The sequence below is a fragment of the Deltaproteobacteria bacterium HGW-Deltaproteobacteria-18 genome, assembly GCA_002841885.1.
Classification (GTDB): Bacteria; Desulfobacterota; Desulfovibrionia; order Desulfovibrionales; family Desulfomicrobiaceae; genus Desulfomicrobium.
Genome location: PHBE01000011.1, coordinates 1 through 57,671, shown reverse-complemented (window position 1 = coordinate 57,671; position 57,671 = coordinate 1). Strand labels below are relative to the sequence as shown.

General features: G+C 57.6%; 48 protein-coding genes, 2 tRNA genes and 1 rRNA gene (1 of these 51 running past the window's edge). 25 read left to right on the top strand and 26 right to left on the bottom strand.

Annotation, left to right across the window (positions count from 1 at the left end; all coding sequences use genetic code 11):
- Together CVU60_11335 and trxB are read left to right on the top strand one after the other, a co-directional pair.
- On the top strand, window positions 1-557 hold the 3' end of the coding sequence (locus tag CVU60_11335) for an ATP-dependent protease (GenBank protein PKN41325.1). Its footprint begins 1,864 nt before the window's first position; 557 of the gene's 2,421 nt are visible here — the last part of the coding sequence; the start codon falls outside the window, past its left edge; the stop codon is at window positions 555-557.
- Between the two features lie 13 nt (window positions 558-570).
- A complete protein-coding gene (trxB, locus tag CVU60_11330) occupies window positions 571-1,533 on the top strand; it encodes a thioredoxin-disulfide reductase (protein PKN41324.1) in 963 nt (320 codons plus the stop codon).
- Between the two features lie 247 nt (window positions 1,534-1,780).
- On the opposite strand, the gene CVU60_11325 is transcribed toward trxB, so the two are convergent.
- The 6 genes from CVU60_11325 to CVU60_11300 all read right to left on the bottom strand — a co-directional run bounded on the left by CVU60_11325 (window position 1,781) and on the right by CVU60_11300 (window position 8,450).
- Window positions 1,781-1,856 (bottom strand) — tRNA-Asn (locus CVU60_11325).
- Between the two features lie 85 nt (window positions 1,857-1,941).
- Entirely contained in the window at window positions 1,942-2,613 is a 672-nt protein-coding gene (locus CVU60_11320) for a hypothetical protein (GenBank protein ID PKN41323.1), read from the bottom strand.
- Between the two features lies 1 nt (window position 2,614).
- Window positions 2,615-3,916, bottom strand: a complete 1,302-nt coding sequence (locus tag CVU60_11315; GenBank protein ID PKN41322.1) for a radical SAM protein — start codon at window positions 3,914-3,916, stop codon at window positions 2,615-2,617.
- Window positions 3,917-3,959: 43 nt separating this feature from the next.
- Window positions 3,960-5,039, bottom strand: a complete 1,080-nt coding sequence (locus tag CVU60_11310; GenBank protein ID PKN41321.1) for a transporter — start codon at window positions 5,037-5,039, stop codon at window positions 3,960-3,962.
- A 699-nt stretch (window positions 5,040-5,738) separates the two neighbouring features.
- A tRNA-Asn gene (locus tag CVU60_11305) sits at window positions 5,739-5,814 on the bottom strand.
- Window positions 5,815-5,855: 41 nt separating this feature from the next.
- Window positions 5,856-8,450 (bottom strand): hypothetical protein, encoded by a 2,595-nt coding sequence (locus CVU60_11300; GenBank protein PKN41320.1) that lies wholly within the window; start codon window positions 8,448-8,450, stop codon window positions 5,856-5,858.
- Here CVU60_11300 and CVU60_11295 point away from each other — a divergent pair.
- The 9 genes from CVU60_11295 (at window position 8,431) to proB (ending at window position 16,227) form a co-directional block, all read left to right on the top strand.
- A complete protein-coding gene (locus CVU60_11295) occupies window positions 8,431-9,060 on the top strand; it encodes an MBL fold metallo-hydrolase (GenBank protein ID PKN41319.1) in 630 nt (209 codons plus the stop codon). The two genes, CVU60_11300 and CVU60_11295, sit on opposite strands and share 20 nt — an antisense overlap.
- Before the next feature lie 53 nt (window positions 9,061-9,113).
- A complete protein-coding gene (locus CVU60_11290) occupies window positions 9,114-9,296 on the top strand; it encodes a hypothetical protein (protein PKN41318.1) in 183 nt (60 codons plus the stop codon).
- Entirely contained in the window at window positions 9,293-9,853 is a 561-nt protein-coding gene (locus CVU60_11285; protein PKN41317.1) for a flavodoxin family protein, read from the top strand. Before CVU60_11290 ends, CVU60_11285 begins: the two co-directional genes overlap by 4 nt.
- Entirely contained in the window at window positions 9,847-10,572 is a 726-nt protein-coding gene (locus CVU60_11280; GenBank protein PKN41316.1) for an amidophosphoribosyltransferase, read from the top strand. Before CVU60_11285 ends, CVU60_11280 begins: the two co-directional genes overlap by 7 nt.
- Window positions 10,569-13,205 carry a hypothetical protein gene (locus CVU60_11275; GenBank protein PKN41315.1) on the top strand — a complete coding sequence of 879 codons (2,637 nt, stop codon included), beginning with the start codon at window positions 10,569-10,571 and terminating at the stop codon, window positions 13,203-13,205. Before CVU60_11280 ends, CVU60_11275 begins: the two co-directional genes overlap by 4 nt.
- Before the next feature lie 151 nt (window positions 13,206-13,356).
- Entirely contained in the window at window positions 13,357-13,668 is a 312-nt protein-coding gene (rplU, locus tag CVU60_11270; protein PKN41314.1) for a 50S ribosomal protein L21, read from the top strand.
- Between the two features lie 15 nt (window positions 13,669-13,683).
- The gene (locus tag CVU60_11265; protein PKN41313.1) at window positions 13,684-13,950 is read left to right on the top strand and encodes a 50S ribosomal protein L27; all 267 of its coding nucleotides are present in this window, start codon (window positions 13,684-13,686) and stop codon (window positions 13,948-13,950) included.
- 101 nt (window positions 13,951-14,051) lie between these two features.
- Window positions 14,052-15,089 carry a GTPase ObgE gene (locus CVU60_11260; GenBank protein ID PKN41424.1) on the top strand — a complete coding sequence of 346 codons (1,038 nt, stop codon included), beginning with the start codon at window positions 14,052-14,054 and terminating at the stop codon, window positions 15,087-15,089.
- Window positions 15,073-16,227 carry a glutamate 5-kinase gene (gene proB, locus CVU60_11255; GenBank protein PKN41312.1) on the top strand — a complete coding sequence of 385 codons (1,155 nt, stop codon included), beginning with the start codon at window positions 15,073-15,075 and terminating at the stop codon, window positions 16,225-16,227. The genes CVU60_11260 and proB overlap by 17 nt, the downstream gene beginning before the upstream one ends.
- 291 nt (window positions 16,228-16,518) lie before the next feature.
- On the opposite strand, the gene CVU60_11250 is transcribed toward proB, so the two are convergent.
- Window positions 16,519-17,160, bottom strand: coding sequence for a thiamine diphosphokinase (locus tag CVU60_11250; GenBank protein PKN41311.1), 642 nt, complete (start codon window positions 17,158-17,160; stop codon window positions 16,519-16,521).
- Window positions 17,161-17,262: 102 nt separating this feature from the next.
- Here CVU60_11250 and CVU60_11245 point away from each other — a divergent pair, with 102 nt between their 5' ends.
- From CVU60_11245 to CVU60_11235, 3 genes are all read left to right on the top strand, one after another.
- Complete coding sequence (locus CVU60_11245) at window positions 17,263-18,519, top strand: diguanylate cyclase response regulator (protein ID PKN41310.1); 1,257 nt, start codon at window positions 17,263-17,265, stop codon at window positions 18,517-18,519.
- A 174-nt stretch (window positions 18,520-18,693) separates the two neighbouring features.
- On the top strand, window positions 18,694-20,088 hold the full coding sequence (locus tag CVU60_11240; protein ID PKN41309.1) for a Xaa-Pro aminopeptidase: 1,395 nt from the start codon (window positions 18,694-18,696) through the stop codon (window positions 20,086-20,088).
- A complete protein-coding gene (locus tag CVU60_11235) occupies window positions 20,085-20,939 on the top strand; it encodes a restriction endonuclease (protein PKN41308.1) in 855 nt (284 codons plus the stop codon). Before CVU60_11240 ends, CVU60_11235 begins: the two co-directional genes overlap by 4 nt.
- On the opposite strand, the gene CVU60_11230 is transcribed toward CVU60_11235, so the two are convergent.
- Together CVU60_11230 and CVU60_11225 are read right to left on the bottom strand one after the other, a co-directional pair.
- A complete protein-coding gene (locus CVU60_11230; GenBank protein PKN41307.1) occupies window positions 20,919-21,371 on the bottom strand; it encodes a hypothetical protein in 453 nt (150 codons plus the stop codon). The genes CVU60_11235 and CVU60_11230 overlap by 21 nt on opposite strands.
- Before the next feature lie 114 nt (window positions 21,372-21,485).
- Window positions 21,486-25,310: a hypothetical protein gene (locus CVU60_11225; GenBank protein PKN41306.1), complete on the bottom strand. Its 3,825-nt coding sequence runs from the start codon at window positions 25,308-25,310 to the stop codon at window positions 21,486-21,488.
- 143 nt (window positions 25,311-25,453) lie between these two features.
- Between CVU60_11225 and CVU60_11220 the strand changes: the two genes are divergently transcribed.
- Window positions 25,454-25,831 carry a hypothetical protein gene (locus CVU60_11220; GenBank protein PKN41305.1) on the top strand — a complete coding sequence of 126 codons (378 nt, stop codon included), beginning with the start codon at window positions 25,454-25,456 and terminating at the stop codon, window positions 25,829-25,831.
- Between the two features lie 402 nt (window positions 25,832-26,233).
- Here the strand turns inward: CVU60_11220 and CVU60_11215 are convergent, their stop codons facing one another.
- The 9 genes from CVU60_11215 to CVU60_11175 all read right to left on the bottom strand — a co-directional run bounded on the left by CVU60_11215 (window position 26,234) and on the right by CVU60_11175 (window position 34,918).
- Entirely contained in the window at window positions 26,234-26,704 is a 471-nt protein-coding gene (locus CVU60_11215; GenBank protein PKN41304.1) for a hypothetical protein, read from the bottom strand.
- The gene (locus tag CVU60_11210; protein PKN41303.1) at window positions 26,613-27,539 is read right to left on the bottom strand and encodes a hypothetical protein; all 927 of its coding nucleotides are present in this window, start codon (window positions 27,537-27,539) and stop codon (window positions 26,613-26,615) included. Before CVU60_11210 ends, CVU60_11215 begins: the two co-directional genes overlap by 92 nt.
- Window positions 27,529-28,002, bottom strand: a complete 474-nt coding sequence (locus tag CVU60_11205; protein PKN41302.1) for a hypothetical protein — start codon at window positions 28,000-28,002, stop codon at window positions 27,529-27,531. Before CVU60_11205 ends, CVU60_11210 begins: the two co-directional genes overlap by 11 nt.
- A gap of 571 nt (window positions 28,003-28,573) precedes the next feature.
- Window positions 28,574-32,428, bottom strand: coding sequence for a hypothetical protein (locus CVU60_11200; protein ID PKN41301.1), 3,855 nt, complete (start codon window positions 32,426-32,428; stop codon window positions 28,574-28,576).
- Window positions 32,425-32,904 (bottom strand): hypothetical protein, encoded by a 480-nt coding sequence (locus CVU60_11195; protein PKN41300.1) that lies wholly within the window; start codon window positions 32,902-32,904, stop codon window positions 32,425-32,427. Before CVU60_11195 ends, CVU60_11200 begins: the two co-directional genes overlap by 4 nt.
- A gap of 46 nt (window positions 32,905-32,950) precedes the next feature.
- On the bottom strand, window positions 32,951-33,421 hold the full coding sequence (locus CVU60_11190; GenBank protein PKN41299.1) for a hypothetical protein: 471 nt from the start codon (window positions 33,419-33,421) through the stop codon (window positions 32,951-32,953).
- 8 nt (window positions 33,422-33,429) lie between these two features.
- Complete coding sequence (locus CVU60_11185) at window positions 33,430-33,885, bottom strand: hypothetical protein (GenBank protein PKN41298.1); 456 nt, start codon at window positions 33,883-33,885, stop codon at window positions 33,430-33,432.
- On the bottom strand, window positions 33,852-34,541 hold the full coding sequence (locus tag CVU60_11180; GenBank protein PKN41297.1) for a hypothetical protein: 690 nt from the start codon (window positions 34,539-34,541) through the stop codon (window positions 33,852-33,854). The genes CVU60_11185 and CVU60_11180 overlap by 34 nt, the downstream gene beginning before the upstream one ends.
- Window positions 34,542-34,729: 188 nt before the next feature.
- Entirely contained in the window at window positions 34,730-34,918 is a 189-nt protein-coding gene (locus tag CVU60_11175; GenBank protein ID PKN41296.1) for a hypothetical protein, read from the bottom strand.
- Between the two features lie 259 nt (window positions 34,919-35,177).
- Here CVU60_11175 and CVU60_11170 point away from each other — a divergent pair, with 259 nt between their 5' ends.
- A complete protein-coding gene (locus CVU60_11170; GenBank protein ID PKN41295.1) occupies window positions 35,178-36,518 on the top strand; it encodes a sigma-54-dependent Fis family transcriptional regulator in 1,341 nt (446 codons plus the stop codon).
- Here the strand turns inward: CVU60_11170 and CVU60_11165 are convergent.
- A complete protein-coding gene (locus CVU60_11165) occupies window positions 36,510-36,857 on the bottom strand; it encodes a hypothetical protein (protein PKN41294.1) in 348 nt (115 codons plus the stop codon). The genes CVU60_11170 and CVU60_11165 overlap by 9 nt on opposite strands.
- 25 nt (window positions 36,858-36,882) lie before the next feature.
- Between CVU60_11165 and CVU60_11160 the strand changes: the two genes are divergently transcribed.
- Complete coding sequence (locus tag CVU60_11160; protein PKN41293.1) at window positions 36,883-37,476, top strand: hypothetical protein; 594 nt, start codon at window positions 36,883-36,885, stop codon at window positions 37,474-37,476.
- Between the two features lie 9 nt (window positions 37,477-37,485).
- Entirely contained in the window at window positions 37,486-38,076 is a 591-nt protein-coding gene (msrA, locus tag CVU60_11155) for a peptide-methionine (S)-S-oxide reductase (GenBank protein PKN41292.1), read from the top strand.
- A gap of 89 nt (window positions 38,077-38,165) precedes the next feature.
- Here the strand turns inward: msrA and CVU60_11150 are convergent, their stop codons facing one another.
- Window positions 38,166-40,298, bottom strand: a complete 2,133-nt coding sequence (locus tag CVU60_11150; GenBank protein PKN41291.1) for a CoA-binding protein — start codon at window positions 40,296-40,298, stop codon at window positions 38,166-38,168.
- A gap of 673 nt (window positions 40,299-40,971) precedes the next feature.
- Between CVU60_11150 and CVU60_11145 the strand changes: the two genes are divergently transcribed.
- On the top strand, window positions 40,972-42,324 hold the full coding sequence (locus tag CVU60_11145) for an NADP-specific glutamate dehydrogenase (protein ID PKN41290.1): 1,353 nt from the start codon (window positions 40,972-40,974) through the stop codon (window positions 42,322-42,324).
- A gap of 53 nt (window positions 42,325-42,377) precedes the next feature.
- Here the strand turns inward: CVU60_11145 and CVU60_11140 are convergent, their stop codons facing one another.
- The 4 genes from CVU60_11140 to CVU60_11125 are packed head-to-tail and all read right to left on the bottom strand — an operon-like array spanning window position 42,378 to window position 46,415.
- Window positions 42,378-43,229, bottom strand: a complete 852-nt coding sequence (locus tag CVU60_11140) for a transglutaminase family protein (GenBank protein ID PKN41289.1) — start codon at window positions 43,227-43,229, stop codon at window positions 42,378-42,380.
- Between the two features lie 3 nt (window positions 43,230-43,232).
- Entirely contained in the window at window positions 43,233-43,991 is a 759-nt protein-coding gene (locus CVU60_11135; protein ID PKN41288.1) for a peptidase, read from the bottom strand.
- A complete protein-coding gene (locus tag CVU60_11130) occupies window positions 43,988-44,965 on the bottom strand; it encodes a hypothetical protein (protein ID PKN41287.1) in 978 nt (325 codons plus the stop codon). The genes CVU60_11135 and CVU60_11130 overlap by 4 nt, the downstream gene beginning before the upstream one ends.
- 16 nt (window positions 44,966-44,981) lie before the next feature.
- Complete coding sequence (locus CVU60_11125) at window positions 44,982-46,415, bottom strand: hypothetical protein (GenBank protein ID PKN41286.1); 1,434 nt, start codon at window positions 46,413-46,415, stop codon at window positions 44,982-44,984.
- A 192-nt stretch (window positions 46,416-46,607) separates the two neighbouring features.
- Here CVU60_11125 and CVU60_11120 point away from each other — a divergent pair, with 192 nt between their 5' ends.
- Window positions 46,608-49,652, top strand: coding sequence for a hypothetical protein (locus CVU60_11120; protein PKN41285.1), 3,045 nt, complete (start codon window positions 46,608-46,610; stop codon window positions 49,650-49,652).
- Here CVU60_11120 and CVU60_11115 read toward each other — a convergent pair.
- Window positions 49,543-50,502: a hypothetical protein gene (locus CVU60_11115; GenBank protein PKN41284.1), complete on the bottom strand. Its 960-nt coding sequence runs from the start codon at window positions 50,500-50,502 to the stop codon at window positions 49,543-49,545. The two genes, CVU60_11120 and CVU60_11115, sit on opposite strands and share 110 nt — an antisense overlap.
- 91 nt (window positions 50,503-50,593) lie before the next feature.
- On the opposite strand from CVU60_11115, the gene CVU60_11110 reads away from it, so the two are divergent.
- From CVU60_11110 to CVU60_11100, 3 genes are all read left to right on the top strand, one after another.
- Window positions 50,594-51,211 (top strand): amino acid transporter, encoded by a 618-nt coding sequence (locus CVU60_11110; protein ID PKN41283.1) that lies wholly within the window; start codon window positions 50,594-50,596, stop codon window positions 51,209-51,211.
- Between the two features lie 65 nt (window positions 51,212-51,276).
- Window positions 51,277-51,720, top strand: coding sequence for a hypothetical protein (locus CVU60_11105; GenBank protein PKN41282.1), 444 nt, complete (start codon window positions 51,277-51,279; stop codon window positions 51,718-51,720).
- Window positions 51,721-51,722: 2 nt separating this feature from the next.
- A complete protein-coding gene (locus tag CVU60_11100) occupies window positions 51,723-54,281 on the top strand; it encodes a threonine-phosphate decarboxylase (protein ID PKN41281.1) in 2,559 nt (852 codons plus the stop codon).
- A gap of 10 nt (window positions 54,282-54,291) precedes the next feature.
- Here CVU60_11100 and CVU60_11095 read toward each other — a convergent pair whose 3' ends face one another.
- Window positions 54,292-56,241: a molybdopterin oxidoreductase gene (locus tag CVU60_11095; protein PKN41423.1), complete on the bottom strand. Its 1,950-nt coding sequence runs from the start codon at window positions 56,239-56,241 to the stop codon at window positions 54,292-54,294.
- Window positions 56,242-56,412: 171 nt separating this feature from the next.
- Here CVU60_11095 and CVU60_11090 point away from each other — a divergent pair, with 171 nt between their 5' ends.
- The gene (locus CVU60_11090) at window positions 56,413-57,408 is read left to right on the top strand and encodes a tRNA glutamyl-Q(34) synthetase GluQRS (GenBank protein PKN41280.1); all 996 of its coding nucleotides are present in this window, start codon (window positions 56,413-56,415) and stop codon (window positions 57,406-57,408) included.
- Between the two features lie 175 nt (window positions 57,409-57,583).
- Window positions 57,584-57,671: ribosomal RNA gene (gene rrf, locus CVU60_11085) — 5S ribosomal RNA — on the top strand; the annotation flags it as partial.

The following is a 57,671-nucleotide window of genomic DNA, read 5'->3' as shown; positions in this document are numbered from 1 at the left end:
TGATCCTTGGCGGTTACCTGCGCAAGATGTTCGCCCAGGACAAACCCCTGGCCGTGTGTGCGTCCATCGCCTTCGAGCAGAGTTATTCCGGGGTGGACGGCGACAGCGCCTCCTCCACGGAAATGTATGCCTTGCTCTCCAGTCTTTCAGGTGTGCCCATCAAGCAGGGCATCGCCGTCACCGGGTCCGTGAACCAGAATGGCGAGGTCCAGGCCATCGGTGGCGTGAATCACAAGATCGAAGGTTTTTTTGCCTGCTGCAAGGCCAAGGGGCTGACCGGGACTCAGGGCGTGATCATCCCGAAGGCCAATGTCCCGGATCTCATGCTCAAGGCTGAAGTGGTCGAGGCCGTGCGCGAGGGACGTTTCAACATCTGGTCTGTGGCCAGCATCGAGGAAGGCATTGGGCTTTTGACCGGCAAAAAGGCCGGTACGCGAAAAAAGGACGGTTCCTATCCCAATGGCAGCATTTACGCCCTGGCGGACAAGCGACTCAAAGAGCTGGCCGAGGGCCTGGCAAAATTTGGCAAACAGGAAGACAAACAGGAAAAGGCCTGATCAGAGGCCAACCTTGGAGGAAAATACCTTGGAAAACGAAATGTATGATCTGGTTATTGTCGGCGGTGGCCCGGCCGGGCTTTCAGCGGGAATCTACGCCATGCGCGCGGCGCTGCACACGGTTCTGATCGAAAAGGGCATGCCGGGCGGCCAGATCGCCCTGACCAAGGACGTGGAGAACTATCCGGGTATCGAAGAGGTCGGCGGTTTCGAACTGTGCGAAAAATTCCTGAATCACGCCAAGCGTTACGATCTGGAGATTCGTGAAAACGAGGTCGCACGGGTCGAGCCGGGGGTGGATTATCATGAGGTGGTCCTGAACGATGGGACCCGCCTGCACGCGCATTCGGTCATTCTTGCGCCTGGCGGATCCGCCCGCAAGCTGGGCGTTCCCGGCGAAATGGAACAGTACGGCAAGGGCGTGTCCTATTGCGCCACCTGCGACGGATTCTTCTTTCGCGGCAAGACCGTTGTCGTCGTCGGCGGTGGAGACACGGCCCTGGAAGACGCCCTCTACCTGTCCAAGATTTGCGCCAAGGTCTATCTGGTGCACCGCCGCGATGAATTTCGCGGCAGCCGCATCCTGCAGCAGCGGGTCTTTGCCGAGTCGCGCATCACGCTGGTGCTTGATTCCGTACTGGACGACATCGTCGCCGATGATCAGGGCGTGACCGATGTGACCGTCAGGAACGTGAAGACCGAGGAGACCCAAAAGATCACCACCGACGGCGTATTCATCTTTGTGGGCTTTTTGCCCAACAACGCTCTGGTCCCTGCGGGAGTGAAGATGAACGCCGCCGGTTACGTGGTTACCGACGAGAAATGCGAAACCAGTCTGCCCGGCATTTTCGCCGTGGGCGACCTGCGGCAGAAGTATGCCAACCAGATCGTCCTGGCCGCCGCCGATGGTTGCGTGGCCGCCCTGGCCGCCGCCCACTACGTGGAAGCTCGAAAAGCCCAGGCCGCCCGCAAATAGCGGCAGGAACACGGCACGCCTTAAGGCGCGGGGCTTCGTGCTTCGCGCCGTTTTTTTGGCTCCCTCTCAGCTTCGGCATTGTCTGGCCATGCGGGCGGGGGAGCGGTGCGACAGTATGCTTTTCGTGGAGAGGGAATCAGGAACGACACTCAATTTACGCGGGTTCGAATTTGGCGTGATTGGGTCATAGACAAAAAAACCCCTTGAACTTTCAAGGGGTTTTGTCGCCGTATGGGCGTAAATTTTGTGGCTCCCCGGGACAGATTTGAACTGCCGACACGGTGGTTAACAGCCACCTGCTCTGCCAGCTGAGCTACCGGGGAACAAGAGCCAGAAAGCGCTTTTATGGAAAGGGAGGAAGACTGTCAACCTTGTAGTTTTCCTCTTCATTTTCAAACGCTTTCGTATCTAGAAGAGTTGACGGCGGAACAATTCCTCCCGTTCCTGAGGGTACAGCTTTCCGTAGGCTGGCAGGGCGAGGTGCGTTTTTCCGGGGGTGAGTTCCATGATGCGGATCAGCGCCGTGTCCACGGGCAGTCTGTCCAGCACCCGGACCGTGTATTCCGGTGCCGGTGTGAGGCCTGCCGCACGGATTCTTTCAAGATACTGTCCGTATTCCGGATCGGCCGAATCCGCGCTTAGCCCATAGGTGGCCTCACGGTAGGGGTAGCCTCCGATGACTGTCTTGGTTCCGCCCAGGAAGCGAAATATGTCAACCTGACTGGTCTTGATCACGCGGGACAGGACCAGGATCGAAGGATGCGTCTCGCCGTCTCGCACGAAGATGAGGGCTCTGACCATGTCTATCGGGGTCAGGCTGGTATCGTGGATTTTTCCGCGCACAGAGACCGTGACCTCATCAAGATACTTCCATTCCGGCTCAATGGGGATGGGTTCGTTCTGCCACAGGAAAACCGTATCGGCTCCGGGCTGGTACCGTTCGCTGAACGGAGTGTGCGAGCAGGCCAGGCCCAACGTCAGAAAGGCAGATATCGCTGCGAAAATGAGAATTCTTTGGATCGATGGATTTTTCATGGCTCCTCCAATCAAGAAAAAGAAACGGACCGAAAAGGTTTCCACTTCAAAAGTATACTCCAAGGCCCGGCGTGATCCATTCACATGATTCCTCCAGATTGGGCTCATAGAGGCCTGCTGTGGCAGAATCAGCGACGGGAGCCTGCGCACCGCTTTGTGCTGCCTGCCTGGCGGGATGGCGTTCCAGAAAGACCGTGAAACTCGCCGAGACGCTGACTTCCCGATGCGGAAACTCCGGGTTGGCCAGGGGCCTCACAAAAGCGGCCGCGTAAGTCGGACTGTCGACAAGGCTCAAGGTGAGCAGGTCTGCTTCGTCCGGGAGAGGCGGCTTCAAGCCGGATTCTTCTGCAGTCGCGGCCGTTGCAGGCGTGCGAATGAAGCCGCTTTCGGTTAGCAATTCCCCGTTTTCAAGCAGGCTCACGCCAAAGCGCCTTCGGCTCGCCGCAGCCTGAAAACGGTATTTGTAAACAAAAGAGCAGTAATTTACCGCCAGTTCGAGCTTGCGCTCGGCCGCATGCGCTACGAGGCCCAGAGCGCAAAGCTCCGATTCCAGCACCGTGACCTTGGGGCCATGAATGTAGGTATAATCACGTTCAAGCAGATGTCTTGCATTGTGCGGAGTGAGCCGCAACTGATGCAGATTCAGGTGCGAAACCCCGGCCAGCGACAGGTCGGGCAGCAAAGCCGCAAGGCGCCCGGCTTCCTCCGGCACGGCCGGAATTTCCACGGTGACCGTGCCCACGATGCCTGCCGCCTGACGCGCGAATTTCAAGTCATAGTCGGTGGCTCCGATGTCGAAACGGATCTCGTTCAGTCCGGCGGCCGCAAGCCTTGCGAGCTTCTCTTCCGTGACCAGCATGCCGTTGGTGTAGAGCCATATGTGCAGCGCCGGATCGCAGGTCCGGCGCAGTGCCTGCACGAAGGCGAGGCTCTTGTCGAAATCCAGGAAAGGTTCGCCGCCGCTGACGCTCGCCCCTCCGAATCCGAAAAAGCGGACATAGTCGGCGTAGTCCTGGGCATGGTGAAACGGCACACTCCCGGACATGGGCGGATCATCCATGTTTTGGGGCGTCGGACAGTAGAAGCAGCGGCCGTTGCAGCGCCCGCTGATGAAGAGGCAGGACCAGGCCTGCCGCGAACATTTCAGGCATCCCGGCGACAGGGGGCCGTGATGGATCTTGGTGCCAAGGCATGACACGCTGACCCCCGGCACCTGCAGGAGCTGAATTCTTTCCTGGGTCGCCGTGCTGGCGCGTTCTTCTGTGATCCAGTTGATGTAATTGAAGATGGGGCCGTATTCGCGGGCATTCATTTCAATAAAAAGGTCTCTCGTCCGTTCATCGTTCATGGAATCAATGTCTCCTGGTTAAGACGATGCGACCGTGGACGGGTCAGTCGACCCGCAGAATGGTGGCGTAACTGCCGAAAACGGCCCAGACGGAATCCCTCTCCTGCAGTTCAAGACGGCGCAGGCTGCCAGTGGTCGTGATGACGCACAGTTCGGTGTCCGGGCCGATGCGCAGCACGTATTCGGTGTTGATCCGGCTGCGCTTGATGCGGGTGATGACGCCAGGAATGCGATTTTCAGCCGTGCACAAGGGCTCTTTGTCGGTCTTGTAGAGGGTCACCCAGGGTGCCTTGACCTCCACCGTGGCCAGTCGCCCGGTCTTGAGGCCCAGGCGGCGCAGGCTGTCCAGGGTGATGACCGAAGAGATTTTCTGGCCGTCAAGGGTGGTGAGTTCCACCTCGGCCTGAATTTCGGCGGGACGGATGGCCGTGATTTTTCCGAAAAAGGAATTGCGCGCGCTGGTCTTGCGGTGGCTTTCACGGTGCAGGAAGGACGAGGTTATGGCCCGGATCTCGTCTTCGGAAAAGGACACGTAGGCGGAGGTCAGGTTGGGCGTGGAGTGCCCGAGATACATCTGTACGGCGGGCAGGGGCATGTTGGACTGCATCAGTTCCACGCCCCTGGATTTGCGGATCATCTCCGGGCTGCCAAGGTTTTTTGGAAAGCCGCAGGCCAGGGCCCGCTCATAGAACTTGCGTCGAACGAAGGCCGGGTCAACGCTCAGTGCCTGACCGGCCGCGTGGCGAAAGGCCTCGTCGGCAAAGAGGTCCCGAATTTCCAAGGCCAGAGCGTGCGCCAGAGGTACGGACCTGACCTGGTCCGGCATGGACTTGCCGAAGGTCACGATCAGGCCGTCATGGTCGATGTCCGCCTGAGGGTTCAGGTCGAGGACCTCGTGCAGTTTGGCTCCGGTGTGGCGGATGAGCAGGAAGATGAGCAGGATGCGTTTGCGGGATAAGGTCACGTCCGCGCGTTTGGAGTCTTTGGCCCAGATTCGGAACTCCCGCTCCAGTTGTTCAAGCTGGAGGGAATCAAGACAGGCCGAGCCCTCCTCGACGATTCTGCCATGATCGGCGCGACCGGAGGATACAGTATGTGGAGCGGGATTTTGCGAGGCTTTCATGATCTCCATCATGGACCGATGAGCGGCTTGAAGGCAAGTGTCGATTTTGGGGTAAAGGGGGCGTCTGGTCTGAGAGGCAGGGCGGGTTGCTCCGGTCAGGTCGCCTCGAAACTCCCTTGCGGGCCTCGTACGGCTGAATCGTTGCGTGTGGGGCATACGGGCGGAGCAACGCGAGGGGCAACGATTCCGCCAACGATGCCTGGCTCGGTCAGACAGTCGAGGCCAGCTGCCCGGACCAACCCTCCCCGCCACGGTACTGCGTCAGGCAATCTGTGCGGAACGTCTATGCGTCATCCCCGCGAAGGCGGGGATCCAGGCATTGGTTGGAAAAAGGCGTGGTTATTCGTCTGGTCTGAGAGGCAGGGCGGGTTGCTCCGGCCAGGTCGCCTCGAAACTCCCTTGCGGGCCTCGTACGGCTGAATCGTTGCGTGTGGGGCATACGGACGGAGCAACGCGAGGGGCAACGATTTCGCCAACGATGCCAGGCTCGGCCAGACAGTCGAGGCCCCCTGCCCGGATCAACCCTCCCCGCCACGGTACTGCGTCAGGCAATCTGTGCGGAACGTCTATGCGTCATTCCCGCGAAGGCGGGAATCCAGGCTTTAGCTTGGAACAGGCGCGGTTTATCGGCAGGTCGGAGCGGGGGGATGCGTTGTGGCACAAAAAAAGCCCTTCGAGTGAAGGGCCTTCAAAAAAATCTGGCTCCCCGGGACAGATTTGAACTGCCGACACGGTGGTTAACAGCCACCTGCTCTGCCAGCTGAGCTACCGGGGAATGCGCGTGAGGAGCCTCTTTAGGCAAAGAGGGCTGCTCTGTCAACTGGTTTGAGCCAAGGCGCGAATTTTTGTCTGGTTCGCTTCCTCGATCTTGCCTTGCTGCTCCAGGGCTGTGATCAGCACTTCCCAGAAGGCCGGGGCGTCGGATTTCAGATGCACGCTCTGTCGGGCCAGGGACTCGGCGATTTCCGGATCGTCGCCGCGTTCCAGATAGATCGTGGCCAGAAGATGGAAGGAGTGGGCGTCCTGTGGGTTGGCGGTAATGGCCTGGTGCAGGTATTCGCGGGCCGTGTCGCGGTCGTCGCGGCGAAAGGCCAGTCTGGCCAGGTAACGGTAGGCCAGGTTGTGCGTCGAGGCGAGATTATCTCCGTCGGACATGGCCCGGACCTGTTCATAGAGGTTCCAGGCCCGTTCGAAATCCCCTTCCTCCTCGGCCATGAGCCCCAATCGGATCATGGCGTAGACATGGTCGGGCTGTATGGCCAGCACCTGCTCGAAGGCCTGCCGGGCGGCGCCTGGATCCCCATCCTTGAGGCAGGCGCAGCCGTAATTGTAGAGGGGCATGATGTGGTCTGGATGGAGTGCGATGAGGTCCTGGAAAATGGTCCTGGCCGTGGCGTATTTGTTCAGTCTTGCATAGCAGACTCCAAGGGAGTTGCGGGCCAGCAGGTTGCCTTCGTCGACACTCAGGGCTTTCTTGTATTCGGCGATGGCGTCGTAGGTTTCGCCCTGGGCGAAAAGGCGGTCGGCGCTGATGTTCAGCGACACGGAGTCGAAGCAGGCGATTCTCTCATCCTGCAGGAATTCGGCGTGATCCAGGGCCTTGCGCGCATTTTCCAGGATGTCGGAGCGCGTATAGTCCAGAAACGGGTAGGCCGCGATGCCGACGGATTTTTCCAGCCCCGCGAAGCGTTCGTCCTCAAGCAGTTCGCGCACGATGCGCAGGCATTCTTCCTGATCCAGACCCGGCACGTGGTAGATGATGCAATTCACGCTGAACCGTCCGCCCAGGGCTTCCGGCCCGAACAGGCTCTCGACCCGACCGGCGAGGGTCTGGAAGAATTGCTCTTCCTTCATCTTGTCCATGGGCGTGCGTTCGGCATGGGGCGTTTCCAGACGCATGAGCACCATGCAGAAACTCTTTGTCTGGCCGCGCACGGCTTGCCAAGCCTGCAGAAAATCCCGGTAGGGATAGAGGCCAGTGAGGGGGTCTTTTTGCGGGGTGCGGTCGCCGGGTTGGACTTCGCGCTGCTCCATGCGTCCGGCGTGGTCGTCGAGCAGGGTCAGCTTGTCGCCCTTCTCCACGGTCCAGTTCGGATCGCTCTGCACCAGCACCTCGGCGATGGACATTTCGTCCTGAACCTCGATCAGCGAAACCTCGGCCTTGTACATGGGAGGGTAGTGCCCGAAAATCGTGTCGCCCTGCGTCCCGACAATGGTCTCGCTGCCGTTGAACTTGCGGGACCAGATCAGGAAGCGCTGCCCTTCGTGGGCATCCATGCTCCGGCCGAGGTTTATGACCAGGCGGTTCATGGGCATCAGATCAAGGACCACGCCGCCTTGGGTGAGGATCTGCCGGAAGGAATAGATCTGGGAGCGGCCGCCGGCCTTGGCGGTGCTCAGGGCTTTTTCGGCCTTCTCCAGAATCAGCCAGGCCTGCTCCTCGGGAGCCTTTTGGAACTGCGCGCCCTGCAGATCCTGCGGGTAGTTGACGTATCCGATACTGGCCGAAACGGCGACATCCTCACGCAGGGGCGTGAAGCGCGCCGTGACCCGGGCCAGTTCGGCACCGAGGCTCAACGCCAGTTCACTCATTTTGGCGCGGGAGGCCTGCGGCCAGAGAACGCCGAAGGAGTCCCCGTCCAGACGGCAGACCAGGGTCTGCTTGGGGCAGGCGGCGCGCAGACGCTCCGCTGCCAGAACCAGGATTCTGTCCCCGAAATTGTGTCCGAAATTGTCGTTGATCTGGCGGAAGCGGTCGAGGTCCAGGACGATGAGGCCGAAACAGGCGCTGTGACCCTGCAGGGAATCGTCGGCCATGGCCTCGGGACCGGGCATGATGGAGCCGACGATGCCGGAAATCTCCCGGATCAGGGCCTGGTGCATGCAGTGGCGGTTGAAGAGGCCGGTCAGGGGATCGGTGATGGTCGATTTGCGAATTTTGATCTGCTCCAGGCACAAAGATGCCATGTGCGGCAGAAAAGGCAGGGCCCGGGCCGTTTCCTCCGGGTTCACCCCCCTGGCTTCAAAGATCGCGAGCAGCCTGTCCGAATGCGTCAGGGGCAGAGAGAGGCGATCGTTCTCCAGGGCCGCGCGCCCAAATGGGTGCAGCGGGTCCGCTTCCATGTCTTCGGGGGTTTTGGCCGGAAACACGAGGCTGTAGGATGAAAAGGGAACGATGGCCCTCAGGGCGGTCTTGAGCAGAGGCTCATATTCGATGATGTCTTGTCTTCGCAGAGTACCGGTCTCGATGGAAGTGGCCGTGTTCATAATTGACCCCGGGTGTTTTTGAAGCCATTGCCTCATGGCGGAATCCTTGTCCAGAAAGCAGAATTGTGTTTTGGGCCGAAGCTGGCTACATCTTGCGCTTAAAAGTTTCCTTAGGGAGGAATTGATGCTCAAAGTTACCGTCATGCCGCTTGGACCGCTGGATACCAACTGCTACGTCGTGCACTCGGACCGTGAGGCCGTGGTCATCGACCCGGGCGGAGAGGCGCAGGAGATCCTGTCTTTTCTTGCTTCCGAAAAGGTGAGTCTGGCCGCGATCCTGAACACGCACCTGCATTTCGATCATATTCAGGGCAACGCGGACCTGGTCACGGCCTCAGGACTTCCGGTCATGGCCAGCGCCAAGGATGGATTTCTCCTTGAAACCGAACTTGGAGGCGGTGGAATGATGGGCTTCCCGCGCACGCCGTCCTTTTCGTTCACACCACTGGAGGAGGGCGAATTGCCTCTGCTCGGCACGACATGCCGGGTGCTGGCCACCCCCGGCCACAGCCCGGGCAGTCTGTCCTTTTATTTCGCGGAACTGGGGGCTGTTTTCGTCGGCGATCTGCTTTTCTACCGATCAGTCGGGCGCACCGATTTTCCCGGAAGCTCGGAGCGGGAGCTGCTCCGCTCAGTGCGTGCCAGCATTTTCACCCTGCCCGAAGAGACTGTGGTGTATCCCGGTCATGGACCCGAAACCACGGTCGGCCAGGAAAAGCTCAACAATCCGTTTTTTACCGAATTCACCCGTTAGGAGTGGCCATGATCCCCGAAGGCGAACATGATTTCCGGGACAAGTGCTGACACGTGGGAGTGGATGCCAGTTGGCAGCTGCGTTTCAGCCGTACGGACAAACAGGTGTTTTGGGTCAAGCCGGCCGTGGTGCCCCAGCTTGAGAACGCCCTCTATGTGGAAACCGACTGGATTTTGAGCCTGAGCGAAGTCGGCGAGTTCGTGCGGGCGGAATTCGTTCGCAAGCCACGTTCATGAACGAACCCCTGATCATGTCCATGAGCCCCCGGGCGGGCGGAAACAGCGATCATGCCGCCGCTCTTTTCGCGCGTAGCCTCGCCAGGCCTTCCCGTCCCGTTTTTTTGCGCGATCACCGGATGGAGCCCTGCACTGGATGCGGGTTCTGCTCCGAAGACGGCCTGTGCAGGATTGGCGCGGACGGGGCGGAAGAGCTTTTTTCGCGGCTTGACCATGCCTCCGGACTGGTCCTGACCGCACCTGTCTATTTCTATCATCTGCCAAGTCAGGCCAAGGCCTGGATCGACCGTTCCCAGTCCAGATACATGGCCAGGCAAAACGGTCTGCGGACGCCGGGGGCCGAACGCCGGGCCTACATCGTGTTGGTGGCGGGGCGGACGCGTGGTGAAAACCTTTTCACGGGCATCATGCCGACTTTGCGTTATTTCCTGCGGATTTTTGATTTTCGCATCGAACAGGCACTTTTTCTGCGCGGTCTGGACGGCGCAGATGATTTTTCGCGGGATAGTGCGGCCGTGGACGCCGTGCGTGACTTGGCCGGGAGCAGCGGATGGTAGGGGCGAGGCTTGCGCGCGGGCTTGCCGCCGTGTTGCATGTGGCCGGTCGACGCTGTCAATTTTGTGCGGCTGTGCTCGAACACGCGACCGACTTTCCTCTTTGCCCGGATTGCCGGGAGCTCCTTGCCCCTCGCGTCGGTGGCTATTGCCCCGACTGCGGAACCTGCTACCAAGACTCCGCAACCCCTGCATATTCCTGTCTGAGCTGCCGCCTGGGCAAGCCCCCATGGTCGGGCGTGGCTTTTCATGGGCCCTACTCCGGGGCGCTGCGCGATCTCATTCACCAGCACAAGTTCAACCATGACCACGGCCTGGGGCTGCTGCTGGGCGACCTCGTCCGTCAGGCCTGGGGCAGGCACTGTCTGCCCTGCCCCGATTGTATCGTTCCCGTGCCAATGCTGCCCGCAAGAGTGCTCGATCGCGGCTTCAATCAGAGCGTGGAACTGGCGCGCATGCTTGGCAAGGTCATCGGCCTTGCCCCTCTTCTTTCTGGTTTGCGCAAGACCCGGGATACCAGGGCCCAGTCAAGTCTGGGCCGGGCCGAGCGGCATCGCAACGTCGCGGGCGCTTTCGAGGCGGCCACCAATTTGTCCGGACAGCATGTTCTGCTGGTCGATGACGTCATGACCACTGGCGCGACCCTGACGGCCTGCGCAAAGGCCTGTCTTGCCGCCAAAGCGCGGCGCGTGGACATTTTTTTTCTGGGCAGGGCGGTATGAAGAATCTTTCTTTCAGAAATCTGGGGCATGCCAACCAGCGGCGGGTATTGGGGCTGCTGGTGCTCATGCTGCTGGGTGTTGCCGCATTGGGGGTAAAGGAAGCCTACCGCTACCGGGTCATCCGGGAACATCAGCTGCTGATGAAGGCCGAGCAGGCTCAGCTGGACCTGGTCCAGACCTTTCGCGTTGAAATGAGCTCGGCCCGTCTGGGTTTTGACCGCCTGCCTGCCGTCTCGAACCTGTCCGGGCTCTTTGCGCTTGAATCCGGGATCGACAGGGCGCTCATGCGTTCGCGGGGAGCTCTGGTCGTGATGCATCAGGGTGGCGTGCTTGGCGCGGACGATTCTGACGGGCAGGCTGCGGACCAGGAAATACGTCTGGCCCGGCCCATGCCTCCAGAGCTCCTGAAAGAGGCCTCGAAGCTCGTTCCCGTGGTGCAGGAGATTTCGGATCTAGGGCACTTCATGGTGCGCAATCTGCTGCATGCCCTGGATGGATCGAAAGCAGAGGGGCCGGATTCCGATATGGCGGCCGTCCATGCACAGGCCGAGGTCTTGTTCGGACAGGCGGCGATAACGGCCGACATTCTTCAGCGTGACATCAGGGCCCGGATCGCCCGAGCCATCGAGGCTCATCAGACCAACGCCAACCGGCTCCTGGCCATGACCTGCGGGTTGGTCATTATTTTGGTGGCGGGCATGGTCACGCTGTGCGTGCGCATCATGCTTTCATTTGCGGAAATGCTCCAGTTGCGGGAAAAAGACGGCGCGGCCGTGGTGGAGGCCAACGCGGGCATGGAAAGGATTCTGGAGGCGTTGCCGGTAGGCATCGCCATTCTGGGCCAGGACAGGATCATTCGCCGGGTCAACCTTGCCGCGACCAACCTCCTTGATATCGAACCCGGCTGGTTTTTCGAACGCCGCGTCCCGTGGGACATGTTCTATGAACGCGCGCACGACGATGGTCCCGAACGACAGCCCCGGGTCGAGTTCGAGCACGAGGTGCGCATGCGCGCCCTGGAAGGGCGAACGCTCGACGTGATCAAGAGTTCCATTCCGGTCATCCTGCAGGGCGAAACCCTGATTCTTGAAGTGTTCATGGACGTGACTCAGCGCAAGCAGGCCGAGCGCGAACTTCTGCAGGAAAAATCGCGGCTCGAGTCGCTGCTTTTCGGGATTGATGAAGGCGTTGCCCTGACTGACGAGCGCGGCGGCGTGCTTGAGGTCAACGAGAGTCTGTGCCGTATCCTGGGTATCGAAGCCGCCGGGCTTTTGGGGCTGAAAGTTTGGGACCTCTTTCCAGACGGGATCCTCGGGGCGCAAATGGCGCAGGGATTGCGCGCCTTGCAGGAAAATCCGCGGACCCGGCTGCGGGAAATCCAGCTGGAGTCGTTCCGGGACATGGCCCTCGTGGTGCGCATGCAGCCTGTCCTTGGCGCGGAGGTTTTCGGCGGCATGATCGTCAGCGTCATCGAGGTCACAGAAATTGTCGATGCCCGGCGCAGAGCGGAAGCCGCATCCCAGGCGAAAAGCATGTTTCTGGCCAACATGAGTCACGAAATCCGTACGCCCATGAACTCCATTCTCGGCCACGGGGAATTGCTGGCCAGGACCCGACTTGATCCTGAACAGGCGGACTGCGTGCAGGGAATTCGGGTCTGCGCCGAGAGTCTTCTGGTCATTATCAACGACATTCTCGATTTTTCCAAGATAGAGGCCGGCATGCTGCGCATCGTGCCCGAGGATGTCGATTTGGGCGAACTGCTTGCGCGCGTGCAGACCATGTTCAGCGATCAGGCGCAGAAAAAGGGGCTTGACCTGAGTCTGGTCACTTCCGGGTTGCCACAGGTGGTGAGTACGGATTCCGGGCGGCTGACGCAGATTCTGGTCAACCTGGTCGGCAACGCCATAAAATTCACGGAACACGGCGGCGTGGAGCTTCTCGTACGCGGGGAGAGGGGCGCGGCAGGCAAGACCGCGCTTTGTTTTTCCGTGCGCGACACCGGGATTGGCATTTCTCCGGACCGGCAGCAGGGGATCTTCATTTCCTTCGAGCAAGCGGATGGCTCCCTGACCCGCGAGTACGGGGGCACAGGACTGGGCCTGACCATCGCCAACAGCCTGGTGCGCCTTTTGGGCGGCAGCGGCATCACCGTGCAAAGCACGGTCGGTCAGGGCAGCACGTTCTCCTTCTCTCTGGACATGAGTGTGGCCGCAACCGCCCCAGCGCGGCCGCTTCCAGCCGTTGTCGCCGACGAGCGTTCTTTTGGACGCCTCCGGGTTTTGGCGGCCGAGGATAATCCGTTCAACCGAAGTTTGCTGATGAAGATGCTGCGCAGCCTGAACGTGAAGGACGTGCATCTGGTCGAGAACGGGCGGGATGCGGTCGAGGTTTTGTCGGCCGGACAGATTTTCGACATAGTGCTCATGGATATCCAGATGCCAGTCATGGACGGGCTCGAGGCCACCAGGAAAATCAGGGCCATGGGGCTGAGCGTGCCGATCATCGCCCTGACCGCCCACGCCCTGGAATCGGACCAGCGCAAGAGCCTGGAAGCGGGCATGAACGACCATCTGTCCAAACCCTACAGCCTGCAAGATCTGGTCGAGACACTCGGAACCTGGTGTTCTTGAAGTTTTTGTTGACGCTCCTCGGGTTTCGTTTTATTTGCATCCTCCCTCTCGACAGCTGTCCTGCTCCGGACGGCTTTATAGCGTTATGAAAGTCTTGACGGGGCGCTTCGGAAGAGGTAGCCACGTCGTTCAATATTTTGGAGGACGCAAGATGTTTGCAATCGTGGAAACGGGCGGAAAGCAGTTTCGTGTGGAAGAAGGCCGCAGTCTGAAGGTAGCCAAGCTTGACGTGCAGGCCGGTTCAGAGCTCACTCTGGACAAGATCCTGCTTGTCGGAACAGGCGCCGACGTCAAGATCGGCCAGCCATTCGTCGACGGCGCAGCCGTACAGTGCGAAGTGGTTGAGCATGGTCGTGACAAGAAGATCATCATTTTCAAAAAGAAACGCCGCAAGGATTATCGTAGAACCCAGGGTCACCGTCAGGATTATACAACCCTGAAAGTGAAATCCATTCAGGCCTAGTGTCGGGAGGAAATAATGGCTCATAAAAAAGCAGGTGGTAGTTCACGCAACGGTCGCGACAGTGCCGGTCAGCGACTTGGCGTGAAAAAGTTCGGTGGCCAGACGGTTTTGGCGGGCAACATTCTTGTGCGTCAGCATGGCACCAAGGTTCATCCCGGCGTTAACGTTGGCGTGGGCAAGGATTTCACTCTTTTCGCACTGATCGACGGAGTCGTGAAGTTTGAAAAGTATACCCGCAAGAACAAGGTCAAGACCAGGGTCAATATCGTTCCTGCTGTCTAGGTCTTGTCCAGCACAAGCCTTTTTCAAGCCGCTTCAAGAGAGTGCTCTTGGGCGGCTTTTTTTGCTGTCCGGCGGTCATGCGCCCCGGGCTTGGAGAGAACATGAGATTTGTAGATGAGGCCAAGATCATCATCCGTTCCGGAAGCGGTGGTCAGGGCAGTGTTTCGTTCCGTCGGGAAAAATACGTGCCCAGGGGCGGGCCCGACGGAGGGGACGGGGGTAAGGGCGGTGACATCATCATGCGCGCCAACAACAACCTGTTGACCCTTTACGATTATCGTCACGCATCCATACAGGAAGCCGAGAGCGGCAAGCCAGGTGGCGGGCGGCTGTGTTACGGCCGCGCCGGCGAAGACAGGGTCGTCGAGGTGCCCGTGGGCACCCAGGTTTTCGAGGAAGTGGACGGTCAGGAGCGGCTCATCGCCGACTTCACGAAAGACGGCCAGGAGATCGTCGTGGCCGAAGGCGGGCGCGGAGGCAAGGGCAATGCCCATTTCAAGTCCTCCGTCATGCAGGTGCCCCGTTTCGCGCAGCCCGGAGAGCCGGGGGTGGAAAAATACATCCGCCTCGAGCTCAAGGTCTTTGCCGATGTAGGACTCCTGGGGCTCCCCAACGCGGGCAAGTCGACCCTCATTTCGCGTATTTCCGCGGCCCGTCCTAAAATCGCGGCCTATCCGTTTACCACGCTGTCACCCAACCTGGGCGTGGTCATCGATGAACACGAACGCAAGCTGGTCGTGGCTGACATTCCCGGCCTCATCGAAGGCGCACACACGGGGCAGGGTCTGGGTCACACCTTTCTGCGCCACGTGGAGCGGTCCCGCTTTCTGGTTCATATCCTGAGCATCGAGGATGTGAATGTGGATGACCCATTGTCCGGGTTCCACATACTTGATGACGAGCTGCGCATGTTCGATCCGGCGCTTGGCGAGAAGCCTCAGCTTCGTGTCATCAACAAGATCGATCTGGTTGATGAAGAGCGCTTGGCCGAGGTGCGGGCCGCCTTTGACCAGCTTGGACTCAAGGTGTACTTCATGTCGGCGTTGGATGAAACCGGAGTGGACGTGGTGCTGGATGCCATGTGGGACCTGCATCTGCAGACCGTCAAGGATGAAACCGAACATGGAACTATCGACTGATTGGCGCGAGCAGCGTCGCCGGATTCTGGAGAAGGCCAAAAGGGTCATCATCAAGATTGGCAGCGCAGTGTTGACCACGGAAAAGGGCCTCGACCCGCGCGTGGTCAACCGCCTGGCCGACCAGATCGCGGGGCTGCATGACCGGGGCCTTGAGATCGTGCTCGTGACCTCAGGGGCCGTGGCTGCCGGTCGCTGCGTTCTCGGCGCGGACAAGGCCGCCGGTTGCATGGTGCACAAGCAGGCCGCCTCGGCCGTGGGCCAGAGCCGCCTCATGCACAGCTATGACGAGGCTTTTGCGCACTACGAGAAGATCACGGCGCAGGTCCTTTTGACCAAGGACGACCTTCGCAGTCGCGAGCGATTCCTGAACGCCCGCAACACCATGTACCGTTTGCTGGACTGGAAGGTCATCCCCATCGTCAACGAGAATGACACGGTGGCCGTTCAGGAACTCAAATTCGGCGACAACGACGCCCTGTCGTCCATGGTCGCCAACCTGGTCGGGGCAGATGTGATCATCAACCTGACCTCCGCTGACGGCGTGTTCGACGACAATCCGTTGGAAAATCCCGACGCCCGCTTTGTGCCCTGCATCGAAAACATTTCCGATCTCAATCTGCAGTCCATGTGCCGGGGCAAGACCGGAGCCGGAACCGGCGGCATGCTCAGCAAGCTCATGGCCGCGCGTCGCGCAGCGAGCATCGGTGTCCCGACGCTTATCGTCTCGGGTCGTCAGAAGCACGTGCTGGAGCGCGTGTTCGATCTCGAAGATCTGGGCTCCTGGATCGCACCGACCCAGAAGATGCTCTCGGGCCGCAAGTTCTGGCTGGCCTACCACCTGGACCCGGTCGGAACCGTCGTGGTCGATGACGGTGCTGCTCGCGCCCTGACAAGCAAGGGCAAGAGCCTGTTGGCCGCCGGAGTCGTCGGGGTGGACGGAAATTTCGGCATGGGAGCCCTGGTCCGGATCGGCCGTCTCGACGGCGGAACCGTGGGCGTTGGACTGATCAACTTCAAGGCTGCCGAACTGCGCAAGATTCAGGGCCTGAGCAGCCCCGAGATCGAGAAAATCCTGGGGCCCTGCCCGCATCAAGAGGTTGTGCATCGCGACAACATGGTGCTGGACAGCACCCTTTAAGGTGTCAACATAATCCAAATGCAGTTCTTTTTGTGAAGCCAAGTCTCAAATATGCGCACCTTCCCGGTGTCATTCCCGCGTAGGCGGGAATCCATGCCGTCCATGTGATGGGATATGCACAGCAGAGCGCTCATTTTTGCGAAGGTGTGTCCAGCATGGGTAGACGCGTATGTCGGCAGTGATACGAACCCCTTTCTTTTCGGGCAGTTAAAATCATGAATCCCCCTTTTTTAAAGGGGTGACGGCTTTTTGCATTGCCACCGGTCATGAATTTTTCAAGCACAAGCTCCGTCAGTCTCCGTACAGATGAAACACGAACAGTCGTCCGCTGCGCAGGGTCACGGTGGCTTGGGCCTCGACAAATACGTTGCTCATGCCCCAGCTGGTGCCGAATGTCAGGGTCGCTTCGTTGAGCGGATATTCAAGCCCCGTCAGGCTCACACCGCTGACCTGAGGGGTGGCGGGGAGCAGGGACAGGGTGTCTCCGATGGTTCCTGTGATGGTCAGGGCTTGGTCCGTCAGGTGGATGCATTGGCTCTGATCCACGACGCAGGCCGGAACCCCGCTCGGCAGGCAACGGGCTAGCAGGAAGAGGTTGCCCAGAGTGTGGTCCAGCCTGCCTCCGGTCGCGCCCAGAAGGGAAATGCGCGAAGCGCCCCGTTCCAAGGCCAGTTCCAGAGCCAATTCCAGGTCCGTGGCGTTTTTCTTGGGGGGATGGAGGTGCATTTCGACCTCTTCGCTCTTGTAGTGCGCGAGCAACTGCTGGGGGATGGAGTCCATGTCGCCTACTGCCAAATGTGGCAGCATTCCCATGGATTCAAGGTGTCTGCTGCCTCCATCGACGCCGATGAGGCGTTCGGCGGAAGAGACCATGGCCCGGACTTTGGGCGAAAGTTCAAGGGGGCCGTTGGCCAGAAGAACCCAATGCATCATGTCTCCATGGTCTAAATTTGTGGGGTGATTCTTGCTGTTTCGGGAACATCCCAGTACATCTTTTTAAATAACCACCTGTCCTGGACAACGCAAGGATTTGCCATGCCTCACCATATGCCGAACGTGCTCGTTGTTGACGACAGTCAGATGTTTTTGCAGGTCTTGGTCCAAAATTTGGCAGAAGCCGTCGCGGGCCGCATCATTTCAGCCAGCACCATGGAAGAGACCCGCGCCTTGCTCGCCGAGCATGAGTTCGCGGTAGCCATGCTCGATCTCAATCTGCCCGATGCGCCCCAGGGCGAGGTGGTCGACCTCGTGCTTGAAAAGGGAATTCCGGTCATTGTCTTTGCCGGGGATTGCACGGACCAGACGCGTGAGCGTCTGTGGTCCAAAAATATCGTCGATTACGTGGTCAAGGAAGGCGGCGAGAGTTTGCGCTATGCCGTGCGCCAGGCGCGGCGCGTGATTCTGAATCGCGAGGTCAAGGTGCTGGTGGTCGAGGATTCGGAGATGGTCCGGACCATGGTCGCGGATCTCCTGCGTGTTCACCGGTTTCAGGTTTTCGTGGCGTGCAATGGCCGCGAGGGGCTGCAGGTATTGAATGCCAATCCGGAGATCCGGCTCATCATCACGGATTACGAAATGCCGGAAATGGACGGAATACGTTTCGTTCGTGCCGTGCGTGCACGTCATCCCAAGGAGGAGATGGCAATTATCGGCATTTCCAGCCATGAGCTGGAATTTTTGTCGGCGCGCTTCCTCAAAAGCGGAGCCAACGATTTTCTGACCAAGCCCTTTTCGAGCGAAGAGTTTTACTGCCGAGTATCACAGAACATGGATCTGCTGGAGTACATTCAGACCATCAAGGACTACTCCGAGAAGGATTTTCTGACGGGCCTGTTCAACCGCCGCTACCTGTTTGCGCAGGGGCCGTCCCGCATTCGCAAGAAACGCAAACGGGGCGATGCGGTTTGTCTGGCCATGATCGATATCGATCATTTCAAGAAAATCAACGATCAGTACGGCCATGAGACGGGTGATGTCGTACTCAAAAATCTCGGTGAACAATTGCGGCGGTATTTTGCTCACCGCGGCATTGTCGCCCGCCTTGGCGGGGAAGAGTTCTGCCTTCTCCTTGATGACGATGTTTCCAGCGCGGCAGCATTGCTGGATGAGTTTCGCCGGGAGGTCGCGGCCACGGATTTTGCCAGTGGCGGGGTTCGCTGTTCCTTTTCTCTCAGTATCGGCCTTTGCGTGTCCACGCATCTGGATCTCGAGGCCATGCTCAAGAACGCGGATGAGGCACTGTACTTGGCGAAGAACAACGGCCGGAATCGGCTTGAAATCTGGAATGACTGAGCAGGTTGCTGAATAATGGCGATCTGCTTCGTCACTGCAGTAAATCCAGATCCTTGCGTATGTAAAATACGCGTTGGGCCTGGATTTTTTTTGTTTCTCGCAGCGCACCGTTTTTTGAACAGATCGGGGATTTGCAATTTTTCAACAGCCAGCTAGGCACGACCAGAGGTTTAGATGTTTGAAGCAAGCCAGTATGCAGCCCGTCGACGGGCGCTGATGCGGTCGGTCAAGACCGGCTGCATCGTTTTGCCGGGCAACGATCTTGTGGGCATGAACTATCACGCCAACACGTTTCCTTTTCGTCAGGATGGCTCCTTCCTTTATTTCGCAGGATTGAACGAACCCGCGCATTGCCTGTGGCTCGACTGTGAGAGCGGGCAGGAAATGCTTTATGGCCCAAGCCTGGGGCTGGACCATACCATCTGGAGCGGTGCGGCGCAGTCGCTTCAGGAACTGGCTGCCAGCGCGGGGATTGCGGGCGTTGGTACCATGCCGGAGTTGGCGGCCGCCTGTCATGAAGCGCAAAAGCAGGGCCGGGAAGTACACTACCTGCCGCCCTATCAGGGAGACGGAGTGTTGCGCCTGTGCCGATTGTTGGGTGCAGTGCCGGAAAATGTCGAGGCTGGGGCTTCGCAAGCGCTTATCCACGCCGTGGTGGCGCTTCGCAGCGTCAAGAGTGGTGAGGAGGTGGACGAAATCCGCCGCGCCATCGCCCTTTCCGCAGAGATGTACGCCGAGCTTATGGCTGCCTGTGCGCCTGGCGCGGCGGAGATTGAGCTTTATGGCCGCCTGCAGGGGTTGATTCTTGCGCGTGGCAGCAGGGAAGCTTTCCCCATGATTCTGTCCCGGCGCGGGGAGGTGCTGCACAATCACACCCGCGACCAGATCCTGTGCGACGGCGATCTGCTGTTGGTCGATTCCGGCGTGTGCTCCCCACTTGGCTACGTATCGGACATTACCCGCACATTACCCGTGGGCGGAGAATTTTCGGCGCGGCAGAAGGAGATTTATGAAATCGTGCTCGATGCATTAGCCGCAGGGACTGCGTGCATGGCTCCGGGTGTGCCTTTTGTGGACTGTCACTTCTCCGCCGCCAAGGCTGTGGCGAGCGGACTCACGAGTCTTGGGCTCATGCGTGGCGATCCGCTTGATGCCGTGGCCCAGGGCGCGCACGCGCTCTTTTTTCCGCATGGGCTTGGGCACATGCTTGGGCTTGACGTTCATGACATGGAGGCCCTGGGTGAGGATTCCGTGGGCTATGACCATGAGTTCAAGCGCGCCGCCCAGTTCGGTCTTTCAGGCTTGCGCATGGCCCGCAGACTCCGGCCCGGCTTTGTCATGACCGTGGAACCAGGCATCTATTTCATTCCTGCCCTTATCCGGCAGTGGCGGGAAGAGCGGCGGCTTGAAGAGTTCATCAATTACGGAGCGCTGGATGCCTATCTGGATTTTGGCGGCATTCGCATAGAGGATGACGTGCTCGTAACCGAAGATGGCAGAGATGTCTTGAGTAAGGACATTCCCAAAAGAGTGGACGATATTTGCAAGCGAATGGGGGAGGCGTCGTGAGAAAGATCAGTCTGCACGGTGGTCACAGCGGACAATACTGCGATCACGCCCGCGATGCACTGTCGGATATCGTGGCGGCCTACCATGAAGCCGGATTTGAATGCATCGGCCTGACCGAGCACATGCCACCTTTTGGCGACTCCGGGCTGTATCCCGATGAAATCGAATTGGGCCGGACAACGGGCTGGATGGAGGCACGATTTGCCCTTTACGTGGCCGAGGCCAGGGGCCTTGTCCGCGAGTACAAGGATCGGATGCGCATTCTGGTGGGTATGGAGAGTGAGTGGTACCCAGGTTGCGCAGAGTGGGTGAAGGAACTGCGCCAGTACCATGCGCTTGATTACGTGGTGGGCTCAATCCATCACGTTCAGGGTGTTTGTTTTGATTTCTCCCGGGAGTCCTACGGCAAGGTTGCCGCGCTGTGTGGCGGAGTCAGCCGGATGTATGCGGCCTATTTTGACGAGCAATTTGAAATGTTGCGGGGGATCAAGCCGGAGGTTGTGGGGCACTTCGATCTCATACGGCTCCACGACCCGGACTATTTGCGAACCATTGCGGAGCCGGAGGTCTGGACACGGATCATGCGCAATCTGGAATGGATTCGAGCCTCCGGCGACATTCTTGATATCAATGCGCGGGCCTTGCTGAAGGGTCAGTCCGAACCATACGTTTGCGCCCTGATAATGGACGCTGCGGCGAAGCTTGGGATTGGCGTTGCCTACGGCGATGACGCACATGGGATGGCGGATGTGGGCTATGGTTTTGAGCAGGTAGAGGAATTGCTTTCGGAGCGAAAGATGAGAAGGCTGGAAATGTCGGGAGCTCGGATCCTAAGGAGCCTCTGCGGGTGAGGCTTTCCAGGCACGCCAGAGCAACCTGCTGGAGTAGGCCAGGCCGCTGCCGACCATGACGTAGAGCCCGGTCTTTATGCCCGCTTCAATCGGAAGCACGCTCAGGATGCGTCCGAATATGATCATTACCGCGATGAGCAGCCAGTTACGCACGGAAAAAAGCCCGCCCAGACAGGCCCGAGATGGCTTGGCTCCAATGTGAAGAATGATCTTGCCTGCGATCCTGTCCAGAATGAATCTGCCCTTCGCCAATCCGAGCATCAATCCGGTCAAGATCACGGGTGCGACGATGGCCAAGGATTCTTCCCAAGAAAGATAAACCCCTTTGATCGCGAGAAAAAAACCAACCGTGGACCAGACTATGGCCGCAGTCAGGAGGCGAGTGCGTGGGTAGGCGCGGGGGGTGAAACGATCCAGGAAGCGAGGCGGCATGGATGGGTTGATAAGGAGGGGGCGATTTAAAGTCAAATGGTTGCGTCTAGTCGGCAAAAAGAGAGGCCGGCATCGTGACGATACCGGCCTCTCTTTTTGCAGGATTGCTGTGAGTTAATCCACTTCCAGAGTATGCCAGCCACCGCGACCGGATTTGACGCTGGGTATTGGCAGGTTGGGTTGGTGAATTTCGATGATACTTCCGGTGCTTGTCTGCACAAATGCGCGGACGCCCTCTTCGCTGCCGAGGTGCAAGCTGGGGGAAACGCCCATGCCTTGTCCCAAGTCGACGATGAACGGCACAAATTCGCCGGTACTGTCTCCAAAGACATTTTCCTTCCAGGCTGTTCCGGTCAGGTAATACAAAGCGTACAGTTTACTGGACCCCTCTGCGGTGCAGTAGTCGTTTGAAGGCGTAAAAGTAGTGAAGTTTGTGAGGCCGCCGAAAAGAGTAGGCTGGCCGACAACACGTTCTCCAAGGTTGGGCATGGCGCGCTTCCAGCCGTCCAGGCTATTGGTGACCCTGATGTGTTCGGCCAATTCTTCAACAGTGGTTACTCCGGTAGGAATACATCCGGTGCCGCCATCCGAGCAGGCAAGAGTGCCTAGCCCGTCATTTTTAACCAATATGTCCGTGACGTCCAAAAGGTTGCCGGGTGGTATTGTACTGAAATTATATGCCGAGCTGTCGGTTTTTTTTGGTTCCATGATGCCAAACATCCATTGAGTTCTAAGGTCTGTCTTGTCGGAGACGTCCCAGAATTTACCCGTGCCGAAGTACACCCAGACATTCTTGTCTTTAAAGCCGATATTGGGAGCTCCTGTAAGCGGCCTGTCGGTATTAGTCATTTCTTTTCGTTCCCATTTGCTGGGATCCGGCTCATTCTCAATTTTCAAACGATGCACTCCACCAGTCATAACTCCGCTGTTTGGGGTGACGACTGTTCCGTAATACATCATGTCAATGAAGAAATCGAAGTCATAGTCGACTGACACAAATCCAGTGCCCATGGCGCTGTTTGAATCCGATAAAGACAGCACGCCCATTTTCGTCATTGTCGGCTTGTCTTTGTCATTCGCCAGACGGAGTGAGAAGGCTGTATCAGCAGTGTTTGTGGCTTGATCAACGAGTGATGCCATCGGCACAACGACAACCTGAGCTTTCTGCGTGCTGGAGCCCGCCGCAGTTAGAGGACCTGTTCCAAAAAGCATGTACCAGTGCTTTTTGCCAGTGGCATCTTTGACAGCCACCAGTGTCGGTTGGTTTAAAGCATAGCCCATGGTGTATTCACCATCATAGGTGAACTCGCCAAGAAACTCAGGTTTTTTCTCTGGGTTGGTAATGTCAAAAATAGAGAACGAAGATCCAAAATAATCCTCGCCCTTGACCAGATCCTGTTGGCCGTCAGCGCCAAAGTTGAATCCTGTAACCAAAATTGTTCCCCATCCATTGGGATGGTCATCGTCATCACCAAAGATCTGTGCCTCGAAGACTCTTGGCTTGAGATCTACATAATACTGATGCTGATATTGCTTGTCGGTAAGGCATGGTAAATGCGGATGGAGGTTGTAGGGAACATAGGCCCACATCTCGGCACCCAGGTCGAAGCCTCCAGAGTTGTCGTAAGTGCCGTTTGAAAGTTGATTTTTATAATATGCGCTGTCGCTGGCGCTGTAAAATCCGCTGTTAACAGCATGCAGCATGCCGTCATTGGCCCCAAAGTAGACCATAATGCGCCGGTTTCTGTATTTTCTGTAAAAATCAGTATAAGATGTATCTTCCCAAAGAAGGTCATAATTTTCAGCAGGAGCAGCTACTACAGTTGGCGATGAATTGATAATGTCACCAAGTCGCCATGTAACAGTAGCGTCTGAAAGGCCGTCGTAGTTTGTATCTACGTATATTTGCCTAGAGCGCAAATCTGCTGCGTCTTGTCCGCGAACCCAATTCACAACTGCGTCCGGGCAATAAGCAAGATCAAGATTGTCAGGCGTGAAGGCAACAACTTCGTTCGGATCGACGGTTCCATTTCCATCATCATTCCACGTAAGAATGTAACGTTTGGAATTGCCGAAATTGCTGGTTGAATTGTATGCTTCTCTTTGAGTTAGCGGGTCCAAGGAGGCTAGGTTCAGCCATCTTGACGCGGACCAGACGTGCTTGACCGAAGTAAGTTCTTGAACAACGCCGCTATCGCATGTGCCGTTGACGACTGATCCACCAATGCAGGCGCGAGAGCGCTTGGGACTGGTGGAGTTGTCGTACCATATTGTTATTTTACTGTCGGCATCATCAAGGGCTGAGTTGAGATTGCTGTCTTCATGCATGATGCCGTCGTCATCAAGCCAGTACGAGTAAACATCGCCTGCCCAGGAAATTTCTTTTCCAAGGGTGTCGGTCCGTTGCGGCCAGAAAACTGCCTGGTAAAGCAGTCCCTCCCCTTTTCGTGAAGTTGAAACAACCGAAGCCGCAGATCCAGAAGAAACCCGGTTCAGAATGCTGCTGAACGCCACTACAAGGGCGTTTTCAAGTTCCTCTCCGGATGCCGCTTCAAAGTAGTTGTCCGGGATCCCGTCCTGAGGGCTGGAGTCATATTCTTCAAGTTCTGGCAGATTGTTGTTGTTCTTGTCGATGAATCCGCCCCATTTCGCCGCATCCTGGAGTAGTTGGCTGCCTGCGCCAAATGCAAATACGGTGTACAGATTAATGTTTTGTACTCCCGGAAGGTCAGAGCGAAGATCTGTGGTGTGGGCCCAATACGCAATGTTGTCCAGGTATCCACTGCCGCTGCTGTCGTAAGAAGCGCCATCGTTTTTTCCTACATCAGCAGCTGCAGTTTTGAATCCTGCTGGTACGTCCTGGTCTTGAGTAGATTCCCCGTCAGTAATAAAGATTATATTTTGCTGCGTGCAGTGAATATTTTTCTTTAAGTCGCTAAAATAGAATGGATCTGGCGCTGTTGTTTTTCCTGTGATGTAGGAGTCTGTTTCATACGGCGACTTTATTTGCATTATGTATCCACACGCCGTATAAAAAGTTTCTGCGAGTGGTGTCCAGCTATCCATCGAAAGGGTGTCAATGTTGTCTATAATGTTTGATATTTGCGTTGGATCAGAAGTCATGTAGTTTAATATTTTGCCGCCATTGTTGTTTGATCCGTCGTCGTCATAGCGGAATAATGCTAGGCGCATGCGGTATCCGAATCTATCCAATAACCCGTATTTTTTTTCAGATTTGACTTTGAGAGTTCGCGAAGCAACCGCTGTGGTCGGATTTTTTGTCCACCTTACAGGAGTAAATCCTGTATCTCTATCCATCTTGTAGACTTTAAGGAGGTCGTTAGATGATGACTGCTCAAGACCAATTCTGTAATGATATGGCGTTTGGTGTTTGTTCGCTGCGCCATTAATGTCCGTGACAGTGTTAGTGTCGTCGTAGACGTGGTACATTCCTCTGTAACTTCCAGCATCTGTTCTGGAAACTAAGTATTTTCCGTCGAGGCTATATGGTCCGCCAGTAAGAACTTTTCTGACGACATCAGTTCTGTGCATCGATGTCCAGTTTAAAAAATTTCCGCTCCAGCTACCGTTTATGTCTATGTAAAAGAAATTTCCTACAGTATCATATGAATAGTACGAATATGAATCGAAATAGCCATAATACGGGTTTGTTGGGATATATCCAGTGTATGCAGGTCTGTCTGTTCCGCCTTCTCTCCAATTTACTCGAACTTCTTTATATGCATGCTCGTTCATGCTTCCAGAAGAATCGACAATCAGTGTTGTAGATGGTGCAACAGCATCAGCCAAAAAAGGTGGAGTAAGGGCGTAGTTGTTACAGCTGAACGCTTCCACTTGGCCAGGTTTTTTTGCTGTTGCCGGGGTTGTCATCGCAATGAGAACAAGGATGCTGACAACTATGATTAAAAAATGTTTCATTTCGTTTCTCCTTCAAGCCAAGCTGTCCGTGAATCTATTTGCAGACTATGGATATGGTGACGATGTCCGGCAGGGCATTCGCCACGGTGGACGGAGCGCAATCTACATCCACGGAAACTCCGTCGAGATCCCCATCGAGGGAGATGGGTTGCCTGTTGCAGCCCAGTACGACAGTGCTGCCTGAAAGTGGGAGAATTACTCCGTTTTCATTTGTAATTACCCAGCCAGATGGCTTTGAAAGTACCCAGTTTCCGGGGCAGACGTTTTCGGTCGAGTTGGTTGCATCTTCTTGTGCCAAGGAGGTCCCCATCAGCAATAAAACAAAGCAAATGCTCCAGAATATCTTTTTCATCATACTCTCCGTCATTTCCCAGATGAAAGGGATCGATAAATTTCAGCGGACCGTTTTCTCGACTGACCATTGTCAGAATTTCCAGTCGATCGAAGACTGTAAATGCGTGCCATGGCTCCGCCGCCCGCGACGCCTTTTCCTACGCCTTCGTATCCGGACGCAAAAATAATTGAAGTGCCATCTGAGGTTAGTGAGCCAAGGTAGTTTACAGTGACTGTTGATGCAATATTGCTATTTATTAAGAGATTTATTGATGAAGCGTTGGCATTGTAGATGGATGGTCCGGTGTTTTCTACTTCAAAAGTGGTTCCGTCTGGAAATGTAAGAGGCCCAGTTTTAGGAAATTTTGAATTTGCATCGTCTCCCCGGGTGTATTCCGAAAATCCAATAATTTCTTCTGTAATTTCAAGGCCGCTGTCGCTCCAAAGGAATGCCTGTTTCATAAGCCGAACATTTCTTCCGACAAACAGATCGATATCTGTATTTCTGCTTAACCCTATTACTACAGCAGCAAGCAGTGCCATGATTATGACTGCCAGTACAAGTGCGCTTCCGTTTTGTTTTTGCATAGCTATCCGCCTACGACAATTCGTTGATACTGGACATTTGTTGGTCCATAGTGGTTCCAGGAAACTGTGACTTCGATTCGCCACAAATTAGCGTCATCAAGAATATTGCCGACGGTGCTTATTGACCATGTGCGTGTATACTGTACGCCTTGTGATGTAATGTTGTCTTGCGCATCAATAACCGCTACTGGGTTGTCCTGGCATTCCAGTGAAAGCTGTTCAAGTTTTGCCATCCCAAGTTCAGATGCCGTAGTGATGCCGTTGCTCACGGCTCTCCCCTTGATGCTGCCGTCTTGAGCCTTCGCCCATCCCAAGATTCCAACAGCTATGATTATCGACGCAATCAGGAGTTCGACGAGTGTAAATCCCTTTTGTTCATTCTTAGTTGACATTGCGCAACCAGACCTGTGTTTGAAAGTCCTGATAATGAAATCCTGCTGGCAGGGTCGACCCGTCAAGGGTTTGTCCGGCATCCCATGGTAATCGGAAGGTGCGGGTTTCCTGGTGCCCCGGTTCAATTTCGCGCGTGCGCAGAATCATGTATATCCAGACAGCCTTGACGTTCTCGGGGTTTCCAGGATCGTCTTCCCAGTTTGCCAAAACGCCCAGATTTTCGTCGTCCTCAGTGTATGCGAGTTGAAAATCTTGAACGTCATAGATTAAAACTTCTTCCAGTCCTGCAGGGTGTTCAACAAAGCGCTGTCGGAGTTCATTGCCGTTTACATAAAACTCAACAGGGTTTACCCGAAAAACTTTTGCGTTAGTTCGTAATGAAGAAAGACTGCTGTCAATAGTCACGCTGTTTAATGCTTTTCCAGTGACCGTGTAGAATGTATTTGGTGACAGTGAAGGGTAAAAGCTTATGTATTTCGAATATTCAGTAGTTCCAATATTGGTTGAATTGTCGATTGGAATTACTTTTGTGTCTGTGATAGATGCTGTTGTCGTTGCTACGTGCTCAAGTCCGTATATTAGGATCACGCCGTCCGGTGTTATGCCTGTAAAGTTTTGTACAGTATTGTGTATCAAAAAACTATCTTCTCCGGCCACTTCATTTGTGCCGGAAATTTTTTCACTACATCCAAATCCAGCATGGCTGAAAGCCTGTATCAATACTTGCATTGCAGCTCTGGCGCTGCTTTGCATTTCCAGTTGGTTTTGTTGCGCCTGGTTGATTCTTGTTTGCTCCCGAAACAGACTATATCCAGCTGTCGTAAGGATTCCAAACATGACGATTACGACCAGTAATTCGACAAGTGAAAATCCGGCGTTTTTAATATGCTTTATATGGGCTCTATCATTGTACACGTATAGCTCCCGTGCGTAATATCTCAGTAGTGGTGATTGTTCCCCGGATATTGCTCATCACGACCCGGACAGTGCCTGCTCCCATTCCATCCTCGTTAAATCGTGCTCGTGCATCCGTTCCTGCTTCAAACCTGATGGTTCCGCTATAAGATACGAGGTTGACTGTTTTGGTGACGATGTCGTCTCCACTGTCTAAGATTGCATCTGGGCCTGAATCAATGATCTGGTAGACATTTGTTCCCGTGTCGAAATCGATCGCCCAAGGGCGAAGCCCTCTCAAGGCTCCCATCTGTGCCTGTCTCAAGTCTTGAGAAAGGCTGCTGGTCGCGGAGCGCAAATGATGCTCTGGCAGATATTTGGCGAGGAACATTCCTGTAACGACTCCCAAGATGCTCAGAATTGCCACTACTACCAGCAATTCCACCAAGGTTACGCCGCTTTGTTTTCGACAATCAGTGTTCAAATCGGCCTCGTTTTATTTGAAGAACTTTGAGGGCAAGATTTTTTAAGGTGCGATCTTTCTTAATGGTTCTTTCTTAGTTCGGTCCAAAAAGGAATCTCTGCCAATAAATGGCAAAAATTTTCCAAAAAATGTCAGGATGCCCTGTTTTTGTCTTGGTATCATCTACTCAGAAAACGCTTTCGTTCGCCTGCTAACAACCCTGTTTTTTGGGCCAAAGATTTCTTGTTGTGAAAGAAGCTGCGCACCAACCAAACTTGGAGCGCAAATTTTTTCTGCTTTGAGCTTGTGTATAAGTATTTATTAACCTTTTATTTACCATAATATCGTATTTTGAAGGTGTCAAAGCCTAGTGTCTTCCAGTAGTGATCTTTTGAATTTATTAACAGCAGAAAGTATGCCGGAACGATTGGCTTGAAAACGCGTTTCGTTGTGGCGCGCGGATCGGGTGGAATTACGGGGGGGGTGAGTTTAGGCTGTGTGCTGCCAGGGCGTGGTCTTGGAATTGTTTTTGGATTTGAGACGGAAGGGCGATCATTTTTTCGCAGGACGTCTGGATTGGTTTGCCGATTTTCTAGTCCGTGTTTTTTCTCCAGAACAGACTTCCCGATTTGATGGTGAAGGGGGTGGTGATTTTGGTCTTCGGAAGCTTGCCCGAAATTGTCTGGGTGATGGCCGTGGCAGATGATCTTTCGCCCAGGTGCAGGATCGGGCTTGTGCTTGGGCCTTGGCCGAGTTCGATGAAGGAGGCCAAATTGCCGTGGTGGTTTTCCAGGGTTGGCCAGAAATATGGTGTGCCTGTTTTGTAGAAGAGTGCCCACAGGTAGCTTGAACCATTGGCCGAGCAGGCTTCGAGGGATGGGATGTAACTTGTGAAGATGACGGATCCGCCAAGAACGGCGGCAGAAGTCAGAACTCTTTCGGTAGCCTCGGTGAATGTGTGTTTCCAGCCTGCTGCTGAGTCAACGCTGCTGCTCAGCCAGGCCCAGTCTTTTGTGGACTTCGAATCCGCGTTTGCCTGGATTATCCCTGCACAGTTTTCAGAAAATTTTCCCTCGCCGCAGGTGCCCTTTGTCACGGCGATCTTGTTGCTGTCGAAGAGGTTGTGAGCGAAAACTGTTTCCCAGCTTTTGACTCCGTTCACTTCAGGTTCCCTGATACCATAGAAACTCATGGGCGAGGATTGGGGAATGTCGGCGCGATTCAGGAAACGTCCTGTTCCGAAAAAAATCCACAGTCTGTCAGTTTCATCCATTGCCACCGTGGGGGCCGCGGTTACGGGGCCGGTAGCATCGATGAGCGTTGAAGTAGTCCAATTTCGAGGTTCTGCATTGTCGGTCCAGACTCGGTGCATTCTTCCGGTCTGGGCGTTTTTCTCTCCGCCCATAGTCCCGAAATATATCAGGTCGGTCTTGAATTTCCCGGTTTCACTTTTGGACCCGATGTCCAGATCCACGCAAATCGGATCGCTGATTAATGAACTCTCTTCAGTGAAGGCAAAGGGACGAGACACGGCCGAGAGTAATCCGTCGCTGCCCACGGTTTTGACGATTTTTTCCATGAACAACGCGCTCAGGTCCAGAATATAGAGTTTGCCGGGTTGGTCACTTGTGCCTGCCGCGAGTTTTGAGCGGTCAGCGTACCCAGAGGAATCAGCCGGGCCGGAGCCGAAGACCATGTACCATCTGTTTCGCTCGGCTGTATTTGCATTGGGACTGCTCATGGGCATGACCGCTGGCACACAGGTCGTGAAGCCCTGGCCGAGCATTGAGATTTCAGCCATTACGTTCGGCGGGGATTCGGGGTCGGTCACGTCCATGATCACGTAGGCCGAGGACACGTTGCGATCAATATCATTATTAAAGGTATTGCCGTCGGTTTTGTCGATGTCCACCTCCATGGCCGCCCCGCCAAGACGCATGCCCGCCACCAGGATTGTCCCCCAACCACCGGGGTATTTGCCTTCGTCCACGGACGTGATCCCGTCGGACATGAAGAATATCCGGGCGTCAAAGACCTTGGGCGTCAGGTCCATGTAGGCGACATGCAGTTTCTCGCCATAATCCGGAAGCATGAGCCACTTGAGGTGCGGCAGCAGATTGTAGGGCACGTAGGCCCAGAGCTCCTGGCCGAGTTGAAATCCTGTCTGCCCGTCCCGCGTCACGTCGAACGTGCGGGTGCCGGAATTCCAGAAGCCGCCGTTGAACGCGTGCAGCATCCCGTCATTGGCTCCGGCATAAACAACCTGCCGACGATTCAGGTATTTTTTCAGGAACCTCTCGTAGGTCGTATCATTATATATGAGGTGATAGTTTTCGGATGGTCTGCCCACTGCGACAGGCGAAGAGTACACGATGTCGCCCAGCCTCCAGGGAGTCCCCCCGTGAATGCGACTTCGGACCGCGTCGACGATTCCCCCCACCGTGGCGTTGCCGACCTCTGCCCCACGGATGAAGTCCACCTGTCGTTTGGCCAGGGTGGCCAGGAGGTTGGAGAAAGCGGAAGGGTTTTCTTCCCGCAGAGAGTTGATCATGCTTTGCGCCTGATCGGAAAGATCAAGCCCCAGTGTCCCGGACGCGGATTCGTAAAGGGTCAGGTAATTGTAAAAATGATCCAAGGAGTTGAGCGTTGTGACCGCAGGACTGACCGGGAGCGTGAAGGCTTGAATTTCTCCGCGGCCTGAATCGGCCACCATGTCACGATTTTTGTCCACAAAGGTTATGATGTAGCGGTTCGGATCAACAGAGGCGAAACGCGAACGCTGCGTGATTGTTTCCGCGGCCTGCAGATCATTGAGCCATGGACTGGAAGACCACAGGAAATGGATGTCGGTTATGCCGTCCAGCGCCGTGGCATTTCGTTCTCCCTCGTCAATAAGCCCATTCTCGTTGGTATCGGTATGCGCGTAAATTTTTTCCCCGGCGAACTCGATGACCCTGTCCGTGTCCGGGCCTTCACGCAGGTTGCCCTGGCTGTCCAGAAGGTAGGCGTGCACCTGTCCCGCCCAGGGCGGAGCGGCCTGGCTTGCCCGGCTGGGCGGGAAATAGATTGCCTGATACGCCGCGCCCTCGCCGCTGCGCGCCAGGGTCGTGACGGAGGTGGCGGAGCCGGACGCGACGCCTGGCGTGTCGAGCTGCAGGACGCGGGTGATGGCTGCCTCCAGCTGTCGTCCTGATCGTGCCGAAAAAAAGTTGTCGGGCTGGCCGTCGCCGTTGGCATCGAACTCCGCTTGCAGGTCAGGGAGGTTGTTGCCGTTTATGTCCCTGAATTTTCCATGCCGGGCTGCGTCCATGAGGAGAGGGCTGGGGTCGTCGGCAAGACATACCGCGTAAAAGTCCCAGTTCTGCATTCCGTCCATGCCGTCTTCGGGACGCAGGTCCGTGGTGTGTCCCAGATAGGCCATGTCAATGAGATACGTGCTTCCGCCCGGATGCAGGAAGTATTCTTCTTCCTGTCGTTTTATCGTGGGAAGTTTTTTGATTTCGGCGGGAATGCCCAGGTCCCCGGAGCTTTCCCCGGCGCTGATCAGGATGACGCTCTGCCTGGAGCAGGGTACCGCTTGCCCCCTGGACGGAAAATAAAACGGATCGGCGACCTGAGGGCTCTGCCCGTTCTGGCGGAGAGATTCGTAGACCGTGCGCAGGGTTTTTGCCAGCGGCGCTCCCCCCTGCGGACTGACGGAGTTCACGGTGCTTATGATCCGAGCCAGGTCGGCTGCGTCGTCAGTCATGGGATGGAGGTCTTGTTCGTCATCCACGAAAGTTAACAGGGCAACGCGGGCCTTGTTCTTCACGGCGTGGAGCAGACCGCTTTCTGCTTCGCCTTTGATGCGCAGCGCGTAATGCGTGTCGGAGTCCGGCCCGGAGTCCGGTTCGGAAACGAGCATCGTGCTTTCACCAGCCAGAGGCTTTATGGCGAAACGCCCGCGCAGGGGCGTCATGTGCGAGATGCGTCCTCCCAGATCGCGTCGGGGGGCGGTGTCGTCAAAGTCCAATTCCTCGACTTCAAGGCCGTGCGACTGAGTTTCGTAGCAGTCGGTCCGGGCATCGAATTTTCCGCCGCTCAGCAGCTTGCGCGCCACATCTATGCGCAGCATCGCCGCCCAGTTCAGGAAATTGCCGTTCCACTGGCCGGTGGCATTGTCCGCCAGGAAGTGTGGAGTGTCGGTTTGCGCGTTGTAACGGTAGTATGAATCGGGGTCGAAGTAGCCATGGTATTCGCGCGTTGAGTTGAACGCTCCGGAATACGCCCGCTGCAGCATGCTGGACGACGTGTCCAGAATAAAGGTCAGCGACGGTTGTTCCTCGACGGCCAGAACCGGGGGCAGCCAGTGAAAGTCAGAGGCTCTGTAGGCGACGGCCTCAGGGGCAAGGAGTAAAAGGGCGCTGACGGCAATCCAGACTAGGTTCCCAAGGTATTTTCCATTCATTGGTTGATGTGCCTCCAGCCCAGATCGACTTCCGACGCGCTATTGCGGGGCCCTTGCCTGTGCGAGCGGATAAGATAGCTGCTGTAGGTGCCGCCCGAGGCCGCCCCCGTGCCAGCGCTCCCGTATCCCGAACCGCCCTGCAATGCGCTGCCCGGAACCTGGCCTGTTTCGATGAGGCCGGTCCGCACATGTGTAGCGCCTGTTTGATGGCGATGCCATTTGACAGGGAAGTCAGCGGGGTTGAAGTCGCTCATGTTTTCCCAGGCGGAGGCGTTGGGGCCGTCGTTGTAAAACGATGAATTGACGGCGGCGATGGCGCTTTCCAGATACTCATGCCCGGCGTTTGCGCCTGAGTCCGCGAGAAAAAAGGCATTTTTAGTGGAGTGTCCGTTGGCGGCCATGAGCATGTTCAGATGCGCCGTGTCACTGGCGGCCAGCCCCATGATTCCGAGCAGGGCAAGGGCGATGATGGCCACGATGAAAATCGTGCCGGACTGGCCCGGACAAGGTTTTGGGCTGGCCTTAGAATTTTGGGGAGAGGACATATACGTACCGTGCGCTCGCGCGCGAGCCCCTGTTGTTCCACGTGAGGATGCAGGTCATTTCCTTGCACCGCTCCACGGGCGAGTTGTCGTTCATGGTGCAGTTCAGCGAGTAACGAACGCCGTCACTGACGCGGCTTGCCGTGGAGTCCGTCAGGGCATTGAAGGCCTGAGCGGAATACTGGGCGCGTGAGGCATTCTCCAGAAACTCTTCCATCAGAAAGCTCCCCCGGGAAATCCGGCTGGCGTTGACATCCAGCATAAACGCCTGGGTGATGAGGGCTGCGACGCCCATCAGACCGATGGCCAGAATGGCTGCCGCCATCAGGACTTCGATAAGCGTGAAGCCGGGGCTATTTTTTTCTCCCCATGGCCGGCGAGATGTAACTTTCGGGGCAAAAATCGGACTTGCGGTCTGGCACGGACGTTTTGTGAGAAGGTGGCTGGACATGCGGCGTTCTACTCCGAAACCATGCTGCCCGATGGCCGCACCGTGATCGTGCGGGACAGGCCGGTGTTGTTTTCGATAGTGACGGACCCGGCCACAGTGGCTCTTCCGAGGCCGTTGAAATGGGTGGTGAAGGATTTGGCGAGGATGGCGCCGGTTTTAAGCGAGCTGAGATCAAAGCGTCGCAGCAGGGTGTTGTCGCTGCGCACCCTGATTTCGCAGGTGTTTTGCGGCGAGGCGCATCGGAACCGGATCTGCTGGTTTCGTTTGATGGCTTCGAATCTGGCGTGCCGACACATGCTGACAATGGTCCGGACAGCACGGTTCATTTCGGCTCCCGGCAGGGCTTTTAGCAACGTCGTGCCACAAATGCCTGCCAGCACGGCCACGATAGTCAGGACCACAAGGATCTCAAGAATAGTGAACCCTTTGTTCACGGCGTCTTTTCCATTTCCGTATTTCTGCACCAGACCGTGGTGGACACCGTGCGGTTGCCGATGCCGAATTGTGCCTGGGACGGATCGGGGACAGCGGTGATTTGTACGCGAACGCCCCGAATGCTCCGTGTGTGCGCATGCGGATCGACGATAATCTCGCCGTCGGCATCGAGATAGGAGAAACGCAGATCCCCGATGCCTGTGCTGACGGGTTGCCAGTGCACGGCTCCGGTGTCGTATTTGCGCAGCACATTGTCGGGGATTTTTTTTGCTGATCCGTCGTTTGCGACATTGAGCCTGAACCCCGCGTGTTCGCGCAGACTGCCGCTGCCGCTTTCATTGACGATGCCGTCCGCGTTCCAGTCCAGGGTGCAGTAGACTGCGGTCTGTGTCGTGGCCCGGCCAAAAGCCGGAGCGCCTGTTTCGGGTTTATGGGTAAAGCCGAAGCCTGACGCCCCTCGCGCCGAGAATCCGCACATGCGCAATTCTTCGGAAATGAGCGCGACGGAGGAAAGGAGTTCCTGCTGCATGAGGGAGGTCTGGCTCTGTCTGACGGCGATGCGTTGGTGGGTCTGGAAAAGGGAGTAGACCGCGCTGGCGATCAGGCTCGAAACAGTCATGGCGACAAGGATTTCGACAAGGGTCATGCCGGACTGCCCGGGTTTCTGCTGGTAGCTTTTGGTCATGCGTAGCGCCTGAGAATCTGCTTGGTTTCATTGCAAAAATTCCCGTCACGATAAGCCCGGTCGCAACCTGTTTCAATTATACCATTCCCTAATATTGAAAGGCTGAAAAACTGGTAGGATCTGGAACAAAAAAAAGCGGCCTGAGCAAAGAATGCCCAGGCCGCCGTAGGGATTTGGCCGTACAGCCGTTATTTGTCCACGACCGCGCAGTCCGGATTGGGGCACCACCATTCCTCGCCTTCGCCGGTGATGGCCTTGACTTCGTTCGATTCAAGCATGGCGGCTGTATGAGAGTCCAGTTCCTTGCATTTACGGCCGGTCAGCTTTTGCTTGGTGTCTCCGGTCAGGGGCAGGGTATTTTCCTGTTTGTCCGTCATGGTGGACCTCCTTTGATTTTTGATTGTTGTTCGCACAATATACCCGTGTGCGCCGCAACTGACAACTCCATGCCGTGGAAGTGCCGCATGGGGTGCGAATCGTTCCTTTGAATACGCTGCAAGGCGGTTCACTCTTGTTTGAGTCTTTTTGAAGTTTCGGATATATCCACGAAATGGAGAAATTCGACCCTCGAATATTGATCAGACTTTCAGGCACTTGTCGCGTGGCCTGCGTTGCGGGACTCACCGGGCGTACGCGATGAACGCGGAAAGGACCGTTCTGGTTGCTGATGCCGATCCTGACCGGCGGCAGGTTCTCATGGATCTGCTGGCCGCCGATGGCTATGCCGTCCCGGTTGCTTCGAATGGTGAAGAGGCCTTGCTCAAGCTTGAAGGCGGTCTGGTTGATCTGGTGATCGCCGACGAAGACGTCCCGGGCATGACCGGCCGGGAGTTGCTGTGGGAGTGCGTTCGGCGCTGGCCTGGGCTGCCCTTCATAATGTTGACCGCCCGTGGCACGGTGCCCAGCGCCGTCGCGGCCATCAAGGACGGTGCCACGGATTATCTGACAAGACCCGTGGACGGGCAGGAACTGCTCAGGGGGATTGCCCGGGTTCTGGCCGCAAGCGCAGGGCGCTCCTGGGCGCGCGGCGGCAACCTGCTGACCGAGGAGCTTTGGGGCGGGAAGAGTCCTTCCATGCAGCGTCTTTACCGGTTGATCGAGCGGGTGGCTCCGACGGAGGCCACGATCCTGCTTTTGGGCGAGAGCGGCACGGGCAAGGAAAAGATCGCCGGGCTCCTGCATCGCCTGAGTCAGCGCTCGCGGGGTCCGCTTGTGATCGTCGATTGTGGCTCCACTCCCTCAACCTTGCTTGAGAGCGAACTGTTCGGGCACGCCAAGGGCTCGTTCACCAACGCCTACAAGGACAAGAAGGGACTCGTGGCCGAAGCGCATGGCGGAACTCTGTTCCTTGACGAGATAGGCAATATCTCATCGGAAATGCAGTTGCGCCTCCTGCGCTTCCTGCAGGAGCGAAAAATCCGGCGGGTTGGAGATCTGGCCGAGACCGCAGTCAATTGCCGCGTCATTGCCGCGACCAATGCGGATTTGGCCGATTTGGTGCGTAGCGGCGAGTTTCGGGAAGATCTTTACTACCGCCTCAAGGTCATCACCATCCAGGTTCCGCCCCTGCGTGAGCGCAAGGCCGACATCCACATTCTGGCCGAGCGTTTTCTCCAGCTCTTTGCCGAGGACGGACCCATGGCGCGTCTCGACGCAGAAGTGTCCGAAGCCATCCTCGACTATCCCTGGCCCGGCAACGTGCGTGAACTGCGCAATATGCTGGAGGCTGCGGTCATCTTGTCTTCAGACGGAGTTATCCGGATGGAGGATATGCAGTTCGAAGAGAGCTACGAGGACACGCCCCTGCCCGGCAATCTTCTCTCTTTGGCCGGAAGCGAGAAGCAGGTGGTCCTGAACGCTCTTGAGCGAAGCGCCTGGGTGGTCAAGGACGCCGCCGATCTGCTCGGGGTCAGTCGTCGGACCATGCACTACAAGATCAAGAAATTTCAAATTGATACGGCAAAGCGATCAGCCTGACGAAAAGTTTTGGTTTTCGTCCTTCGCGTGAAGCGTGTCTTGGGACCGACAATCAAATTCCGACGTTTGCCCGCTTCCGCTCCTGGTCACGGTTGTCTTTTTCAGGGCGATTCCCTTTTTAACGTTTGTCATCCCGTCCACAGTGATTAGCATGGGAAAAGACAGTTGAAGATGGGAGGACCTATGAAAAACATGAATACCTTGTTGCACTTCATGCGTTATTTTGAACCGCATTGCACAGAGAAGAACGGTGAAAGAATTTGTTACGTCTCGGCTCTTGAGTACCCCGACGAAAATGAGGCACTCGAAGTTCTGGGAGGAAACGGATTCTTTGCCCATGGTCCAAAGAAGGTGATCCTGAGGTATGCAGGACGGAAAAATGTCGATGGCGAAGATCAGTGGCGGTTGTCTGATGAGCAGCTTCCAGAAACTTTTCCAGTTTGGGAAGCACGTTGAAGTTTTTTATGATCATGGTTTGACAGGGGGGAGAATGAGAAGTCTCGCGTTGTTTCTTGCAGTTTCTTTTTTTATTGCGGTTTCCGGATGTGCCCATTTCGGGCAAAAAGTGGAATCCCCAACGGTGAGACTGGTCAATGTGGTCCCTGCAAGCAGCACTCTCTTTGAGCAAAGAGTTGTTTTGACTTTGCGGATAGTCAACCCCAATCCTTTTGCGTTGGCCTGGACCGGAGTCAGGGTCAATGCACGTTTTAATGACATGAATCTTCTTCCCGCCGTGTCTTCGGAAAATGGAAGGGTGGAGGCCTTGAGCGAGGCAGTTTTCAAAGTCGAGGCCTCCGCCTCGACACTGGACCTGTTGCGTCAGATCATCACCTTTCAGAACGGTCCGGGCAAGCTGACCTACGCATTGGACGGGGTTTTGTACCAGGGCGGTCTGAGTTCCGGAGGAATTCCGTTCCTTGCGGAAGGTGCGCTCTGGGATTCTGGCACGGAACTTTAGGGAGGCCCTATGCGACTGGCGTTGACGTTGGCACTACTGGTACTTGGTTTGTTTGGAGGTAATGTGGCTGCACAGAATAAAGAGGCGGTTTTCGCGGGCGGATGCTTTTGGTGTCTTGAAGGACCTTTCGACGCGCTGCCCGGTGTGTTGGCAACGGAGGCGGGTTACACTGGCGGACAGACGCCAAATCCGAGCTACGAACAGGTTTCGTCCGGGACCAGCGGGCATCTAGAAGCCATGCGGGTGGTCTATGATCCTGAGTTGGTTGACTTTGGGAAGCTTCTTGATGTTTTTTGGCGCAACATAGACCCCACCGACGCCGGAGGGCAGTTCTGCGATCGTGGCCCGCAGTACAGATCTGCCGTATTTTTTGCGGACGAGGCCGAAGAATCCATCGCGAGAGCGTCAATGGCCCAGCTTGAGGAGGCTCGGGGATTCAAGGTAGCAACCGAGATTCTGCCCCGCACCGAGTTTTATGCCGCCGAGGAATATCACCAGGATTATTACAAAAAAAATCCTCTGAGGTACCGTTTCTATCGCCAGGGCTGCGGCCGCGATCAGCGACTCAAGCAGCTTTGGGGGGCGGAAGCCAAAAAATAGCCCCAGGGGCACGCGCAAAACGAGAAAGAAAACCCGGCAGTTGCAATTTGCAAAGGCCGGGTTTTCTTGTGCTCGTTTGGCAGGGATCTCTAGTCTTCGCGAAGCTCGGCTTCGCTCATGAAATTGCGGTCGTAGCGCTCCCAGATGTCCAGCGCGATACTGAGCGGTTTGACCATTGGCACGGTGTAGGTATGGAACCGTTTGGCGTAGAGGGATTCCCGGAACCTGGTCACATGGGTGCACAGTCCGCGGGGGGAGACGATGAAGGGCTTGTCGATGGAGCGTCGGAATTCCACCAGCCGCTCGGCCAGATATTCGGACAGATAGGGTACCTGAAGATAGATGGCGGCCACAATGACGTCGGTATCGGGATCGTCCGCGATGATCTCCAGCGCGCGGATGAGCCGCCGGTCATCGCAGTTGCCCAGCAGGTCAAGCGGATTGTTGCCGACGTTGACGAGCATCTGCTCCAGGTCGTCGGGGTTTGTGGCCTTGATGTTTTCGCGCAGCAGATCCTGCAAACGCCTTCTGGTCTGCGGGGTGAACCGGGCCAGCTCCAGGCCTTCGGCCGTGATCTGGTCGGCCAGGAGCACCGCCGCGCCACCGCCGACGCTGACCACCGCTGTACGCTTGCCCTGTGCCTTGGGCTGCGTGGTCAGGATGGAGAGCACGTTGACCATGATCTTCGGGTCTTCGGTCAGGTCTTCGATGAGATAGAATCCGGCCTGTGAACAGCAGGCCCGGAAGGCCTCGTGACTGCCCGCCAGCGAAGCGGTGTGGGACATGGTCGCCTCCTTGCCGCCGCCGGACCCGCCCTTGATGATGACCACGGGCTTTTCGGCTGCTACCTGCCGTCCGATCTCCATCAGCTTGAGGCCTTCGGACAGGCCTTCGAGGTAGATGGCGATGACCTCGATGCGCTCGTCCTGCCCCATGTGCGCCAGGATCTCCGCCACGCCGACGCTGCTGGAGTTGCCGCAGGATACCCACTTACCCATGCCCACCCGGTCGGCTTCGAGCATCTCCATGAGTTCCATGCCGATGCCGCCGCTCTGGGAAATGATGCCTATTCCGCCCTGTTCACGGATGATCCCCGTGCGATGAGGGGGGATGAACATGGTGTTCACTCCCGAAAAATTGTCGATGATGCCCAGACAGTTGGGGCCGATGTAGCTGACGCCGTATTGCAGGCTGAGGTTGCGCAGCCTCTCTTCAAGCTCCCGCCGTCCGGATTCGGCGAAGCCGTCGCTGATGATGATGGCGCCCTTGCCTCCGGCCAAGCAGAACTTCTCGAATTCGCGGACCACAGTTTCCGAGTTGATGACGAAAACCGCCATCTCGGGCACCTCGGGCAGGCTTTCGAGGCTCGGGTAGCAGCGCAGGCCCTGCAGAGATTCCGTGCGCGGGTTGATGGGATAGATGCGGCCCAGGCGGCGCAGATTCTGGAGCACGATGCCGCCCACCGTGCCGGTGTTCGACGCTCCGTAGAGGACCACCGAGGCAGGGTTGAAAATCGTGCGCAGGCTGGCCATCTTTTGCGGTGAAATGTCGGTCTGGCGGGGATAATGGATCGGTTCCCCGGCAATGAGCCGGGCGTCGACAATGGCGAAGCCCTCTTCATAGACGATGACGGGATTCAGATCGAGTTCATGAATCTCGGGGTGTTCGGACATGAAGCGCGATACGTTCATGGCCAGTCGGATGACGGCCTGCTTGTCCAGGGCCGGTCCGCGAAAACCATCCAGAATGTGTCCGGCCCGGGTCCTGTCCAGCATGGCCCGTACCTCGCCTTCCTCCAGAATGCCGATGCCCGGCGCCACATCGACCAGCAGTTCGACAAAACGTCCGCCTGAGCCGATCATGGTCATGGGGCCGAAGCTGACGTCCTGAGTGGCGCCGATGAGCACTTCAAGACCAGGCTTTACCATGGGCTGAATCAGGATGCCGTCGATTTCCGTCACTCCGGCGGCGCGGACGTTGTCCATGAGCTGGTTGTACCCGGCCTCAAGCTCGGTCTGGTCCTTGAGGTCGAGGAGCACGCAGCCAAGATCGGTCTTGTGGATGATCTGACTTGATACCGTTTTCATGGCCACCGGGAACCCGAGCTCCCGCGCGGCGCGAACGGCCTGCTCCGAAGTGCGGACCATACGTCCCAGGACGGGGATGTCGTAAGCGTCCAGAAGGGTGCGGCTCTGTTCAAATCCAAGCTGTATCGGTTCCATGGGGGCTCCTGCGAGGGCTGGTGTCGGTTTCGGTTTCTCATCATGATGGGGGCGGCGTTTTTTTGCAAGAAGCGCTTGGTGTGCCTGGGGGAGCGGGTGGAGTGTTGGTGGCGTGTCGGGGCGGGTTGGCCCGGTCAGGCCGCCTCGAAACTCCTTCGCTGGCCTCGTAAGGCAGAATCGTTGCGTGCGGAGCGTCAGATCGGGGCAATACGTTTGGCAACGATTTTGCCAACGACGCCTGTCTCAGTCAGACAGTCGAGGCGACCTGCCCGGACCAACCCGCCCCGCCACGGTGCTGCGCTGCGCCATAATTGTGAAAGAACAGTGTGATATCTGTGGTGCAATTTTATGTCTCGGTCGCCCGACTTCACTGTGCGTCATCCCCGCGAAGGCGGGGATCCATCTTGTTTTGTTGGGAGAGGCCGAAGTTTTTCGTTTGCCTGGAGTGTGGAGGGACGGGTTTGAAAGGACAAGGGGGCGTTGAAATCACGGGAATCTTGCCGACAATCCAGATATTGTGCGAAACAGCGCTTCTTTTGCGAAAAAAACGCAGGACTCCCTTGACCTTGGCTTCGCTTGGGGGAAGAAAGGCGGCAAGGTTTTTACGGATTATTTTGCGTCGAACGAGCACTGGCCGAACATGCATGCAACAGCTTACTCGCGGAGGACTTTCATGAGCATGGAGATTCTTGAACTGGTCAAGCGGCGGGATCCGGGCGAAGTGGAATTTCATCAGGCCGTGACGGAGGTCATGGAGTCCATCGAACCGGCGCTTGAGCGCAATCCCGAATATCGCCGGGCGGGGATTGTGGAACGCATGGTCGAGCCGGAGCGCGTCGTCATTTTCCGGGTTCCATGGGTTGACGATCACGGGGATGTGCACGTCAACCGGGGTTTCAGGGTCCAGATGAACAGCGCCATCGGGCCCTACAAGGGCGGCCTGCGTTTTCATCCCTCCGTCAATCTCGGCATTCTCAAGTTTCTGGCCTTTGAACAGGTCTTCAAGAATTCCCTGACCACCCTGCCCATGGGTGGGGGCAAGGGCGGCGCGGATTTCGATCCCAAGGGCAAGTCCGACAACGAGGTGCAGAGATTCTGCCAGAGCTTCATGCTCGAACTCTTCCGGCACATCGGGTCGAACACGGACGTACCTGCCGGGGACATCGGCGTGGGCGCGCGCGAAGTGGGTTTCATGTTCGGCATGTACAAGAAGCTTAGAAATGAATTCACGGGAGTGTTGACCGGCAAGGGCGCTTCCTGGGGCGGCAGCCTGGTCCGGCCCGAGGCCACGGGTTACGGGGCGGTCTATTTTGCAGGCGAGATGCTCGCGGCCCAGGGAAAGACGCTGGAAGGGACGCGCAGCCTGGTCTCCGGATCGGGCAACGTGGCCCAGTTCACCATGGAAAAGCTGTTGCAGCTGGGCAGTTCCCCGATCACCTTTTCGGATTCGTCGGGCTACATATACGATGAGGCCGGAGTTACGCCCGAGAAGCTCGCCTTCATCAAGCACCTCAAGAATGTGCGCCGTGGGAGGGTTCGTGAGTACGTGGACGCTTATCCCGAGGCCGTTTTCACTGCGGCGGATTATGCGCTTGGGTACAATCCCCTCTGGGCGCACAAGGCGGACTGCGCCTTCCCGTGCGCCACGCAGAATGAAATCAGCCGGCGCGACGCGGAGAGCATGGTGGCTGGCGGGGTGCGGGTCGTGACGGAGGGCGCGAACATGCCGACCTCGCACGAGGGCGTGCACATCTTTCTGGACAACGGGGTGCTTTTCGGCCCCGGCAAGGCCGCCAACGCCGGCGGAGTCTCGGTCTCGGGCCTGGAGATGACCCAGAACAGCATGCGCCTGAGCTGGACCAGGCAGGAAGTGGATGACCGGCTGAAGCTGATCATGAAGACCATCCACAAGGTCTGCATGGACACGGCGGCCACCTACGGCAAGCCTCTCAACTATGTCGTGGGTGCCAATATCGCCGGCTTCGTGAAGGTGGCCGACGCCATGCTGGATCAGGGCGTGGTCTGATGTAGCCGAAAAATTGCTTGGTTTGCTCGTTGCGGCTGATCCTTTAAACAGGGTCAGCCGTTTGTTTTTTCAGGCATGGTTTCAAGGTGAATTTTGTGGAGAAGTTCGTTTGTTGCGTTGCCTCTGTACGTGCCGGTTATGGGAGCGGTCAGCTCCGGTTCGGAGGCGGCGCAGAGGGCAAGATGGCCTCCGACGACCGTAAGTCCGAGAGTGGGATCGTAGCCGCGCCAGCCCGCTCCGGGCAGATAGACTTCCGGATAGGCGTGCAGGTCCCGCTCGGTTTGTCCGGGGTCGCCGATCTGGTAGCCGGACACGAACCGGGCGGGGATTCCCGCCTCCCGGCAGACCTCCATGAAGACGAGGCTGACATCGCGGCAAGCGCCACGGCCATGCCGCAGCGTGGTCTCCGTGGTAAAGATGCCCGGTTCGAGCCGGGGGATTATTGTAATGTTCTGATAGATCCAGGCATTGAGAATGCTCAGGAATTGGATGCTGTCGCCACCTGCCTCGGCCATGAATTTCCTGGCAAGGCCGCGCGTTGAGGGGCTGCCGGACCCAAGAGACGGCAGCAGGGCTTCGCGTTCAAGGGCGGGAAGATCAAGAGGCAGTGTGAAGGCGCACGGGTGCAGCAGATAGTCGAAGGGATTGTCGCGCAGGGTGCGGGCCGTGAATTCCGTGCGGATCACCAGCGCCTCCCACATGCCCTCGAACCACAGCCAATGGGCGGCGTTGCCGCATGCGTCCAGGATTTCGCACTGGCCGGCAGGTTCGGGGCTGACCTTGAGGCTGAAATCTTCAAGCATCTGACCTGCATCCTGTCGGGGCTTGAGGCGGATCAGATGCGGCTCGAGGAAGACGGGCCCGCTGAAGCGATAGCTGGTTTCGTGCTCCACCCGGATGCGCATCGCTCAATCCTCGGTTTTGGAGTGCAGCTTGCGACTGCTGGGGGAGAGGCTGGCCGCGATGGCGTCGATCCATTCCGAGGGCAGGGCGTGGACGCTCTCACGAAGCCGATCCTGCCACCAGGTGGAGATGTGCGCCAGGTCGCCTTGCTCGAAACGATGTTCGATGAGGGAAAAGGATCCCTTGGAATAGACCACCACATCGAGAGGGAAATCCACGTCGGCGGCGCTGATTCGCGTGGAGTCGAAGGCCAGGCAGCCGACCTTGAGGGCGAAATGGATGGAGTCCTCGTGTTTCAGGGTCCGGTCAAGGACCGGCTTGCCGTAGCCGGTTTCGCCAATGATATGGTAGGGAGTGCCGGAGGTGATCTCCACCCAGTTGCCCTGCGGGTAGATCAGGAAGAGCTTGTGCGTGGCGTCGGCCGAAAACTGTCCGCCCATGATGGTGTGGATGTTGAACTGCAGCCCTGAGGCGTCGAGATACTCCTTGTCTTCATTGGCCACGCGCCGAACGAGGCCGGCAAAGAGGTTCACGGCCTTGTAGAGTTTGTCCGGAGGGGGTCCGGACTCCAGGGCCTCCTCGAAGTAGGTGGCCACCTTGTCACGCAGGGAGCGAAGGCCGGAGGTCATGAAAAAGACCGCCCCGCTCTGGGTCTCATAGGTGCTGAGTTTCTGCGCCGTGGTCATTTCATTGCCGGCGGTGATGCGGGTGTCCGCCAGGCCGACCAGGCCGTCTTCCACCGTGATGCCGAGACAAAAAGTCATTGTTCCATCCTTGTTTCCGGTCCATGCGCCGCGTAACCGAAAAATTCGATTCCCAGGCGGGCGTCGACCGCATTCATGCGGGTTTGCAAACGGTCCGTGAAACGATGCAGACCCTGCGCGAAAACGTCTTCAATGGTCAAGTAGGAAAGGTCTGCGCAGAGTTGGCCGAGCAGGCGTTCGCTCTCGCATGTGAAAAAATTCAGCCTCGTTCCCGTGATGGAGTGCAGGGAGGCCTGGGCGTGCGTGAGTCCGTACAGTATGGATCGCGAAAAATGATGTTCAAAAAGAAGAAAGTCCGCCACCTTTTCGGGCGAGATGCGTCCCCGGCAGCGCCGGAAGGCGTTGAAGGCGCTGGTGGCCCGAAGCAGGGCCATCCAGTGGATGGAATCGCCCTGTTGCTGCGTGCCGCTCGGTCCTTTCAGGAGATGGTGGAAGCTGACATCCAGGATGCGCGATGTCTTGTCACAGCGCTCCAAGAGGCGTCCGAGCCGCGCGAAGTGCCAGGCTTCGTCTTCGATCATGGCGTCCGCCGCGATCCCGCCGAGGATGAAGTCCCGCATCTTGATCTCCTGGCAGAACGAAAACGGGTTCTCGACCACTTCCAGGGGGCGGGTCGAGGCGTCATGGACGAGATGATAGAATATGTTGATGTAGTTCCACATTTCGTAGGGAATGACCTCGCGGATGGCGCGGGCGTTCTCCCGGGCCGCCCAGAGGCAGGACGCGATGGAGTTGGGATAGTCGCGGTCGAAGCTCAGGAATGTGATGACCGAGGCCGCGTCGTAATACCCGTATCGTTCCTGGAAAAGGGCCTGATCCCCGCTGGCTTCGATGAGGGATTTCCATTCACCGCTCTCGGATTCCTGCAGGTCCAGAGTCAGGTGCCAGTTGACTTCGACAACGCGGGCCAGATTCCCGGCCCGTTCCAGATATCTGCTCATCCAGTAGATGGCGCTTGCAACGCGTGAAAGCATGGGCGTGTCCTTGGAGTTAATGTTTGAGGACCCAGGTGTCCTTGCTGCCGCCGCCCTGGGAGGAGTTGACCACCAGCGATCCTTTCTTGAGGGCCACCCTGGTCAGGCCGCCGGGGATGACCTGTACGTCGCCGCCATGAAGGATGTAGGGCCGCAGATCCACATGTCTGCCCTCAAAATGATCGCCGACGATGACCGGCGCTCGGGAGAGCATGAGCGCGGGCTGGGCGATGTAGTTGCGTGGTCTGGCCTTGATGCGTCCTGCAAAATCCTCGCGCTCGGCCTTGGTGGATGCCGGGCCGACCAGCATGCCGTAGCCGCCGGATTCGTTGGCCGCCTTGACGACCATGGTCTCAAGATTGTCCAGCACATAGGACCGATCTTCGTCCCGCCAGCACAGATAGGTCGGAACATTGGGGATGAAGGCCTCTTCTCCCAGGTAGTAGCGGATGATTTCGGGCACATAGGCATAGACGACCTTGTCATCAGCCACCCCTGTGCCCGGCGCATTGGCGAGGCAGACATTGCCCGCGCGATAGGCGCCCATGATACCCGGAACGCCCAAAAGCGACTCTGGTCTGAAGACCAGAGGATCGAGGTAATCGTCGTTCAGGCGGCGGTAGATGACGTCCACCTTTTTGAGGCCCTTGGTCGTGCGCATGTAGACAAAATCGTTCTCAACGACGAGGTCCTGGTTCTGGACCAGTTCGATGCCGGTCTGCAGCGCGAGGAAGGAATGCTCGAAATAGGCGGAGTTGTAGATTCCGGGGGTGAGCAGGGCCACGCAGGGCTGGGAGTCGCTTCTGGGGGCCATGCGCAGCAGGAGATTGAGGAGCTTGGCGGGGTAGTCGTCCACGGGACGTACCCGCGAGGCCGCAAAAACTTCGGGCAGGGTCCGTTTCATGAGACTGCGGTTGGCCAGCACGTAGGACACCCCGGACGGGCAGCGCAGGTTGTCCTCCAGAACGAAAAAGGTTCCGCTCTCGTCGCGCACAAGGTCCGTGCCCGTGACATGGCACCAGATCCCGTGGGGCGGGTTTATGCCCATGCAGGCCGGGAGAAAGCCCTCGGCCGTTTCGATGATTTCGCGCGGAATGACTCCGTCTTTTATGATCTTCTGTTTGTGGTAGATGTCATCCAGAAAAAGATTCAGGGCAAAAATGCGCTGCTTGAGACCTATTTCGACATGGTCCCAGTCGTTAGCTTCGATGACGCGAGGGACCACGTCGAAGGGGAAGATCTTTTCCGTGCCCTGTTCGTGACCATAGACCGTGAAGGTTATGCCGAGGTCGTAGAGAGCCTGCTCGGCCTGTTGCTGTCGCCTGAACAATTCGCCTTCGGGCAGCGACTCGATTTTGTCGACCAGAAGCTTCGTGCCGTCGCGGGGAACGCCGGGGGCCGAGAACATTTCGTCATGAAAAGGCCCAAGATCATAGCCGGTGAATTTCATAAGCAGCCTCCGGTTTTGACATCATTGTAAATTTAATGTGGTCCTGCGCCAAAGGTTTAAACAAATACGTGCCTGAAAACAAACATTCGCACGTGATGTTTCTCCGCATTTCAGGCCTCCGCCGCGTTGCATAAGGGCGGGGTAATTGCATAGGCTCAATGCTCCATCGCACAGTTTTCACTGGAGACAGACATGTCCCTCACGCCGTCCTTGCAACTTGCGGCCCAGGATTCGGAATTCAGAAAATTCCATGATCTCATGGCCAGGAAAGTCCAGAACATTCTTCTTGTGTCAACAGCCTACGACGCCTGGGTCATGGAAGAGGATTGCAAGCTCTCCGAGCGCATCGTGTCCGAGTACCAGGGGCTGAACCTGAGTCGTCCGCCGCGCCTGACCTGGGCGTCAAGCGCCGAGGAGGCCTTGGCCTTTCTGCACCAGCGCCCGTTCGAACTGGTCATTCTCATGCCGCAATTGGCCGAGCGCGAGGCCTTGACCCTGGGCCAGAAAATCAAGGAGCTCGGGCTTGGCATCCCTGTCTATCTTCTGACGCACCGCGAGGTTTTCCTGCCGGGGGAGAGCCCGGCCGAGGGCATAGACCGCCAGTTCGTGTGGACCGGCAACGCCGATCTTCTGGTCGCTCTGGTCAAAAACGCAGAGGACGCCATGAACGTGGATTTTGACACGGTCAGTGTCGGAATCCGGGTCATCATCGTGGTCGAGGATTCCCCCCGCTATCAGTCCTGTCTTTTGCCCATCCTGTACAGGGAGTTGGTCGTCCAGACCCAGGACGTCATCCGCGAGGGTCTCAATCAGGAACACCGCCTCTTGACCATGCGCTGCCGGCCCAAGATTCTTTTGGCCGACAATTACGACGACGCGCTGGCGTTGTTCAAAAAATTCGAGCCGTATGTGCTGGGGGTGCTCTCCGATGTGCGCTTCCCCCGTGGCGGCAAACTCGACGCCTCGGCCGGAGTTGAGCTGCTCGGCGCCATCAAGGCACAGCGTTTTGACATCCCGCTGCTCCTGATGAGCAACGAACCGGCCAATGCCCGCAGAGCCCGGGAGATTCCAGCCAGCTTCGTGGACAAGAACTCCCCCAGCCTGCTTGCGGATGTGCGGGCTTTCGTTCTGGAGCGTCTGGGATTCGGGGATTTCATTTTCCGCGGCCCGGAGGGCGAGGAAATTTCCCGGGCGGGAAGCCTCTACGCGCTGGAGGAGAGGCTCAGAACCATCCCTGCCGAGGCTTTGGTCCATCATTCCCGCCACAATGATTTCTCGCGTTGGTTTTTTGCGCGCACCGAATTCGAGTTGGCCAACCGTCTGCGCCCCATGAGCGAATCGGACTTCGCGTCCCCGGAACTCCTTCGGCGCGGCGTCATCGAGATGATCCGGGCCAGGAGGCAGCAGCGGCAAAAGGGCATCGTGGCAAACTTCAATGCCAAAGACTTCGACCCAACCACGGATTTTTTCAAGATCGGCCAGGGCTCCATGGGCGGCAAGGCGCGCGGGCTGGCGTTTCTGTTTTCCATCCTGAACAGGATTCCGGATTTGGCGGTAAAATATCCCGGGGTGGATTTTTTCATGCCCAAGACCCTGGGCATTTCGACGGAGGGTTTTGATTCCTTTGTTAAGATCAATGATCTGAAATATTTGTCCAGCACGGATCTTCCGGATGACGAGGTCTTGAAGATCGTCGAGAAGGCCCGTTTTCCCAAGTGGCTCAGCCATCAGCTCAAAGCCTATCTGGCGCAGGTCCACCATCCTCTGGCCGTGCGCTCGTCAAGTCTTCTTGAAGACGCCCAATATCAGGCCTATGCCGGGCTGTACTCCACGATCATGATCCCCAACAATCATCCCGACCCAGCTGTGCGGCTTCAGGAATTGATCCTGGCCATCAAGCAGGTCTACGCCTCCACGTTCTATCAGGCTCCCAAAGCCTTTTCGCGTCGGGTCAATCAGCGCACCGACGAGGAGAAGATGGGCGTGCTGGTGCAACAGGTCATCGGAGACGATTACGACGGATATTTCTATCCGGCCATTTCCGGGGTGGCGCAGTCTTACAATTATTATCCATTCGGGCGCATGAAGCCCGAGGACGGGGTGGCGACGATCGCTTTCGGATTTGGCAAGATTGTGGTCGACGGTGGGCAGACCCTGCGTTTTTCGCCCAGGTATCCTAACATATTGCCCCAATGCCCCACGGTGGAGCTGGCTTTGCGCACGGCTCAGACCGAATTCTACAGCCTGCCTCTTGAGCGTTGGCCATGGCCGCGCACGGATTTTTCCCTTTCCCGCCGCAACATCACCGAAGCCGAGGATGATGGCCCCCTGGCCCTGGTGGCTTCGACCTTTCTGCCGGAAGAGGGGCGCATTCGCGATACCGCTTCCATCCCCGACCGGCCGCGTGTTCTTCTTTTTGCCCCTGTGCTGAAGCACAAGATCCTGCCTCTGGCGGAGATCCTGGCCGATGTTCTTGGTGTCGCGGAATCGGCCATGGGGTGCCCCGTGGAGATAGAATTCGCCTGCAGGCTCCACCGGGACAAGCCGCACAGGCCCGTGTTCTCCCTGCTCCAGTTGCGGCCCATGTCCGCCCGGGCAGATCTCAATCGGGTCACCATCACCGAGCATGACCGCGAGCGGGCCTTTTGTCTGTCCACCCACGCCCTGGGCAACGCCGAGAAGACCGACGTGCGGGATATCGTCTTTGTGCGACCCGATGCCTTCGAGGTCGAAAAAACCGTGCAGATCGCAGGGGAGATCGGGCGCATCAACGCCTCGCTCTTGGCCGAAGGGCGCAAATATCTGTTGGTGGGCCCCGGACGATGGGGCACGGCGGATCGCTGGCTTGGCATTCCCGTGGCATGGAACGACATCTGCGGAGTCTCGGCCATCGTCGAGACCGCTTCGGCGCAGTTGCGTGTGGAACCGTCTCAAGGTTCCCACTTTTTCCACAACATCACCACTCTTGGGATCAATTACATTATGATGTCGGGCAAGGAAGGCGAGCGTTTCGACTGGGGATGGCTGGAGGGCCACGAGCTCGTGGCCAGGGAGGGGCACGTGGCTCACGTGCGTCTGTCCTCTCCGATGATTATCAAGGTCGATGGCCGAACCTCGCAATGCGCGATTACTCCCGGAAACGGGGCGGAACGAGGGCACGGGCAGGCACCGCAGGGCGCGGGGTGCTGCACTCTGGGCTCCGGGGGATCAGGTTCGCCCGAGCAGTGCGAACTATGATTTCGGCGATGCGGCGGGAGAGGCTGCTCTGCAGGCTCCAGCATTGATAGAAATGTGGAACGCGCAAGGTTTCTCCCGGTGTGAGATCGACCAGTTCGCCTCGGTTGAGGTATGGTTCGGCCAGGATGCTTGAGACCATGCCGTACGCTCCACCCTGGAGAATGAGGCTCTGAAAACTGATGTTGGATGGCATGACATGCGCGGGAGGAGTGATTTCCTCCCCGAAATGCTGGCGAAGAAACTCGTGCTGCAGCGCATCCTTGTGGTTGAAGATGACGATCGGAGAGGTATCCGCGGCCTGCCGGTCGAAACCCAGTGGGCAGTGGCGCGCTCTGAACGCGGGTGTGGCCACGCACAGGTATTCCATGTCGCCAAGGTCGTGAGTGAGCAGGCCCTGGAAGTTCGCCGGGGTCGAGGTGATGGCGCCTTGGACTTCCCCTGAGCGCAGATAGGCGTGAGTCACGGACTGGTCGTCGACCACGAGGTCAAGAAGCACGTTCTCTCCCGCGAGGATGTCGGGGATGCTGCGCAGGAACCAGTTGTCCAGGCTGTCTGCGTTGACGGCCAGGGTAACGGTCGCCACATTGCTGTTTTCCTCCGGGGCCAATTCTTCGAAGAGTGATTCCTCCAGAACGGAAAGTTGCCGGAAGTGACGCAGCATGGCCATCCCTGCGGATGTGGGCCGGATTGGCACCGAGCGTATCACGAGCATGCGGCCCACGTGTTCTTCCAGTTGACGGATGCGCTGGGAAACAGCGGACTGGGTCAGAAAGAGCGAGCGGGCGGCCTTTTCAAAGCTCTGTTCGGTGATGACGGCGGCCAAGGCCTCGAGGTGTTTGGTGTCGATCATTAGTTTTTTTTATGCTTCAATAAAATTATTCGTTTTCCTTATGATTTCTCCTCGATTATGTCCCGGTTCAACATAACGCAAGGGGAACCTGATGATTTTCACGCCATTTTTGCAGGGTCTGGGAACAGGCGCCGGTCTCATTATCGCCATCGGCGCACAAAACGCATTCGTGCTCAATCGGGGTTTGACCCGCAACCACCATATTACCGTGATGCTCATATGCGCCTTGAGCGATGCGTTGCTCATAACCCTGGGGCTTTCGGGCATGGGGATTGTGTTGGCTCAAAGTGAGGCCTTGGCGGTTTGGGCAACCTGGCTCGGGGTGGCCTTTCTTTTCTGGTACGGCCTGCGCTCTTTTCACTCAGCTTTGCATTCAGGAGGGCTTGCGCCCCAGGAGCGGGCAAAGATGGGGCTTGGCGCCACGGTGGCGGCTACCCTGGCCGTGACTTTTCTGAACCCGCACGTCTACCTGGATACCGTGCTCCTGCTTGGCTCCATCGGGGGACGTTATCCTGAAGCGCAGCGCTTTTTCTTCGGCGCGGGCGCTGTTACGGCCTCTCTTCTCTGGTTTCTCGCGCTGGGTCTTGGCGCGCGCCTGCTGCTCCCTTTTTTCCGTCATCCCAGATCATGGGCAGTGCTCGACGTTCTGGTGGGCCTGACCATGTGGGGCGTGGCCGCATCGCTGGCGGCATCCGTTTTTACAGCCTGAACAGGGACATTTGAGCCCTTTACCCCGCCCCCGCCCCCGGCTATCAACCTTCCATCGGAGGAACGATGGCCAAAAATTACGATCCGCGCATGCACACGGCGGAGCACATTCTGAATCAGACCATGGACCGGCTTTTTGCTTGCGGGCGGTGCTTTTCCGCCCATGTGAATCCGGACAAGGCCAAGTGCGATTATCATTACGATCGTGATCTGACCGAGGACGAGGCCCGGGACGTCGAAGCGAGAGTCAATGCGGTCATTGCGGCCGACTTGCCGGTCTTCGCCGAAAACATGGCCCGGTCCGAGGCAGAAGTTCTCTTCAATCTGGAACGTCTGCCTGATGGCGCGTCCGAAGAATTACGCATCATCCGCATCGGGGACTACGATGCCTGTCCCTGCATCGGCGAACATGTGGATCAAACTTTCGCGCTCGGCGTCTTTCGCCTGACCACCCATTCCTTTGAGAACGGGGTGCTCAGGCTGCGCTTCAAGCTCGGGAAAAACGCCTGATTATGCCAAGTCTCCCCCCACACGGTGGCAATATTCGCTCCATGGCCAGGGCGCTTGGCTGCGCGCCGGAAGATATTCTGGACTTCTCGGCCAACATCAATCCTCTGGGCCCTCCCGCTTGGCTGCGCCCCGTGGTGGCTCGCGCCTTGGCCGGGACGGCCCATTATCCCGAACCACGGGCCGAAGGGCTGCGCCGGATCGCAGCCGCGCGCATGGGCCTGCAGTCCGAGAACGTGGTGGCAGGCAACGGTTCATCCGAGCTGCTTTATGCCCTGCCAAGAGTCTGCGCCGCCCAGGGAATTACGCGTGCCGTGCTGCCCGTGCCCTGTTACGGAGATTACGGGCGGGCCTCTGCGGCCGCCGGCATTTCTTGCCAGGCATTGACGCTGCACCCTGAAGACGGCTTTGCCATGGATTGGGCAGGCCTTGAGGGCTTGCTTGAGGTCCCGGCCCTGGTCTTTCTCGGTCAGCCTGGAAATCCGGCCGGGACGCTGCTCGAACCGGAGCGCATTCTGGATCTGGCCGACCGGCACCCAAAGAGTTACTTTCTTATTGATGAAGCATTCGCCGATTTTGTCCCGCAGCTTTCACGGCTGGGTGCGACGGTCCGTGCGAATCTGTTTGTACTGCATTCCCTTACCAAGTTCTATGCGGTGCCGGGACTGCGTCTGGGCCTTGGCTATGGCAGCGCAGATGTTTGTGCGGCCATAGCGGCCCTGCTCCCGGACTGGAGCGTCAACGCCCTGGCCCAGGCCGTGGGCGAAGAGGCTTTGCGTGACGCCGAGTACTCAAGGCATACCATGGGCGCGGTGAATGACCTGCGCTCTCGTCTGCAAGCTGATCTTGCGGGGCTCGGGCTGAAGGTTTTTCCGGGCAGTGCCAACTATCTGCTCTGCCGCAGTGAAAAACCGGATGCCTTCGCCTTACAGGAGCGGCTGGCCAAAAGCCGCATTCTGATCCGCAACTGCGCCAACTACGCTGGTCTGGATTCCCGTTATTTTCGTGTGGCCGTTCGTAGCGCCGAGGAGAACGGGCGTCTTATGGAGGCCCTTTCAGAAATTTTCGGATCGGCCAGGTCCCGCAGTCAATCCGTGCGCAAAACCCCGGCCATTATGCTGCAGGGGCTCTCGTCCAACGCGGGCAAGTCGGTTCTGACGGCCGCCTTGTGCCGGATATTCCTGCAGGACGGGCTTTGCGTTGCTCCGTTCAAGGCCCAGAACATGTCGCTTAACTCCTTTGTGACCCGGGACGGCGGGGAAATGGGCCGCGCCCAGGTCCTGCAGGCCCAGGCCTGTCGGATGGAGCCGGACGTGCGCATGAACCCGGTGCTCCTGAAGCCCAATTCGGAGACGGGTTCCCAGGTCATCGTGCTCGGCAAGCCCGTGGGCAACATGAGCGTGGGGCAGTACATCCGTTTCAAGCCGCAAATTTTCGAGACCATCACCTCGGCTTACGACGGGCTCGCAGCACAGGCCCAGGTCATGGTGCTGGAAGGAGCGGGCAGCCCGGCCGAGGTCAACCTCAAGTCCCACGACGTGGTCAACATGCGCATGGCCCGCCATGCCGGGGCCAAGGTGCTGCTGGCCGGAGACATCGATCGGGGCGGGGTTTTTGCCTCCTTTGTAGGCACCATGGAGGTCATGGAGGAATGGGAGCGGGCGCTGGTGGCGGGGTTTGTCGTCAACCGTTTCCGGGGCAGACAGGACCTGCTTGGAGACGCCATCGATTACGTCCGCCGTTTCACCGCTGTGGAGACTCTGGGTGTGGTGCCTTTTTTGCCAAATCTGGGACTGCCCGAGGAGGATTCAGTCACGTTCAAAGAGGCTCGGCCCTTTGGCAGGCGAGCCGAACTTCGCGTCGTGGCCGTGGATTTGCCGCATATTTCCAATTTCACGGATCTTGATGCGCTGGGGCTCGAGCCGGATGTGGATCTGCGCATCGCCAGAAATCCCGAGGATCTGGCTGGCGCTGATGTCATCATCCTGCCGGGGTCGCGCAACGTGTTCGCGGATCTGGATTATCTGTGGGGTTCGGGCATGGCCGAGGCCGTTCTGGACAGCCGGGCCGAAATCGTCGGAATCTGCGGCGGGCTGCAGATGCTGGGGACTTGCATAACGGACCCCTCCCTTGTCGAAAGCGCGGGGGCGTCTGCCCGGCCTTTGGGTTTTCTGCCTTTGGCCACGCAAATGGCTGTGGACAAGGTCTTGTGCCAGGCGTGCTGCGTGCACCTGCCTTCGGGGGAAACGATCCGTGGATATGAGATTCATCATGGACGCACGCGCGTGCTGGAGGGGCAGATCGAGCCACTCATGACCCGTGTCGACGAAACCGTGATCGGATGGGGCCGTGCCGACGGCATGGTCTGGGGCACCTATCTGCACGGAGTTTTTGATGCCGATGGGTTCCGGCGTTTCTTTCTGGATCGCCTTCGGGTGCGAAAGGGGCTGCGTCCTCTAGGGTCGGTGCAGGTGGCCTACGACCTTGAAGCCGCGCTGGAACGCCTGGCCTCGGTGGTGCGGGAGAGTCTCGACATGGAGCGGATTTACCGCCTTCTGGATTGAGATCGCCCGCTCAGGCGTTTTTTATGACGCGTACGCGCGTCTCGTAGTAGGGAGTGCCGCGTCCCACGGTGCTTGAGATGTCCGGGGTCAGTCGGTTCAGTCCGTGCCCGGCCTTGAGCCAGCCTCCGCGTTCAGCCACCAGAATGTCACGCCGCTGTCCGGGTTTTACTTCAAGTATGGCCCGGACAGCCCCTGTCCGGCTTTCCACCGTCACTTCTTCCCCATTATCCAGCCCGAGGCGGCTTGCCTCCTCTTCCGCCAGGACGACCACGGGCAGCGGATCATGTTCGGCCAGGGTCCTTTCGGAACAGATGAATCCGTGAGGGGCGATGGTCAGCAGCCTGTATGGGTATGCTGGGTCGGAGCGGTCAAGATCAGCGGGCTTGAACTCGGTCATGAACTGAAACCTGCCCGAGGGTGTGGAAAATTTTTTGTCCGCGTAGGGGACCATGGGCGCATCCAGCCGGAAGGCTTTTTTTTGCAGATCCGCCATGGAGCATCCCTGCTCCCGGATGGGCGCGCAGATGTCGTGCAGCCAGTCCTTGACGCTGCGCTGGAAACGGTCTGTAAAGTCGAAGCGTCCGGCCAGGTCGTGAAACATCTCGAATTCGCTTCGGCACTCGCCCATGGGCGCGATGGCCGGGTTGACCGGGCCAACATGATTGTGGCCGTAGCTGGCCATGACGTCCTCTTCCTCCAGAAACGTCGTGGCCGGCAGGAAGACGTGGGCCTGGTCGGCGGTGTCGTCCAGAAAGTGCCCGGAATAGACCACGAATTCGGCGTGCTGGAACGCGGCAGTCATTTTGGCCGTGTTCGGGGCCATGCACACGGGGTTGGCGGCCGTGACGTATATCATGCGGATTTCGGGGTCGCGAGCGCACAGGATCTCCTCTCCGATGCGCGGCAGCAGCAGGGTCCGTCGCGGCGGGTTCAGGTCATCGCCCCAGAATTTCTGGTCGAAGGGCCCGTATTCCTCGAAACCCTGGCTGACTCCTCCTCCGCAGACCCCGATGTTGCCGCTGATGGCGGCCAGCGCGTCGATGGCCCGGATGGACAGATGGGCCTGCCTGTGGCGGTGCATGCCCCAGCCAAGCAGGATGGCTGTCGGTTTTTGGCGCATGAGGGTTTCGGCCAGGAAGCGAGCATCCTCCACATCCGTGTCGCAGCGCGCGCACAATTCTTCCACGCTGTGCCGGGCCAGAATGCGTAGGTAGTCGTCTGCGTCCACCGCATGGTTTTCCATGAAGTTGCGGTCTTCGGCCCCCTGCGCCAGGATGAGCTTGGCCACGGCCATGGCCAGAAAGGCGTCGGCGCCGGGTCTGGGCGCGATATGCCTGTTCGCGAGAGATGCTGACTTGCTGGATACCGGGTCGATGAGCACGACCCTGCCGCCGCGCCGCCGTATCTCGCGAATGACGGGGACGAGGCTGATGTTGGTCGAGACGGGGTTGCGCCCCCACAGGATCATGGACGCGCTGTTGGCGTGGTCCAGAGGATCGTGGGATACGCGCCTGCCGAAATCAAGATCCTGGGCGCTCTGTCCCGTCCCGCCGCATAGCGATCCCACCGGCGTGGTCACACCGCCGAAAAGATTGAAGAAGTAGCGGTTCAGGAGTTTCAGGGCCGTGCGCTCCCCATATCCCTGATAGTAGAGGATGGCCTCGGGTCCTGACTCGGCGGCGATGGACTTCAAGCGGCCGGCGACAATATCCAGCGCTTCGTCCCAGGTGGCGTCTCTCCACGCATGGGAGCGCCGGTCGCGGATCAGCGGGCGGGTGATGCGCTCAGGACTGTAGATCCGCTTGATGTATCGCGCCGCCTTCACGCAGGTCAGCCCCCTTGTAATGGGGTGACCGGGATTCCCCTTGAGGGCGATCAGACGGCCGTCGCATGTTTCGGCCAGGAGGCCGCAGGTGTTGGGACAGTCTCTGGTGCAGGTGGTCACGATTGTTTCATTCATTATGTAAAGGGGGCTGATGATTTTGATGGATTGCGCGTTTCCTTTATGTACGCGAGGCATATTCCGCCACTTGACCGGTATCGTCAATCAAGCCCTAGGCAAGCTTTGGCAGGGGCCGGAAAACTCCAGCCAGCTTGACAATTCTCAGCCCTCGTGCTCCCCAGGACAGCCATGAAATCCTTCATTCTTGACCCCGAAACATCTGTGCGTGGGCGGCTTGCCCCCAGTCCGACCGGACATCTTCATCTCGGCAACGCCTGGTCCTTTCTGCTGTGTTGGCTTGCGGTGCGCTCTGCCGGAGGACGGATGGTGCTGCGCATGGAGGATATCGACCCCGAGCGTTCTCGTTCGCACTTTGCAGAAGAGATCATGCGTGACCTTGCGTGGCTCGGCCTTGACTGGGACGAGGGGCCGGATCTGGGTGGCCCTTATGCGCCCTACACGCAGCAGGAGCGCCTGGAGCGCTATGCGGAGGTCATCGAGGCATTGACCCGCCTTGGCCATACGTATCCGTGTTACTGCACGCGCAAGGAACTCAAGACCATGGCCTCCGCGCCTCATCTCGAAGACGCCGGGCCGGTCTATCCGGGCACCTGTCTGCAGCTAGGTGCCGCCGAGCGCATGGAGCGGGAGGCGCAGGGCAGGCGCCCGTCCCTGCGCCTGCACGGTGGCGGAGAGACACGTTTCGAAGACCTCTTGCATGGCGAGATCCGCCTGGGATGGGCGGAATGCGGGGGAGATTTTCCGCTGCGCAGGTCAGACGGAGTCATCGCCTATCAACTGGCCGTGGCCCTTGACGACATGGACCAGGCCATAAACCTGGTGGTTCGGGGCGCGGACATCCTGCCGTGCACGCCGCGCCAGATCTATCTATTCAAGCTTCTGCATGCGCCGGCTCCTCGCTATGCCCATGTGCCCTTGCTGCTTGATCACGAGGGAGTGCGTCTGGCCAAGCGTCATCAATCGCTGGAAATGCGGGCGTTGCGTGACAAAGGAGTCTCTTCAAAGGCTGTGGCGGGGTTTCTTGGACATCTGGCGGGCTTGCTGCCCGAGCGCATCGCGGCGACGCCTGCGGAGATGGTGTCCGAGTTTGCGTGGGACAAGATCCCGGGCAGACCGGTGGTTCTTGAGAATGATATCGAAAGTGTCTTGAATCTCATTTCTTGAAAATCATATATTTCATGCTGTTAGTGTGTATTTGACGAACTGCCTTGAAGAAATTTTTGAAAAGGGTGAATTTTTTGTTGACGGGCGTCGATGAGTTCACATAGAGGCTTCTTCCGCGATGAGGAACACCTCTTCCGGACAAAGCAAAGTTCATTGAGATTTTCATATATTTCGTCCTGGTGACCACGGCGGAGGGGAACCACCCGATTCCATTCCGAACTCGGAAGTTAAGACCTCCAGCGCCGATGATACTGCAAGTTCAC

Coding starts and splice junctions, on each gene's coding strand:
- CVU60_11315 (PKN41322.1), bottom strand. CDS start 3,916: ATGAACGATGAACGGACGAGAGACCTTTTTATTGAAATGAATGCCCGC.
- CVU60_11190 (PKN41299.1), bottom strand. CDS start 33,421: ATGTCCAGCCACCTTCTCACAAAACGTCCGTGCCAGACCGCAAGTCCG.
- CVU60_11120 (PKN41285.1), top strand. CDS start 46,608: ATGTCCCTCACGCCGTCCTTGCAACTTGCGGCCCAGGATTCGGAATTC.
- CVU60_11150 (PKN41291.1), bottom strand. CDS start 40,298: ATGGAACCGATACAGCTTGGATTTGAACAGAGCCGCACCCTTCTGGAC.
- CVU60_11145 (PKN41290.1), top strand. CDS start 40,972: ATGAGCATGGAGATTCTTGAACTGGTCAAGCGGCGGGATCCGGGCGAA.
- CVU60_11275 (PKN41315.1), top strand. CDS start 10,569: ATGAAGAATCTTTCTTTCAGAAATCTGGGGCATGCCAACCAGCGGCGG.
- CVU60_11125 (PKN41286.1), bottom strand. CDS start 46,415: ATGAAATTCACCGGCTATGATCTTGGGCCTTTTCATGACGAAATGTTC.
- CVU60_11175 (PKN41296.1), bottom strand. CDS start 34,918: ATGACGGACAAACAGGAAAATACCCTGCCCCTGACCGGAGACACCAAG.
- CVU60_11260 (PKN41424.1), top strand. CDS start 14,052: ATGAGATTTGTAGATGAGGCCAAGATCATCATCCGTTCCGGAAGCGGT.
- CVU60_11220 (PKN41305.1), top strand. CDS start 25,454: ATGGGTTGCCTGTTGCAGCCCAGTACGACAGTGCTGCCTGAAAGTGGG.
- CVU60_11160 (PKN41293.1), top strand. CDS start 36,883: ATGCAGGACGGAAAAATGTCGATGGCGAAGATCAGTGGCGGTTGTCTG.
- msrA (PKN41292.1), top strand. CDS start 37,486: ATGCGACTGGCGTTGACGTTGGCACTACTGGTACTTGGTTTGTTTGGA.
- CVU60_11295 (PKN41319.1), top strand. CDS start 8,431: ATGCTCAAAGTTACCGTCATGCCGCTTGGACCGCTGGATACCAACTGC.
- CVU60_11115 (PKN41284.1), bottom strand. CDS start 50,502: ATGATCGACACCAAACACCTCGAGGCCTTGGCCGCCGTCATCACCGAA.
- CVU60_11105 (PKN41282.1), top strand. CDS start 51,277: ATGGCCAAAAATTACGATCCGCGCATGCACACGGCGGAGCACATTCTG.
- rplU (PKN41314.1), top strand. CDS start 13,357: ATGTTTGCAATCGTGGAAACGGGCGGAAAGCAGTTTCGTGTGGAAGAA.
- CVU60_11130 (PKN41287.1), bottom strand. CDS start 44,965: ATGCTTTCACGCGTTGCAAGCGCCATCTACTGGATGAGCAGATATCTG.
- CVU60_11250 (PKN41311.1), bottom strand. CDS start 17,160: ATGATGCATTGGGTTCTTCTGGCCAACGGCCCCCTTGAACTTTCGCCC.
- CVU60_11170 (PKN41295.1), top strand. CDS start 35,178: ATGAACGCGGAAAGGACCGTTCTGGTTGCTGATGCCGATCCTGACCGG.
- CVU60_11300 (PKN41320.1), bottom strand. CDS start 8,450: ATGACGGTAACTTTGAGCATCAATTCCTCCCTAAGGAAACTTTTAAGC.
- CVU60_11285 (PKN41317.1), top strand. CDS start 9,293: ATGAACGAACCCCTGATCATGTCCATGAGCCCCCGGGCGGGCGGAAAC.
- CVU60_11240 (PKN41309.1), top strand. CDS start 18,694: ATGTTTGAAGCAAGCCAGTATGCAGCCCGTCGACGGGCGCTGATGCGG.
- CVU60_11165 (PKN41294.1), bottom strand. CDS start 36,857: ATGGGCAAAGAATCCGTTTCCTCCCAGAACTTCGAGTGCCTCATTTTC.
- CVU60_11110 (PKN41283.1), top strand. CDS start 50,594: ATGATTTTCACGCCATTTTTGCAGGGTCTGGGAACAGGCGCCGGTCTC.
- CVU60_11140 (PKN41289.1), bottom strand. CDS start 43,229: ATGCGCATCCGGGTGGAGCACGAAACCAGCTATCGCTTCAGCGGGCCC.
- CVU60_11230 (PKN41307.1), bottom strand. CDS start 21,371: ATGCCGCCTCGCTTCCTGGATCGTTTCACCCCCCGCGCCTACCCACGC.
- CVU60_11265 (PKN41313.1), top strand. CDS start 13,684: ATGGCTCATAAAAAAGCAGGTGGTAGTTCACGCAACGGTCGCGACAGT.
- CVU60_11215 (PKN41304.1), bottom strand. CDS start 26,704: ATGCCGGACAAACCCTTGACGGGTCGACCCTGCCAGCAGGATTTCATT.
- CVU60_11200 (PKN41301.1), bottom strand. CDS start 32,428: ATGAATGGAAAATACCTTGGGAACCTAGTCTGGATTGCCGTCAGCGCC.
- CVU60_11280 (PKN41316.1), top strand. CDS start 9,847: ATGGTAGGGGCGAGGCTTGCGCGCGGGCTTGCCGCCGTGTTGCATGTG.
- CVU60_11310 (PKN41321.1), bottom strand. CDS start 5,039: ATGAAAGCCTCGCAAAATCCCGCTCCACATACTGTATCCTCCGGTCGC.
- CVU60_11100 (PKN41281.1), top strand. CDS start 51,723: ATGCCAAGTCTCCCCCCACACGGTGGCAATATTCGCTCCATGGCCAGG.
- CVU60_11180 (PKN41297.1), bottom strand. CDS start 34,541: ATGACCAAAAGCTACCAGCAGAAACCCGGGCAGTCCGGCATGACCCTT.
- CVU60_11135 (PKN41288.1), bottom strand. CDS start 43,991: ATGACTTTTTGTCTCGGCATCACGGTGGAAGACGGCCTGGTCGGCCTG.
- CVU60_11095 (PKN41423.1), bottom strand. CDS start 56,241: ATGAATGAAACAATCGTGACCACCTGCACCAGAGACTGTCCCAACACC.
- proB (PKN41312.1), top strand. CDS start 15,073: ATGGAACTATCGACTGATTGGCGCGAGCAGCGTCGCCGGATTCTGGAG.
- CVU60_11090 (PKN41280.1), top strand. CDS start 56,413: ATGAAATCCTTCATTCTTGACCCCGAAACATCTGTGCGTGGGCGGCTT.
- CVU60_11245 (PKN41310.1), top strand. CDS start 17,263: ATGCCTCACCATATGCCGAACGTGCTCGTTGTTGACGACAGTCAGATG.
- CVU60_11225 (PKN41306.1), bottom strand. CDS start 25,310: ATGAAACATTTTTTAATCATAGTTGTCAGCATCCTTGTTCTCATTGCG.